The organism is Streptococcus ferus DSM 20646, from assembly GCF_000372425.1.
Lineage (GTDB): Bacteria > Bacillota > Bacilli > Lactobacillales > Streptococcaceae > Streptococcus > Streptococcus ferus.
Genome location: NZ_AQVD01000001.1, coordinates 57161 through 114831, shown reverse-complemented (window position 1 = coordinate 114831; position 57671 = coordinate 57161). Strand labels below are relative to the sequence as shown.

Genomic DNA, 57671 nt, shown 5'->3' with positions numbered 1-57671 from the left:
GGATTGGACTTGGTATTAATAAAGTGGGCACAAAAATAAGATATTAGTGATTATTTTTCAAACTCTACTAGTGATTGATAGCCTAAAGCAGAATGGAGATATTTAGGATTGTAATAGGCTTCAAGATATTTAAAGATTTCAAGTTGAGCTTGCCCAATGGTTGCAAAATTAGCATCATTGACAAGCTCCCTTTTTAATGTTTTGTAAAAAGAATCCATGAGCGTATTATCGTATGGATTACCTTTTCTGATCGTACTAGACTGACATTTTTCTGCCTGGTAGTTCTTGAAATCGTACTCCAACATATTAAAACCTCTAATCGGTAGACGATTAGTCCTTCTTCGGGTCTTTCTCTGTGGTAAGCTTATTTGAAGGCATCTTTAGCATTTCTTTGAAAATATTGATTCATTAAATTTGGTCGTATTAGCGCAGAATGCCTGCGGTTAGCAAACTGAAATTTTATTGCTGGTTTAGCTTCAAGAAAATCCGGAACTTTTTAGAAGAGCTAACTCTCCTTGTAATGTTTGTTCTCTTTTTTCGAATTTTTTCATCTCAAATTGGGCATAACTAAATACACTCCCATGTCCTAGAAGCCTACTTCCCCCATATTTTTTGTATTCTTGAACCTAGCGATCAAACTACTGGAATGAATTCCTGAATTTGATCTAACCATTTTTTACAGGCTGCTCTTCCTCAAGAACGAGTTTTACAGCAGATGTTTGAACGCCTTGTCAAATACTTTTCTTGATAAATCAAACCCATTCGTTAGATTTTGTGTCTAACTTTTTTGGGGATAGTACAAAGGTTTTTTATTATAATCTTTCCTTATAAAAACCGACCGTCCTCTTCCATGAATCATTACTCTCATTCATGATCTCTTTCCATGATCTTTTAGAGTAACGATGATTCGGTTGATAAGCAATTGTCATCATATGGCCACAACTATTATAAATTAACTTTTCATGGTAAAAAGGAAAACGGTATTTCTTCAATCGCTTTTCAATATTTTGAGATGATAATTCAGCATCCCAGACCTCATCTCTTTTTGAAGCAATTTGTAAAATTGGCCCACTTAAATATTCTGCCGCTATATCATACTCTAAATAAGCTTGCCGTTCCCTCCTCCATCCTATTTTCTGAAAGATTAAATCTCTAAACTTGAATGGTCTATAAGGAATTTCCTTAGTCTGTAAGGTCCATGTTGAGGTTTTAGAATTACGCCATCGATTCAATCCTTCCAAAACTTGTGATGAGGGGGAATTCAATACTAAGCATTTTATTTCTTTAAAGTAAGTTCCTGCTAATAGTGCCATTTCTGCTCCTTTCGAACGGCCATAGATTCCAATTCTATCAGAATCAATATGGGGATTCTTCTTTAAAGCATCAATAGTCTCTTTTACAACCTCCAAAGGAATCTTTTGTAAGTATTGGGGGAGCCCCTCTAAAGCAAAATAAGCAACCGCTATTGTTGCAAAACCATGATTGGCAAGGACTTGAGCAATATTTTGTGCTTTTTCTATTCTCCCTTCACTTCCACTCAGAACAATAATTGCAGGTAGTTTCCTGTTACTCGATATGTAAAATAGTCTAGCAAAAGCGTGTTCTAAACGAATTTCTTTAGAGATGACATTCGGAAGTTGATAGTATCGTTTAAATAACCTATTTCCAATCAATTCTTTGTTCTGAAAAACTTCTATTTTGACTAAAACATCTTTAGATAAAGGTATTTCAGAAAAATCGTTAGACAGTTGTGACTTTATCAATTTTTCTGGATGACAATTAAAATATAAGTCCATACTTGATTTAATTTCACCATATTTTGATAAACCTATTGACGTTTCTAAGTTAATATTTCCGTTAGAATCCGAAACATACATAGCTTCGCATACCCAAGGAGATTTTAATGATAGTGTCATAGGTGCATTTATGCAGTAGTAATAATGAAGCGTCATCCGAACAAGAATTTCACAAGTTTTCGGGAGCTTAGTAAGTTTTATATAAAAAGGCATATCTGCACTATCACTATCACTATTTACAAGAATACTAATTTGGTTATCCATAATCCTCCTTTTATTTAAATTACTTAACAAAAAATAATGTCACCTTCTTAACCAAGGTAAATTTTTCCATACTTTTTCAATATCATCCATCAATCCTATCATATCTTCCAATAAACTTGGGGAATACCGTGTTAATATGGCTAACACTTCTTTATTTAAATAATCATCTTGTTTTTGATGTTCACGGACAACCTCTAGACCTGAAGCGGTTAATTTTAAATAAATAGATTTGGAATTCTCCGGTACCTTTTCCTTTATGAGTAAATCTTTACGCTCTAAGTTTTTAACGACTTGCGTAATAGCGCTTCTAGAAACGGAACGTTTTTCAGCAAGCCTAATTAAGTTGATTGGTTGCATCTTTGCTATTGTTACTAGAGTATGAATTTCAGTTACACTGATACTTGTGGTATTACTGATATGCTGCCTTTTAGATAAACTATCATACTGTTCAACAAAGCCTTGGAATCTTTTGTTGAATTGATTTAAAGTTTCTCGGTTCATAACAACTCCTTTTGTTAAGTATCTTAACATTTTTTTGATTTATTTAAAAGAAAAAGTTTTGACTTTCATCAAAACTTTCATTTGATGCCCATCATTTTACGCAGCTCCGGTATTTTTTGAAGCTGCGGTAAAATCAGCATGGTCATCAGAATGTGAATGGGAATTTCTAATAGTTTAATGGCCCGAGTCCCGTAAAGAACAGCTAAGGGAATACCATAGTACCAATGAAGGGCCAGCGGTACTAAGAAAAAAGTAGACAATGCCATATTCACACCTGTGGCTAAAGTCACATAGGCCCAATCCTTCTTATTTTGCCAGTGAATCTCCTTGCGGTAGAAAAAATAGCCGTAGATAAAACCTTGAAGGGCCTCAATCAAGGTAAACCAAATAATAAAGTCACCTTTCCCAGATAAGAAGAAAGAAATAAGATCCCAGAAACCAAAAACAATAAAGGATAGAATTGGTCCTGCAATGCTTCCAATCACCGTATTGGCAATGAAGGTGGGGCTCACTTGAAGCAGCTTGGTACCAAAGCTGAACTTACCTAAGATAAAGTTAATTGCCAAAAGAACGGCAATAGCTGTCATCAAGCGTAGGGTTAATTGGGGTGTTTTGTTTTTCATAAGGGCTCCTTTAGATAAAATCGGAGCTGCCAAAAAGAATTTTCGACAGCGGATGCAATGATTTACCGCGCTTTGAGCTTCGTTGTGTGGCAACATCCCATCCACACACACTTAACGCAAATCATCTACTCTGTGCAAATTGCTTTGCCTGTCTAGTGTATCATATTTCAGGAAAAACAACTAGAGGGCTATTGAAAGTTCTCACAGATGAGCGATGCAATAAAGGTTAAGAAAAAAGCCCACTCCTTGTTTGAGTTGGACTTCTTCTTAGCTTATGGATTTTGATTGACGCGGTGCCATTCGTTGATGACATAGGCAATCTGAGTCAGTTCTGTATAGCCAAGACCATTAATCTCATCGTTTTCAGGTGTTTTACCACCCAATCCCGCTGTATAAAGAGCGATGAGGTAAGGGGTCTGTTCATAAACAATCGCATCCACATTGAGCGCCTCTCGAACATAGCCCGGCTTTTGGCGAATATCGAGATCTGGCAAATAAGTTTCATAGTAGAGACCTGGAAAAGACACTCCTAAGAAATCCAGGATATCCGCATATTTTTCCTGATTTTTCCATAAATGATCTAAAACCTGAATATAGTAGTCTGTTGTTGTTTTATTGCCGTTTTGGTCAATGGTTTTAATCTCTCCCTTGGACTGTCCGTAGCGTTTAAACAGGGTATAAACCTTGTCAAAACCGCCCAAAGCATTGGCCATGGCATAGGCCGGTGTATTTTCAGAATAGACCAAAGAATACTCCTGCATCTCGGAAATCGTCATGTCATTACCAAACTGATTACGGTAAGCTTGGTATTCACCAATATACTCATAATCAATCTGCGTAATATCATAAGCCTGATCCATAGATAACTGTCCCTTTTCCACAGCGTCAACAGCCAGCATATTCAAGGGGAGTTTATAGGTGGAGCCAGCCGTCATGGGCTGCGTTTCATTCATCGAAATCACCTCACCACTAGCCGTATTCTTATAAGAAAAGGCGACATTTTCATGAGGAATCCCGGCTTCATCAAGATAAGCCTGCACCACTTGAGGAAGAGATAGGTTGGCATAATCATAATGCAGCCCAATAGCATCCATGGTCTGCGCATCAGAGACCATGACAGCTTGCTTGGCCTCTGCCGACTTCGTCACAGAAACTTGACTGGTCTGACTTGTTGCGGGCTGACTAGCCTTACTGGACAGATGCTGACTCGTCTTTGACTGCGAGACAGACTGCCCCAAACTTATCTGGCCAGACTGCCACAGATACCCCAAGGTTAATAAACAGAGAGCTAATAAACTCACTAAAAAAATAATAATTTGATTCTTCTTCACTTTTTTCTCCTACTTCTTATTATAAAGGAGTAGGTCTATAATAACAAGGTATTATGTCAATAAAATAACATTTTTTACAAAAAGATTTCAATAGCTGAGATCAGCAGCAAAAAAGCCCTCTTAACAGAGGGCGGAATAGGCTTATTTAGCGGCTTGATAAAGTTCGTTAACTTTGTCCCAATTAATAATCTCAAAGAAAGCCTTAATATAGTTGGGACGCACGTTACGGTAGTTAAGGTAGTAAGCGTGTTCCCAAACATCTAGAGCCAAGATGGGTTTCAAACCTTGTGAAATTGGTGTGTCTTGATTAGCTGTTGAAACCACCTCTAACTGTCCTTCTTGATTGACAACGAGCCAAGCCCAGCCTGAACCAAAGCGTGTTGTAGCAGCCGTTGTAAAGGCCTCTTTAAACTGGTCAAAAGAACCAAAACTAGCTTCAATATCAGCCTTCAGTTCAGCTGAAATGGTTGTTTTTTCTGGTGACAGCAACTCCCAGAAAAGCGCATGATTCAGATGGCCTCCGCCATTATTAATCAAAGCCTGGCGGATATCTTCTGGAATAGACTCAACATCGGCCAACAATTTTTCTAAATCGTCACCGATTTCTGGGTGTTTTTCAAGGGCTGCATTTGCGTTAGCCACATAAGTTGCATGGTGTTTATCATGGTGGAGAGTCATTGTCTCCGCATCAATTTGAGGCTCTAGAGCATCGTATGCATATGGTAGATCTGGTAAAATAATTGCCATCGTCAAATCCTCATTTCATTTTTGATTACCTTCATCATAACGCAAAATAAGATGGCTGACAAGTAATCCGTTTATTTTTTATAAGTGGCTATTTTCAAGATAGCCAGATCAAAAAGGTAGTCTTTCTCATAGCGCCCGGTTTTTATCTGATAATCGGTGTCAATCAACTGTATCAGGCAAAATTTCAAGAAAGCTATTGACAGGGTTCGAGAATCTCGAATGGCAAATTTGATTTGATAAGGGTTGACTTTTCGTCCAAGATAGTCAGATAGACTACCGATAATCTCCTGCTCTGACTTATGCTGGCTGGACAAGATCTGAACCTGCAGGAAGGTGCGAAACTGTCCAATCATGATAGCGAGCAGTTTGACCTCATCTTCTCCCTGTAAACGCAAATCCTTTATTAAATCTTGAGCTTGGAGCATTTGACCTGTCAGCACAAGTTGCGTTAGGTCAAAGACGTTATCTTGCAAGGTCTTGGGAACAGCTTCTTCCAAATCCTTCTGACTGACCAGACCATTTTTTTTATAGGCAGAGAGGAAGGACAAGTTTTTTTGCATACTGGCAAAATCTAAATTAGACTTAATCAGAAGATTGTCAAAAACACCTTTCTCAAAACTCAGGCCCAAGTCATGGGCATACTTTTGAAAATGGGTGCGCAGATCCCTTTCTTTCAAAGCAGCAGCTTCAAAAATATGAGCGTCACGCCTGAGCAGTTTAACCAGACGCCGTTTGCCATCTAATTTCCCCGGAGCAAAAAGAATAAGCTTGGTGCTCTCAACAGGATTCTCAAGATAAGCTTCCAAACGTCTGAGTTCCTTATCCTCTAAAAAGTGTTTCTTATCACTGGTAATGTCTAAAAACTGATCAAAGATAACGATTTTTTCTTCAGCAAAAAAAGGTAGACTCTCCAGATCCCTTTCGGCCTCCTGAAAGGAATGTTCAGACAGGTCAAAATAGGAATAGGCCAAATCACTCGGATCAAAATGCAGACTTTGGAGAATCGCTTCTTTAAGCAGACTGTACTGACCCAAATCATCACCCGTTACAAGACTGACAGGAGCTAAATTTTTAGGAGTAAGCTTCTTTGCTTCATCAATTGCAATCATAGTTTTATTTTATCACAATTTTCCTAGGGATGTTAAGCGATACCGCATTTCCCTCATACAAAAACGAAGCCTAAGGGCTTCGTTTTTTCTTCTGATGTGATTAAACTAATTTTGTGGTGGTTGATTGGTCTGATCCTGTCCCTCAGCAAAACCAGTTGATTGAGGATTAGTTTGATTAGGGTTCTGATAAGGATTAGACTGGTTGAATCCTGTTCCGGCAGGTTGATCTTGGTTATATGGATTCTGATTCGTAAATGAGGCATTGGGCTGATAATAATAGTCTGGAAGCTTTGTGGGTAAGCAATACATCACAAGAAGAGCTATAGCTCCGAAGGGGACCAAATTTAGGAAAATAAATCCCCAATGAAAGCCGGCATCGCGTAAGCGACGGATTGCAATCGCCAAATTAGGCACCAAAGTCGCCAAGGAAAAGATAATTAAGAAAAGATAGACAAAGCCCATCACCGTAAGCCCAGGGGCAAAGAGAGAGACAATATGGTCAGCCGTCGGTTCGTAATCATTCCCATAATAAGCCATCTCCCCAAAAATCCGAAATAGAGTCAGGATAAAGGTAACATAGAAAATCAAAACAAAAGGCAAGCTGATTAGAGCATTGCATAAAAAGGCCCACCAAAAGTCAGACCGTGTCGAGCGGCCAGAAAAATCGGAATATTGTTTCCAGTACTTTTTATAAGCATCAATCATGGTAAATCTCCTTTTAAGTCGCTATCAATTAAGCAGAAAAAGTCGCTTTCACGACTTTTTTTATTGGTCTGCAGCAGAGTTATCTGTGGCAGTTTCTTGAGAATGGTCAATATCTTCAAATGTAACGGCTGACTCCGTAGCTGGCTGCTCCTGAACGGGTGCCTGCGGAGTTTGCTGGAATTGATTTGGCTGTTCTTGTACAGGAGCCTGTGGCTGAACCGGCGCTTGATTGTTAAATTGACCCGTTTGGGGTGCCTGTGGCTGAACCGGCGCCTGTTGATTAAACTGACCTGGCTGAGGAGCTTGGGGCTGTTGGTAATAACCATTAACTGGCCCTTGTCCATTAAAAGCAGGGTTTTGAACCTTGGTTGGCATACACATCAACACAAGGAAAGCAATTTGGCATGGGAACACAAAAATCCACATCAGTGGGACAAAAGTAAGAATACTTGGTGCCAAAAGGAAAATAAAGGCCCAGTGGAAACCACCATCACGCAGACGGCGGACAGAGATAGCTAAATTTGGTACCAAAACAGCCAAATAAAAGATAAAGAGCAATAATAATAGAAGGATGGTAAAAGGTGAGAAGATAGCAAAAATATCATCTGGCGTTGGTGTATAAGCGTAACCATATTCTTCAGTCTTTAGACCCAAACGAATAAGTCCTGAGATTAATGAAATTCCCAGCAAGAAACCAATTGGCAATGTGATGAGGAAATTACACAGCACAACCCACCAGTAATCAGAGCGTGTCGAACGACCGGAAAAATCGGCATATTGTTTCCAATATTTCTTATAAGCATCAATCATAGATAGAAAGTCTCCTAAATTAAATTTTAATATACTTAGGATACCACGATTAAGGCCATAAATCAAGATGATTCCCGATGTTAAGAAGGAGAGGATCTGGAATTTTTGACTGAGAGATAAGCCTGCTATCTCATAAAAGAGCTACTTGACAACCTCTATCTGCCATTGCTTGATTCCCTTGAAGCGAACAGCTCCCATTTGATCTGTCCTATAAATCAGGGTCTGCATCCTTTCAAAACGCTGCAGAGTTTCCTGATGAGGATGCCGGTAGCGATTATTCTTGCCTGCTGATATTAAGGCTAGCTTGGGTGAGATAAAATCCAGAAAAGCTGGACTTGAGGAGCCCTTGCTGCCGTGATGGCCTGCTTTTAAAACATCAACCGGAAGTTTCGGATAAGCTGCCATCAGGGTCTCCTCCCCTTCCTTCTCCAAATCTCCTGTAAATAAAAAACGAAGGCCTAGCAAGGAGCCATATAAGACGAGGGAGTCATTATTACCGCCATCTCCTACTTGACTGGGATAAAGAACCTGCAGCTGGCTCCCCATTATAGGCAATTTATCCCCTGCCTGAAGCACCCTAACAGGTGCGGCCAGCTTCTTTAAACGTTTTCTAAACTCTGGTACCGTCAGACTCCCTTGACTAACCAAAATTTCACCAATATCCAGCTCTTTAGCGACAGCCTCCAAATCTCCTATATGATCCGTATCGGTGTGGGTGAGCACCAACTGATCAATCTTACCAATTCCCTGACTTTTTAAGTAAGGAAGCAGCGTTCTTTCAGCATTGGGTGTCTCTGCTGCCCTCTGCCAAGTTTGTGAACTGGCAAACCCAGGCTTTCCGCCAACATCAATCAAAAGCGTTTTTCCTTTCATGTCCCTCAGGAAAATACTGTCCCCCTGGCCTACATCGACCATAGTTACTTCATTATAAGCGGGATTTTTAACGAGAAAAAAGAGAAGACACAGGGCAATGGAAAGGATTATCCTCGCTTTTTTTAATTTATAAAAATCATAAAGCAAGCCTAAGCCAATGACGAGCATCAGCAAAAGACCTACTGAAGGGCTGCCCAAAATCAATGAGCGGCTAAAAAAATGCCCCAAAAAACTAATAAAATCTTCTAAAAGCTGGAAAAAAGGATTCAATAGACTGAGACCAATCAAGGGAGAGAGGAGAAAAAGAAAGCTCAGCAGCGGCAAAAGAATCACATCAAACAGAAAGGATAAACAAGCTGTCAGCAGAATGGAAACCGGCTGAAAAGAGCTAAAATACCACATCAAAAAAGGAAGGATTCCAATATAGACAGCCAATGTCTGAGCCAACAGCTGTCTCTTGCCACTCAGGTCTTCAAAGTCAATTAAGCCTAAAATAAAGGCATAAGCAAAACTAAGAACACCGCCCGCCGTTGCCAGAAAATGGGGGACAAGGAAAAACATGACCATTAAAGAAAGGGCTAAATTATCCAGTTTTCTAATATTAAAAAGAGCCAGATAACTCTGTAAAAGACTCCGTATAACAGAGACAGAACCACCTGTTAAAACAGCATAGAGGACTGAGAACGGGATTTGCAGCCCATTAACAGTCTCCTGTTTGATTCCTAATCTTAGGAGCAGGTAACGGAACTTTCCCAAGAAAAAGCCCACCTGCATCCCAGACAGGGCAAAAAGATGAATAATCCCTAAACTGGAATAAAGCTCTCCCATCTCATCAAAACTGCTATCCAAGTAACCGAATAAGAGCCCGGTCATGTAGTGTGCCATTGGAGCAGGAAACTTACTTTGTATATGCACAATCGCCCGCCGCCTTAGACTGCGCAGGTGATCAAAGAGGCTTAATGCTTTTGCTTCTTCTACAGCATCAATAGACTCGATTTGGGCCAAGCGGTAAATCTTCTGTGTTTTAAGATAAGCCCGGTAGTCAAAGCCCTTGAAATTGCGCTGCTCCTCAGCCTCTGTCAGCTTGATTTTTCCCCTTATCACAGTATTTTGCCAGAGATTTTGAAAATAGCGCTTCTCCGTCTCTGACTTCAAACGATAGAAAGCCTGATAAGATTGCTGCGCATATCGACCACGAAAGCTTAAGCGATCACCATTGACGGAAATACTATCTGGAATGACATGGATAGCTGGAAGATGCTCTGGCGCCGCCTGATAATCTCTACCACTTTTCCAATTCACAAACAAAAAGTAAGACGCAAATAAACACAAAATCAGAATAGTCTTAAGCAGACAAGGTTTAGAATACTGCCGTAGCAGTAACACGCAAGAAATAAGGGTTGCGACTAAGGTTACTACTGAAAAGTCAACGACTAAGAAATAAAGTTCAACGACTAAGAGTGCTAAATAAATCGGTTGGATAGGAAAAAACTTACTCAATCGTCACCATGTCCTTTAATTTTTCAAAGGTTTTATCCCCAATACCTGAAATATTTTTTAAATCCTCTAAAGATGAGAAACCACCATTGCTGTCCCGATAGTCAATAATATCTTGGGCCCTTTTCTCGCCGATACCGGAAATGGTCTGCAAATCGGCTAAGGTGGCGGTATTTAGGTTGATTTTGTCTGACTGCTCCGTATCTATGCTGTTGTTTGCGTTCTGACTGTTATCAGGCTTTCCGACAACACTGATGTCTTCACCTTTGAAAGCCACATAGATAACGGCCTCATCTGATAATTTTTGAGCTAGATTTACAGACTTACGATCAGCTTCAGCTGTAAAACCGCCCGCTACTTCGACCGCATCGTTAAGACGACTTTGCGACGACAGGGTATAGACCCCTTCCTTTTTCACAGCTCCCTTAATGTCCACTGTAATCTTGCCGGATGAAGAGGGACTCTTGTCTGTCTCTTTCTGCGAGACAGACGAAACCGAATGTTTCTTCCCAGAACTAACAATTGCTGGCAGCTGATTTTTATTTGGCTGGGGCGTTTGAGAAAGGAGATGAAAGCTCACCAAAAGACCTGCTATAATGAGCGATAAAAGTGCTGTCACCTTATTTTCCTTAACTTTTTCAATGAAATCTTCTAACATCTGATCCTCCTTACTTCCTTATTCGCAAAGACAAGCAAAAGAAAGTCGCTCGGAAACATAAAAAATCTCCCAGTCATGGGAGATAAAGTCTACTTACGGTGTTTGTCCGGATCCCAAACAAAACTCGCAATGTATGAAAAAATCAATGTCAGGATAACAAGCACGAGAGCCACCACGGCTAAGGGAATACGAATAAAGAACCAGAGAACACTTGGTTTTTGATCTGTATGAAACGGAGCTACTTCCTCATCCAAACGTTGAAATTCCTTTTGGATACGGCTTGAAACCTCTTCGATACCTTGGTCATTCATGCGCTTAATGTCAGAAACATCAATAGGATTTCCGAAGTTCATGTCTATCCGCTCACGGCTGATCAGCCCCTTGAAAGAACGCGGGCCAACATACACAGAGGGCATAATCTTCACCTTTGCCATTTTAGCAATAATAGCAACGCCACCCTTGACGTCCGTTGAATGACGACTGCCACTTGGAAACATAATCAAAGAACGCTGGCTTTTTTTCAGCATGTTAACAGGGTATTTGATGGCTTCTTGACCAGGATTATCCCGGTCAATTGGAAAAGCTCCACACATCTTGATCCACCAGCCAAAGATGCGATTATTAAAGAGCTCTTTTTTCGCCATAAAGATAAACTGCTTGGGACGAGCCGCAAAAGCCATGTAAACAGGATCCCACCAGGTCCTATGCGGAGCCACTAAAATATAATTATCATCCTTATCAATGATACGCTCACGATGATGATAATGAACATTGCCATTGATAATCCATAGTAAAAAGACAACTAATCCTCTTAGGTATGCATAAAACACGTCATAATCTCCTTTTGTCTTAATCTCTACCATTATACTAAAAAAAAGCAGATTTTTATAGTTTAAATTGCCGGAGGAAAACCAGCTCTGATAGATTTGGTTCGGAAAATCTCGTCTTTTTTTGCTATAATAAGAGCATGACTAAGGCTATTTTAAAAGACAAAGAGCGGATTGACCAGCTCTTTTCAACAGATGTCAAGATTATCCAAAACAGGGATGTTTTTTCTTATTCCATCGACAGCGTCCTGCTGTCACGGTTTCCAAAGTTTCCCAGCCGAGGATTGATTGTTGATCTTTGCAGCGGCAACGGGGCTGTCGGACTATTTGCCTCTACGCAAACCAAGGCTGACATTGTCGCTGTTGAGTTGCAAAAACGGCTGGCTGATATGGGACAGCGCTCCATTGAACTCAATCATCTGACCCAGCAGGTCACTATGATTAATGATGATTTAAAACACCTAATGGCGCATGTCCCGCGCTCCAAGGTTGATCTTATTCTCTGCAATCCGCCTTATTTTAAAGCGACAGAAACATCCAAGAAAAATCTCAGCCCCCACTATCTGCTCGCCCGTCACGAAATCACAACAAACCTAGAAGAAATTTGTCAAGTCAGCCAGCAGGCTCTAAAAACGAAAGGCCGTCTAGCTTTGGTTCATCGGCCAGACCGCTTTTTAGAAATCATGGAAACGATGAAACGCTATAAATTAGTGCCCAAACGCATCCAGTTTGTTTATCCCAAGGCTGATAAAGAGGCCAATATGCTCCTGATTGAAGCTATTAAGGACGGGTCTCCCGATGGACTGACTTTCCTGCCGCCTCTGATTGTCCACAAAGACAATGGCGATTACACAGATGAGATTCATGATATTTATTTTGGCAAAGAGCACCACGCCTATATGTATGTTCTCAGGTGTGCTGATGACAGCCTTTATACCGGCTATACAACCCATTTAGAAAAAAGGCTGGCAACCCACAATGCTGGTAAAGGCGCCAAATACACCAAAACCAGACTTCCAGTTGAATTGATCTATTTTGAGACCTTCAATCATAAAAATGCAGCCATGAGTGCTGAAGCCAAGTTCAAACGAAAGACACGGCAGCAAAAGCTAGATTATATCAAAAGTCACCAAAAGCAATCTTCAAAGGAATAAGCCAAACGCGCTTAGATATTTTTCTAAGCGCGTTTTGTAGTTTCTTCAATCTCCTCTAAAATCGTAAGCAACTTTTTTGATGATGTTGATAAATGTCTTGTTTTTAGATAAGCATAGGAAATATAGAACTGTATATCCCTTTCCTGAAGAGGGATTTTCACCACTCCCTCTAGTTTCTGCGGGAAGCTAATCTCAGTCAAAAGACCAATCCCAAGATTTTCCTTAATCATTTGCCCTACCATATAAACATCATCTAATTGTACTAAAATTTGTGCCAACTGATGATGTTGGCTGTTTAAAAAATTAAAAGCATTCAAGTGAATATGACGTTCATCAAGCAAAATAAATTTTTCTGACAACACATCAGCAAATGACAACGTTTTAGATCCAGCCAGAGGGTGATGTTCTGATAGTACCAAGAAAAAATCTTTCTGCCAGAGTGTAACGGTCTCTAGTTTAGGGTGAGAAAGGGGCTTCAAGCTTCCCAATAAACTCAACTCCATATCCCCATCAAGCAATTTACTAAGTAATTCGTTAGATCCGCCATGAATCGTCTGTAATTCCGATAAAAAAGAAACAGACATTTGCTTGACTAGCATCTGCGATAGAACATAACTTGCAATAATAGGCGGAAAACCAATCTGCGCTTTTGTCACCCAAGATTGCTTTAACGCTTTATTAAGTCGCCCTATTTCCTCCAATATTTCCTTGCTATGATTGGCTAAGATGTTGCCCTGAGGTGTCAATGATACGACACGCTTTGCAGGATCCTTAAATACCAACTCACAATGAAACAGCGCCTCCAAACGCTTAACAGCGTAGGAAATGGTTGGCTGGCTTACATTAAAACATTTGGCAACAGCCGTAAATGACTGCAACTGAGATAATTGGTAAAAATACTCCAAATCTCTAAGATTCATCTTCCCCTCCTTTGCTCATTCTGAGATAAACAAATAGTCTTATAAATATTATTTATAAGCTCTAAGCTATTTGACTATAATATGATATATTCTATAAAATACTCCTATAAATATAGTTTACCACAGGAGGTTCGTTTTATGCGTGCACATGCTATTTTAAATAATCCTTTTTTAAATAAGGGAACTGCTTTTACAATGGAAGAACGTCAGGAACTAGGCCTGATTGGTCTCTTGCCGCCTTACATTCAAACCATTGAAGAGCAGGCAGCGCAGACTTATGCGCAAATGCAAACGAAAGCTAATAACTTGGAAAAACGTCTGTTCTTGATGGAGATTTTCAACACCAATCGGACACTTTTCTACTATCTCTTCTCACAACATTTAGAAGAGTTTAACCCAATCGTTTATGACCCAACCATTGCTGAAACCATTGAAGGCTATAGTGACCTCTTCGTTGATCCACAATATGCAGGCTATCTGGATATTAACCACCCTGAAAATATCGAAATGACTCTTAAAAATGCAGCCCGCGACCGCGACATTCGACTTATCGTCGTGACAGATGCCGAAGGGATTTTAGGTATCGGTGATTGGGGAACCAATGGCGTGGATATCTCCGTCGGTAAACTAATGGTCTATACAGGCGCGGCTGGAATTGACCCTGCGACGGTTTTACCTTTGGTCATTGATGCTGGAACTAATCGTAAGGAACTACTGGACAATCCTAACTATCTGGGAAACCGTCATGAACGTGTCCGTGGCGACCGCTATTACGATTTCATTGATCAATTTGTACAAACAGCCGAACGTCTGTTTCCTAAACTGTATCTGCATTGGGAAGACTTCGGTCGTCTCAATGCGGCCAATATCTTGGAAAAATACCGCAAAAAAATTCCAACCTTTAACGATGATATTCAAGGAACAGGGATTGTTACCTTAGGAGGTATTTATGGCTCACTAGCCATCACTGGTGAAAAACTGACCGATCAAGTCTATCTCTGCTACGGCGGAGGGACGGCTGGTGCAGGAATTGCATCGCGTGTTCTTAGTGAAATGGTTACAGAAGGACTCTCCGAAGAAGAAGCTTACAAACGTTTCTTCATGGTAGATAAACAAGGTCTGCTCTTTGATGACATGGATGATTTAACACCAGAACAACGTCCATTTGCCAAGAGACGCTCAGATTTTGCCAATGCCGATCAACTGACAGACCTCTTGGAAGTGATAAAAACCGTGAAACCAACTATCTTGGTCGGCACTTCTACCCAACCTAACACCTTTACCAAAGAGGTGGTCGAAGCGATGTGTCAAAACACGGAACGTCCATGTATTTTCCCCTTGTCAAATCCGACAAAATTAGCCGAGGCAAGCGCTGAAGACTTAATTACTTGGTCTGATGGCAAGGCCTTTGTGGCAACCGGTATCCCAGCTGACACCGTATCCTATAAAGGTGTGGACTACGTTATCGGTCAAGCCAATAATGCTCTCATCTACCCAGGTCTGGGGTTGGGAATGCTGGCTTCAGAGGCAAAGCTATTGACAGATGAAATGATTGGTGCCGCTGCGCATTCATTAAGTGGTATTGTGGATGCTGGTCAACCAGGTGCACCAGTCTTGCCGCCATTTGCTTATGTGGCAGAAGTTTCAACTAAAGTAGCAGAAGCAGTTGCTCAAAAAGCCCAGGAGCAGGGCTTAGCACAAAGTCAAGAAACTGATATGGTTAAAGCCGTTCGTGAACTCAAGTGGTCTCCAAAATACTAGGAAGTAGGAGAGATTATGATATTTTTAACGTCAATTGAGAGCATTCTTCCCATCATTGTCATTATCATTTTGGGCTATTTCTTACAGGTGCGTGGTTGGTTTGACGATAGTTTTGGCGGCAATTTATCTAAGCTAATCATGAATGTCGCAATGCCTGTTTCCATCTTTGTATCTGTCATGAAATACCTGACTTTAGACAAATTGATTAGCCTGTCTGGTGGTCTGATTTATACCTTCGGTGCTTTTATTCTAGGCTATGTCTTAGCCTTTGCGGCTGTCAAAATCTTCAAGGTTCGCCCAGGGCGTCGTGGGACAATGATTAATACCTTTGTCAATGCCAATACCATTTTCATTGGCCTGCCTCTAAATATTGCTCTTTTCGGTGATAAGGCGCTGCCTTATTTCCTCATCTATTACATCACCAATACGGTCTCAACATGGACTTTGGGTGTTTACTTGATGACGACGGACAGCAAATCAGGGCAAAGTAAGGAAGCTGCTAAGTTTAGCTGGAAGAAACTCTTCCCTGCTCCCCTTGTTGGTTTTCTCGTTGCTTTGGTCTTTCTAGTCCTGCGCCTTCCCGTGCCTGATTTTGCGACAAACACGCTAACTTACATTGGAAATCTGGTGACGCCTTTGTCACTTCTCTATATCGGAATTGTCTTAGCAAAAGCTGGCTTGAATACCATTCGCTTTGATATTGATACTATTGTCACACTGGTGGGACGTTTCATTGTGGCACCTGCCACCATGTATCTTCTGTTAAAATTTGCTGCCGCTGGCATGGAGACTACAGAATTTAAGACCTTTGTAGTACAATCGGCAGCCCCAGCCTTAGCCGTCTTACCAATTCTAGCCGATCAAGGAGATGGAGATGTCGAATTTTCCACAAACGTCGTCACTTTGAGTACTATCCTCTTTATCATTGTCGTTCCGATTGTCGTGACCCTATTAGGATGATAGCATTATCACAAAACTCACTTAGGAAATAACCTAAGTGAGTTTTCTTTTATTTATCACCTTTATTGCGAATAACGAAGCCGTTTTTCTTCTCGCTTGAGGTACGATGCGGGCGTTTATTGGATTTATTTTCAAAATCTCTGCGGTTTTTATTAGAGGTCCGCTTAAAGCCGCCTTCTCTGCGATCACGGTCTCTGCCGCCACGACGATCATTACGGCCGCGTTTGTTGCCGCTCTTGCCTTTGAAGCCGCCTCCTGATGGCTTGAACGGCAAAGGTTTTTCACGGGCAATCTCAACAGCTGGCATCATATCAGGATCTTGAACGGTCAAGGCCAAAATATATTGCGCTAACTCTTCTGGTGAGAATTCCGCCGCCAGCTTTTCCTTGGTGTAATATTGCGTTAGAAATTCCTTGACCAGTTCATCAGAGAGAACACTTGCCTTTTCCTTTTCTTTCTCTTTGGTCAATAGGTTATGAGCTTCAGACTGGATTTGTTTATGCGTGTGATTAGTCACAGACTGAGAACCAATGGTATAGCCCATCATTACAATGAAACTAGACACCACTAGACCTCCTAAACCAATCAAAAGCCTCGCTTTCATTTTATTTAACATAGATAATGCTATCTCCTTTTTTTCGTAAGATAGCACCATCATAACAAGATTGACCTGGAAAAGTTATCACAAAAAAGATTTAGCCGTAATTTAAGACTAAATCTTTTTTATATAAATTTTTCTGAAGAAGCATGTCGTAAAAATATCAAAGACAAAACAAATAGATTCAACCCATATATAAAGTATAACGATAAATAGGTTTGAACTTTTAATAATTGTAATATGGTTAGAATCATAACACTAGCAAGATTTATTAAAATAGATACATGCAAAACAAATTTTTCATTTCCAAAGCTTTGTAGTAACATTTTAGAACTTTCGTAAATAGGAGATATCCCCATAGCCAAAAATGTATACAAAGCAATAGGTACAACATTTGTTGTTATTTCATCAGAAAGAAAGTGAGATAGAATATTTGATAATAAAACAACAGGACAAGCAAGTAACATACTAGCAGCATATGAATTTTTAAATATAGTTTTCAAAAATTCTTTGACATGTCCCATTTTCTCTGCTTCAGGCAAATAAACGGAAACTGTTGTCGAATATACAAAAGAAGGGACACGAATGATTGAAAGTAGCTGACTAATAACAGCATAAATCGCAAGTATCTCCAAACCTAGTCTTGCCATAAATGCATCAAACACTATAATAAATAGCACACTTTCTAGAACCTCTTGACCAGCTAATGGAATACCAGATTTTACTAACTCTAATTTCGTTGTAGATTTCACAAATATAGACTTCCAAATCATTGGATAAACCATGAATAAATAGCTACAAGTAACAAAACACAAAGATACAATCGTTGATATAGCTGCTCCTCTAATTCCGAATAGTGGTACCAATATATAATTCAATAATACATCTAATAGTGAGCTTGCCAATCCAATCCACATAATTGGCCTTGTTTCCTTTTGAACTCTCAATAGATTAGTAAGGGAAAAGTTTAATAGTGTCAAAATTATATAGGGGGACATAATAACTAAATAATTTGTTGCTAATGCTAATAAACTACCTCTAAATCCATAAAGTCTACTCAGCATTGTTTCTCCGTAAAAAATTACAAAAAAAGCAAATGCTGTTCCAATAATCAAATTTATGATTAAATTTGATTTCAACAAATCGTTAAATTTACTGTACTGTCGATTAGAATAAGCCTTAGAACTTTTAATATTAAAAGATAGGCTAAAGGCTCCTAAAAGGCCACCAAAAGCAAATAGCATATTCTGAATAATAGAGATTCCCGATAAAACTATTGATGAGTTATTCACAGCAAAATGTAAAGCCAGCTGTCCAATAATAATTTGACCAATGTTAGTCAAAACTAGCGGCACTGCAAATCTATTCATTTCTTTTGAATCTATCATTATTTCTCCCTAAAAGGTTTTAACTGTAAGTATATATCAGACTTAACTAAATTTGCATAAATAATATGTAAAATTGGTGTTTCTTCTAAGAAAGATATGATTGCCTGCTTACACTCATCCTCAGATACTTCGTAGTCTTGCTTTAACAGTTCTACAATCTTATCCAAAGAAAAATTTTTGGAAATGCAATAAAGTATTTCTGCTCCTATTTCATCAAACGAATAGTACTCTAAATCAAGCCTATCGTATCCGATATACTCATCTGCTACTTTATTTACAATGAAATCTCTCTTACCTTTTATCACGAAATGTTCTTTCATACGACTTCCATATCCCTTTGTTGTTCATAAAAGCAAGCTAAATCAGACCCCAATAATGTTCCATCCAATTCCAGAGCACTGCATCGGCATCCACCACCGCACCATGGTAAGGGACATTCCGCACATTTGCCAGAAATATCATCAAATGTAATTGATCTTAGTTTATTAAATATAACCGAATTGTGCCAAATTTCACTAAACTTTTGTTCTTTAACATTTCCAGCGACTAACTCATCTATCCCGTTCATCAAATCACACCCATATACATCCCCCTTATGATTGATTGAACATGCTCTGACACCGGCTTGACATGATATCTCCCTTGGCTTATCAAAATTTACATCTACTTTTTGATGCCAAACACTTTCTAGTAAATCCAATCTATTATAAAATGCAAGCGGAAAATAATGCGTCCAAAAAACATCACTTTCATTTGGTGGAACAATTTTAAACTTAACCTTAAACTCACCTCTAGAAAGCTGCTCAGTTAGAGAAAGAAAAACTGGATACCAGTGTTTTTTATCCGCCAAAATACTACCATCATTAGCCCTACCGGTCGGACAAATGACCATTACTGACATATACTCTATACCAAGCATATCATTCAATCTTATAGTATTTATTAAATCATCAACATTATGTTTTCCTAGAGTAAATAGTGTTGAAACAGGTAAGTTATATCGCTGTAAATTTTTTATTCCTTCAATAGCTTTCTTAAAACTTCCTTTTCCTCGTTGACTATCGTGTACACTAGATTTACTACCATCTATCGTTACACAAATTCTGTCTAAATTCAGTTTTGATAATTCTCTAGCAATAGAGTCTGTGATTAAGTTTCCATTCGTATTCAAAACCTTAGCAAACCTATATTGATCAAAAGCTTTCAAGATGTCAAGAATGTCCTCACGCATAAATGGTTCTCCACCAGTCACACCTACTCTAGGAACTCCCATCAAATCAAGCTCTCTAAAAACAGAATCTAACTTTTCTACACTCATTTCTCCTTTTTTACTTGCAAAAGGACCAGCTTCTGCAGAACAATAGGAACAATTTAAGTTACAGCGATTGGTTACACAAACATCTACTAATAATGGATATGGCGAATAATCTCTCATTTATTTTTCCTCCTAAAAACCTATAGGTCAACAAATGTTGACCTATAGGTACTTTCTTAATGCTTACCCCAACTATTAACTTTAGTTGTCTTAGGAGCATTAAACTCTTTTTTAGGTGACATAGGTCTTTCCTCCTTAATTTGATAACTCAATTATATCTTTTTGAAATAAGTATCGAAAGTTTTCCCATATCTGCTGACTAGCTATTCTCTCCTAAAACTTTTTCTAAATGTCTTTCATAAGTCTGTGCTAAGTGATTACTTCCTACTAATTTCATAGCTGCAATACATTTTCTCATTTCAATAATTGCTTTACAATCCGACTCTTTTTTGTATCGATATAGATGTTGTGCATACTGAAACACCAACCGCTCATAAATTTCAGTTTCAGTGAAAAAACATTGGTTTAATTGCTTTTTAAAATACAAAGCATCAATAAATTTTCCTCTTTCAACACATGTAATATATCCGTTTAATAACATTGATGAAATCAATCGTCTATTATTTGGAATTTCTCTGTAGAAATCAGAACGTCTAGACATCTCTCTAGCCAAAACCATGAAAACATCATGTTTTAGGACATCTAAAGTATTTGAATAAATCAATAATTCATAGTATCCCCAATATTCAACACTAAAAAGATAATCGGTTAGATAAGATAAATCATCACTAGAATAATAAGATTCTCCTGATAAATCTTGTAAACGAATTTTTAATAAAACGATATTAAGTTTATGAAATTTCTCCTGCTTAGGATCTGACTCCATTTGGGAATAGAGTAATCTTTTCAATCCCTCAATATCATGATTAGATACAAAATGGCGAACCTTTGATAAGAGTTCATTTAATTCATCACGATGAAAATCATGAACCGTATACATAAATTCATCAATAGGCATATTAATCTCATCTAAAATAGCCATAAATTTTGAAATGGTTAAATCCGTCTCTCCTTTTTCGAAACGTGAAAGCTGAGACGTTGATATACCAGCTTTTGCGACATCTTTTAATCGTAATCCCCTTGATTCTCGAAAGGTTTTAAAAATTTCTCCAAAATTTTTCATCTCACTTCCTCCATTACGCATATATGGGAATATTTTTTGTTTTGTAACATTTTAGCATAAAATAGGAAAAAAATAAAAGTGAGGTATTTCACATGAAAAAGCAAAAACTACTTTTATTATTCCTATTTCTTAAAGGAATTATTATTATTGTTGTTGGTTAGTCTCCAGAATGCATATAATTTCATAAAAATAACACCCCAAAAGTTAGATTTTTTCTATCTAACTTTTGGGGTGCAGTTCAGAGTCTAAGGAGTTTTCTTTTATTTGTCACCCTTATTCCGAATGACAAAGCCATTTTTCTTTTCACTTGATGTCCGATGCGGGCGCTTATTAGATTTATTTTCAAAATCTCTGCGGTTTTTATTTGATGTCCGCTTAAAGCCACCTTCTCTGCGATCACGGTCTCTGCTGCCACGACGATCATTACGGCCGCGTTTGTTGCCGCCTTTGGCTTTGAAACCGCCGCCGGATGGTTTGAACGGCAATGGTTTTTCACGGGCAATCTCAACGGCTGGCATCATCTCAGGGTCTTGGACAGTCAGCGTCAAAATATACTGCGCTAATTCTTCCGGAGAAAAGGCTGCTGCCAGTTTCAGCGCATCGCCTTTGAATTTTTCAAAATTGGCACGAATTTTTTCATCTGCAAAGTCTCTTTCAATTTTTTGAAGAGCTACCTTTTTCGCCGCATTGAAAGCCTCTTGAGCAGTTGCAGGCTTCATTCCTGTCATGCGTTTTTTAGTTAGCTTTTCGATAATTGCCAGATAACCCATTTCGTTTGGAGAGACGAAGGTAATCGACTGACCGCTCTTGCCAGCACGTCCTGTTCGACCAATCCGGTGAACATAGCTCTCTGGGTCTTGAGGAATGTCGTAGTTATAAACATGGGTCACACCCGAAATATCAAGACCGCGGGCAGCAACATCCGTGGCCACTAGAATATCGAGATTGTCATTTTTGAAGTCGCGGAGAACCCGAAGACGTTTTCCTTGATCCAAATCACCATGAATCCCTTCTGCTCTGTAACCACGAAGCTTCAGACCGCGTGTGATTTCGTCAACACGGCGTTTGGTCCGTCCAAATACAATTGACAGTTCGGGCTGATCCACATCCATCAAGCGAGTCATGGTATCAAACTTTTCATTTTCCTTAACACGGATATAGTACTGATCAATCAATTCCGTTGTCAATTCTTTAGCAGCAATCTTAACGTGTTCAGGCTCTTTCATAAAGTTAACACCGATGCGTTTAATCGCTTCTGGCATGGTTGCTGAAAAGAGTAAGGTCTGACGTTCTTGCGGAACACTGGAAATGATGGCTTCAATGTCTTCAAGGAAGCCCATGTTCAGCATTTCATCTGCTTCATCTAAAATCAAGGTTTCAACATGATTTAGCTTCAAAGCTCTGCGTTTGATGAGATCAAGCAGACGGCCTGGTGTTCCAACAACGATATGCGCTCCTGATTTCAAGGCTTTAATTTGCTTTTCAATACTCGACCCACCGTAAACGGAACGGACCTTAACCCCTTTTTCACGACCAAAACGGAAGAGTTCTTCCTGACTTTGGACAGCCAGTTCCCGCGTCGGTGCAATGACTAAGGCCTGTACAAGATTGCGATCTGTATCAATCTTATTTAGCGTTGGTAAGCCAAAGGCGGCTGTTTTTCCAGTTCCTGTCTGGGCCTGACCAATCACGTCCCTGCCTTCAAGGGCAAGTGGAATGGTTAACCCCTGAATAGGAGAAGGTTCTGTAAAACCTATTTTTTCAACGGCACGAAGAATATCTTCGGATAATTGTAATTCTGTAAATTTCAAATGTTTCTCTTTCTAAAAAGACAGTGCGAAGCTGTCTTATAAAGCGTGTAGTTTTGTGCAACCTAATCATTATAGCACTTTGCCTATGATAAAGATAGCTAAAACTATTTAATAAAACGTATTCATTATCTGGATTCACTTTTCACATCACTAAAAAACGAAAAACTAAGTTTTTCGTTTTTTATCTCAATAGTCTTTCCGTTTCAAGCTGAATAAACTGAAAGCTGCCGCTAAACTAACCAAACCAAGTAATGGTAGGTAGTTATGATCAGCCGAACCCGTCTGAGGCAAGACAGCTTGGTAAGCTAGCTTCTTAGGGGTCAGTTTAAGAGGAACGGAAGGGTCTTGTGACTTAGGAAGCTCCGGCGTATCTGGAGTTGGATCCTCTGGTGTTCGTGTTCTAACAGTATTAGAGCTATACGTCACACCATTGACAGTATTGAGGTAGGTGTTTTCAAAGGTACCTACGGCGATACGTCTCATCTGTAGGTAGACTTCTGCTTGGAAAGCAGAGTCTACTGAAACAGAACGCAAGAAGTCTTCCTTAAATCTAATCACAATGAAACCATTAACGTCATCAATCTCAGCTTCTGTATACTGTGATAAGTCGGTATCAGCTTCGATAAGGGAACCGTCTTTAAGCGTAATGGGAACCGTCGCAAAAGCTTTGTATTGGCCTGTATACTGATCACCCGTCTGATCATAGTCATCACTGAAACTATAGTCAAAGAGTTCTTCTGAATGGTCCGCAGGAATAATGCCACCAATCAAGCGATAGTTAAAGACTTGATTCAATGCAATCGTCTGACCATCATAGTCGGTCATATCAGCTGGATCCATAGTAATGGTCACATCTTTCTCAGGCGTAATCTTCGGCACGTTATTGACAACAACATTGCTTTCATAACCATTACCGAAGTCAATCTGATAGGCCTTGTTTTCGTAGCTTCCACCTGTCTGACCCATTTCTGCTTTCACCGTCATTGGGTTAATAATGGTGATATTAAGGCCATTTAGGACATAAGTCGCATGGAAACTTTCGGGATCATCGGCTGTGAACATCTGGAAAGCACCTTTAGGCGTGATGTTGGCCTTAGCCAATACTTCTTTTACGGCATCTGGTGCTACATCCAGACTGGCATAATCAGCTACGGATAGTCCTGTAACCTCATCTCCGTTCGCATCAATGATTTTAATCAGCTCGGGACGCAGGGTTACCGCTTCTTCTGGATAATCATCAATATAGAAGAAACCTCTTTGGATAGCTTCTGGTCCTGACAGATTGCCTTTATACTGGTTTAAATCCCAGGTCAGCTCATAGAAGTTGGTGCTTCCTGCTAGAACTGACTTCCCATCAATCACCACACCAGCTTCATTTTTATTAACCTTATGCGGTGTAATGTAGTTGTTATCAGGATTGTCAGGGTCATCTGGTTTACCCGGTGTGGTAACCCGAACAATATTTGATTTGATTCCATAAGCATCATTGACGGTTAAGGTGAAATTGTTGGTATAGGTTGCACCATCATTAAGCACCTGTCCAATAATAGTTGGATAGATGGTGATGATTGGCTGTGTTAAATCCGTATTGTAGAGGGCCAAGGTTTCAGCTGTCGCTGTGAAGGTCACCGTATTAGTGGCTTCATCAAAGCTGACATCAAATCCTGGACTGGCCGTTTTCGTTGCTTCGAGAGCAATCTGATAGCCTTGCGGAAGCGGATCAACCAAAACAAATGAAAGGGTTTCGTCACGGCCTGCTGGCAAAGGATCCGTCTTTAATTGGAATTTAACAGTGGACTGCTTCGCCACCAAGGTCCTGTCAATATTGTTATCCTCGCTATTTTTAATTTCCTTATTCACTTGCGGCTGAACAGCTAGTCTGAAGTAACGGAAATGAAGGGTTGGTACCGGTACAGGATCTGGCAGGGGATCAGAATTTGGTTCTGTTGGCGGGGTTGGCTCTTCCTCATAAGTCGGAGGCGTTGGTGCAACAGGCTCTGGCTGTTCTGTCGGAGGCGTTGGTGGTGTTGGTTCGACCTCGTAGGTCGGCTCAACCGGTGCCGGTTCTAAAGGCTGTTCCACTTCGTAAGTCGGAGGGGTCGGCTCTGTCGGAGGGGTCGGAGCAACAGGTTCCTCTAATGTCACTACGGGAACATTTGTTGCACGGATATTGGCATTGATCGAGAACCAGATGCTTGGTGATTGGGTTGTCGTTGCTCCACCCAAAATTCGACCGGATGATGAGGCACCAACCGTAATCGTATTTGTTGGACCTGTTAGCTTAAGCGCCCCTGCACCATACCATGAATTAACAGCATCTGCAGTATCCCAGCCGATTTCACCCTGGTAGTTATAACTACTGAATCTGGCGCCACCTTCACCTTTTCTTAAGTTTTCAGATTCAGTGGCGTAAATCATACCATTGCTTTCACCGACTGATGACCCTGAAATTTTAACGAATTCACCGGTATAATCCTTAACCAACTCAATCTTACTAGAATCACGATTTAGGGATGCTACTGACATCAGAGCATCTTCAAATTCGATAGGATTTCCATCTTCATCGTAGAAAGTAAATTCTGTTTTGATAAAAATAGAAGAATCTTCATAAGCACCGTCATAAGAGGAAGCAAATGCTCCTACCGTTGGGTCGGTATACATAGCCAACCAAACCTTATCATTACGATAATCAGAACTTGGGTCAATGCTGTATTTATACACCACCTTTGAGATTTTCTTACCATTGTAGTAAGAATTTTCAAGATTAGTATAAGTGGCAGTCGCCGTTTCACCGCGATCAAGCAAAACAGAGGCCCAACTTGAAGAGGAATTCGAACTATTGGCATTACTAGACCAGCCTGCATACTTACCAATCGTACCAAAGATTTCAGCTGAACTTGAAATCGCACTGCTTCCTTCAAGATCATCTACATCCACGAGGTGGAGATAAAGGTATTTATTTTTATACCATGACGTTTTCTGCATGGCTAAATCCACAGCATTAGCTGAGATAAAATCACCAGTTGTTTCGACATCTAGAGTCGCATTAGGCTCAAGTTTATAAACTAAATTCTGAGCAGACGGTTCACTAAGGTAGCCATCTTCATTTTTATGCTTTTCAAGCTCAGCAAGAGCTGCCGCAATGGCTGCCTGTTCATCTTGATAGGCTTTCAATTTGGCTGGATAAGCGGCTAAATCAGCCTGATATTGTGCTAAATCGGCTTGATATTGGGCCAGCTTTGCCTCATAATCAGCCTTGGCAGCGGCATTGCGCTGCTTAATTGCTTCGTTTTCTGCGGCAATCTCTGCATTTTTAGCATTGTTGGCTGCCACTGCTGCCTCATAGGCTGCCTTGGCGGCGGCATTAGCTGCCTGAACACGGGCTAATTCAGTCTGATAAGCTGCCAGAGCAGCTTGATAAGCAGCCTGGGCATCAACTATTGGCCTGCTGAATAGCCGCTAAATCAGCTTGATATTGAGCCAGTTTTGCCTCATAATCAGCTTTTTTAGCTGCGTTTTCAGCAGTAATACGGTCAACCTCTTCCAAGTATGCTTTCCGATCTTGCTCATACTGAGCCTTTTTAGCCGCATTTTCAGCAGTGATACGGTCCGTCTCTGCTTGGTTAGCTGCTACATCAGCTTTGTACTGATCCGTTGTTTCTTTAATGGCTTCTGCCTGACTGGCATAATCATCTTTGATTTCTGCCTCTTTTTGAGCAGCTTCCTCAGCGGTGGTTACCGTTCCTTTGTCAACAGTCTCATCCTCAACAACTGTAATGCCAGCTGCTTTAGCCTCTTCAACGGCTTGATCCAGCTCACTGGTTGAGACATCAATTGGCATAGAACCTTGTGCCTGACCCGCTTGATTTTGACTGTTGGTAGCTTCAGTGGTTGGATCTTCCTGTTTTTCTGGCAGATTAGTGGCTGGATTCCCCGTCTCACTATTGACAACAGCTGTATCCACAGGACTGCTTGTAATGGTTTCTTCAGCCAGCACCTTATTGCCTGAAACAGCAACAAAGGCAGCCGTTCCTAAGATGGCTCCGCAAAGGGTTTTACTAACCCTGCTCTTGCGAAAGCCAAATGTTTCTTTCTTTTCCATTTGTTCTCCAACGTTACACAAAAATTATTGTTCGTAATTAACTTTTTTCAGTTTCATTACACCAATGTTATACTATCATTCTTCCTTTGAATAGTCAAAGAAAAACACCTAGATCAGCAAGTTTCTCCATGAAAAAAGCAAGAATGCATTCTTGCTTATTAGGCTATTTTAAAACGGCAGCGGCCAAGGCCTGTTGGATCTCAACAACCGAGTGATCGCTCTTAAACTGTAAGGTCTCAGTAGGCTCTAGTGCGGATGAAATCCAAATCTTCAATTCTGCATCTAAGTCGAAATGTCCAGATGTTTCAACGGTAAAACGTGAAATAGAACCGTAAGGCAGAGATTTGTACGAGGTTTTCTTACCTGTCATCCCCTGTTTATCAACTAAGATTAGCCGATATTCCGTGAAAACAATTAGGTCTCTTACTAAACTAAAGGCTAGTTCAACTCTTTCATCTGGAATTAAAATAGCCTCTAACTGCCGTTCAACTTTTTCAACATCCTTTTGCGATGCATTACCTAACAAACCTGAAAACAAGCCCATAATAGGGTACCTCCTTATTTTTATTGACTAGATAACTTGAGTGAAGCAAGATTGAGTTTTTCTACATTTTCTCTTCTAAGGCGACATCTGGGTATTTATCTGCAAACCAACGCAGTGCAAAATCATTTTCAAAAAGAAAGACAGGCTGATCAAAACGATCCTTAGCCAAGATATTGCGACTTGAAGACATTCGCTCATCCAGATCGTCAGGTTTAATCCAACGGACGGTTTTCTTACCCATTGGTGTCATGACGACCTCAGCATTGTACTCCCCTTCCATACGATGCTTGAACACTTCAAACTGAAGCTGACCGACAGCTCCCAGCATATACTCACCCGTTTGGTAATTGGTATAAAGCTGAATAGCTCCCTCCTGAACCAGCTGCTCTATTCCTTTGTGGAAAGATTTTTGCTTCATGACATTCTTAGCAGATACCTTCATAAAAAGTTCAGGGGTAAAAGTCGGCAGAGGCTCAAATTCAAACTTATTTTTGCCAACAGTCAAAGTATCACCGACCTGATAAGTCCCAGTATCATAGACACCAATAATATCGCCGGCAACGGCAGTGGTGACATTTTCACGACTTTCCGCCATAAACTGAGTGACATTAGATAATTTGACAGCTTTTCCTGTCCGAGCCAAATTGACAGCCATCCCTTTATCAAATGCGCCTGATACAATGCGGACAAATGCAATACGGTCACGGTGCCGAGGATCCATATTTGCCTGAATTTTAAAAACAAAACCTGAAAAATCTGGAGACATCGGATCAATCAAACTTTCGTCTCTGGTTCGATGCCCGTGCGGTTCCGGGGCGTACGTTAAGAAGGAGTCCAAAAACGTCTGCACTCCAAAATTGGTCAGAGCTGAGCCAAAGAAGACTGGTGTCAGCTCTCCCTTTAGAATGGCCTCTTCAGAAAATGGATTGCCAGCTTCTTGCAGCAACTCAACATCTTCCAGCACTTGTTCATAGAAAGGATTGCTGGAGAATAATTGTCCGCCTTCCTCAAAAGAGGCAAAGCGTTCATCCCCCTTATAAAGCTCAAGACGCTTATTATGCAGATCATATAAACCTTCGAAGGATTTTCCCATACCAATCGGCCAGTTCATAGGATAAGATGCAATCCCAAGCACTTCTTCTAATTCTTCCAGAAGATCAAGCGGCTCTCGGCCATCTCGGTCCAGTTTATTGATGAAAGTAAAGACTGGGATGCCGCGATGTTTGACAACTTCAAAAAGTTTTTTGGTTTGGGCTTCAATCCCCTTGGCTGAATCAATGACCATAACAGCTGCATCTACCGCCATCAAGGTACGATAAGTATCTTCAGAGAAGTCCTCATGTCCGGGTGTATCAAGGATATTGACACGTTTCCCAGCATAATCAAACTGCATAACGGAAGAGGTCACTGAAATCCCACGCTGCTTCTCAATATCCATCCAGTCGGATTTAGCAAACGTTCCTGTTTTTTTACCCTTGACCGTTCCGGCTTCTCGGATTTCACCACCAAAATAAAGGAGCTGTTCCGTAATCGTTGTTTTACCAGCATCCGGGTGAGAGATAATGGCAAAAGTCCGGCGTTTCTTAATTTCTTCTTGTAGATTCATCTTATTTCCTTCTGATTTGTTTCTCCTGATGAAATTAACCTCAATAAATAGAGGTCACAGCCTTACTATTATAGCCTAATTTTAGAGGCTTTTCAAACACTCTTCTTTTCTTTTTGATGAAAAAAGAGGCTAGACCTCTTTCTGATATTTGATGACAAAAAGGTGATTTAAGAGTAACAGCATGGCGATTAAAACAACCGAAACAACCAAATAGTTTAACGATAGATAGTCATCTGTTATAAAGGGTGGGTGCCGTAAAATACCGTAATTGCCGCCTGTTATCTGATTCACCAAAACTAAGAAGAAATTTAAAACCAGAGTGTAGCTGATAATTTGACGTTTCTGCAGGAGATGCATCTGGTATTGACCGAGAAGATACACTAGAGAATTGACCAGCAAGGCGTAGTGACCGATGATAAAAGACACCGCTGTGATATGAGGAAAGTCGTAAGCATCCATAACAGGATAGCCAATGGCAAACACAGCGCCGCTCAGTCCCATTAGGGCAAAATACTGTTTTAGTCGAGTATCATCTGGCAGAAAAAGCAAGGCCAGCATCGCTAAACGACAGTGATAGAGCGGCAAACTGTTGGAAAAGGGAATGCCTTTGGCCATATACCAACTGTACAGGAAGACAAGTTGCAGGATCTGAACCCACTTAAAAAAGGCAACATAGGTCGGGTGGTTATAATACCTAACGGACAAATACCCCAAGAACAAGAGACCTGCTAATAAGAAGAGATAGACAGGGAGGGAGATTGCTGGTGGCTGCGTTTGAACAGTTGTAAAAAAATCAGACATCGTATTTTCCTAATAAATGATGTGACAACCACGGATTGTCACGAACTACTTTTCTTTTTCTAAAATGGCAACAAGTTCTGCCAAATTCATGGAATTAGACCCCTTAAGAAGAATCTGATCCTCTTTTCGGATCATGTCTCGGACACACTTGACGAAGTCATCAAACTGATCTTCTTCAGCTGTTTTTCGGAAGAAATAAACCTTTCCGAGCGGGAATAATTGACCAGCCAGTTGGGCTAACCCTTCAATATCCTGACCGTAAAAAATGACCGTATCTAAAGCATCTGGTGATAGGCTGGTAATCATTTCACTATGCAGCCTCAGCGAGTCTTGCCCCAATTCTTTCATATCAGCAAGAACAGCGATTTTTCTGCCACCCGGATTGGCTGGAATACTTGAAAAGGTTTCTAGAATTAAACGCATCGCTGTTGGGTTGGCATTATAGACATCAGACAGAATATCAGCACCATTGGATGCTTTCTTCCATTCAGTCCGATTACGGGTAAGCTCCAGATTGGCCAAGGCCTGTCTGATTTTGTCCTGAGGAACTGTCAAAAGCTGCCCAACATAAGCTGCCAGCATCGCATTAGTGGCGTTATATTTCCCCGTCACAGGTAGGTGCAGCGGCTGATCTAAAAAGTTGGTTGTGAAATCCAGTGATTCCTTATGTTCCGTCAGCTGACTGACAAAGATATCTTCATCCGGCCCAAAACGGATAACCTTCTGATTATCCGGTAAAAAAGAGTCAATAATCTTATCTGCTGGAACAATTAAAATCCCGTCACTATCCATGCCGTCTGTAATCTGCATTTTACCTTCAGCAATCTTCTCACGGCTGCCAAAGAATTCCAAATGGGCTTCCCCAATCAGGGTCACAAGGGCAATTTTAGGCTGAGCAATACGGGATAGAAGACTGATATCCCCCAGATGGTCCTGCCCCATCTCAAGAACGATTTTTTCGGTATCATCAGGCATGTGTAAGGCCGTGTAGGGCAGACCGATTTCATTATTATAATTGCCTTGGGTTTTATAGGTCTTATAGGTCGTGCTGAGAACCTCAGCAATCATATCCTTAGTCGTCGTTTTACCATTAGAGCCTGTCACAGCAATCACATCAACCCGGCGTTTCTCCAAATAATAATGGGCCAAGTCCTGAAAGGCTTTCAGGCAGTCATCTACCAGGAGGTAAGGATGACCTTCAATCGCCTTCTCGGTCAAAGTTGCAGCAGCACCATTTTCAAAAGCTCTTTCGATAAAGTCATGGCCATCTCTGGCGCCTTTCAAAGGTAAAAAAAGATCTCCTTGACCAATCTTTCGGCTGTCAAATTCAATGTGATTCAGTTTCAAATCATCAAACAATGTGACATCGTTTTTCACATCCAGAACCTGAGCAATTTCATGTAAGCTTAATTTCATCATTTTCTCCAAAATAAAAAGAACAAATCTGTTCTTTTTATTATAACATAACTTAAATTAAATGACTTTCCCGTTTGGCAAAGACTTCCTTGGCTAAGCTGACCAGCTCCTCGATCAGATCCGCATATGACAGTCCCATATTTTCCCAGAGAAGCGGGTACATTGACCATTGCGTAAAGCCTGGCATAGTATTGAGTTCATTGAGGTAGAAATCCCCATTAGCAGTCAGGAAAAAATCACAGCGAGAAAGCCCGCAGCCTCCCAGTGCCCGAAAGGCTGTTACTGCATCATCACGCATTCGTTCCATGATAAGAGGATCAATCTCAGCGGGAATAGCCATGCTAATCTTATTGTCAATGTATTTAGCGTCATAGTCATAGAAGGCCACATCTTTGACCACTTCCCCTGGCAAGGTCGTCTTAACATCTGAATTCCCCAAAATACCAACCTCAATCTCACGCGCATCCACACCTTGCTCAATCAAAATGCGGCTGTCGTATGTAAAGGCTAAGGTAATCGCTGAACGCAAGTCCTCCTGATTGTCTGCTTTTGAAATCCCTACGCTGGAACCCATATTGGCTGGTTTGACAAAGACAGGATAGCTCAAGCTCTTGTTGACCTCCTCAATCTTTGCCTCAATATCTTCCCCCTCAACAAGAGCGACATAAGCAACCTGAGGAATGCCTGCACTTTCAAGGACACGCTTAGTGGTTATCTTGTCCATAGCGACACTGGAAGACAGGATATTGGTACCGACATAAGGCATCTTTAGAACTTCTAAAAACCCTTGAACAGATCCGTCCTCTCCCATGGGACCATGCAGGACCGGAAAAACAACGGCACCTTCCTCATAAATATCACTGGGTTTAATCTTTTGGCTGGCAACGACCGTATCGTTGGTCATCAACCGTTCATGCTCTGCCGGCTTCTCATGAAAGACCTGTGTTTTAATAAAGTCACCTGACTGTGTAATAAAATAGGTTTTTACTGAAAACCGATCATAATTAACTGCCCGCATAAGGCTTTCTGCAGACAGGACTGAAACTTCTCTTTCTGCGGAGCGACCGCCATAAAGCAAAATTAAACTTTCTTTTGACATCTTCTACCTTTTCTATTTTTAAACGTTATTGCAAGCCTGTAAATGTCTATTTTTACAGCTCTGTCCTATTTTCAATAGCCCGCAGCAGGGTAACCTCGTCAGCGTATTCAATATCAGAACCCACTGCCAAACCTCTGGCCAAACGCGTCACTTTAATACCGGCAGGCTTTAACACTCTTGAAATATACATGGCTGTCGCCTCACCATCTGCCGTTGCATTGGTGGCGATAATCACCTCTTCAACCGGACTGTCCATAAGACGGGTGATTAAGGTTTTAAGGTTGATATCGTCGGGGCCAATGCCATTCATCGGCGAAATCAGACCTCCCAAAACATGATAGAGGCCATGATATTCCTGAATCTTCTCCATAGCCGAAACATCCTTACTTTCTTCTACAACTAAAATGGCAGACTGATCTCGGCTGTCATCTGTGCAAATGCTGCAAGGATCATCATCGGTCAGATTGCCGCAGACAGAACAATAAGTCAGCTCTCGCTTGGCTGCCAGCAGATTTTTAGCAAAATCATTGACATCTTCATCGCTCATGCCAATGGTGTAAAAGGCCAGGCGGGTCGCTGTTTTAATTCCAATTCCAGGCAGTTTTGAAAAACTATCAATTAACTTGGCAATAGGGGTTGGATAGAGCATTTTTCTCCTTTAGTTCATGGGATATAATTTGTGGTAGAGATTGATAATCTCTCTGGTAATATCTTGTGTAATCGAACCGCGTAATTGGGTCTCATGGGGCAGAACAACCGCAACAGCAATTTTAGGGTTGTCGCTAGGCGCATAGGCCACGACATTCAAGTTAGAGGTGTCAACCGACTTCCCGTCATCTCCCTTGACAGATGTTTCGGCAGTACCAGTTTTTCCAGAAATAGTAACGGAGGAGCCATTGGCCAAGGTCCGTCCGGTCGTATACGTTCCTGAACCATTGGCAACGTTATAAAAACCTTCCTTAATCAGATCCATATCACCTGCTGGTATGGTCACGTCATTCAGAACCTTCGTATCAATCGTCTTAAAGAGATTTCCAAGGCCGCCGTCTTGGTTGTTATCATAAATACCTTCCACAAGATGCGGAGCCACCCGTTTACCGTTATTGGCAATGGTGGCCACATACTGGGCTAACTGCATGGTTGTATAGTTATCAAACTGCCCAAAGGATTCAGTAATGACATTTCCCGGTTCAAAAGAACTCGGCACGTAACCTTCGGATTCTCCTGGCAAGTCCAGACCCGTACTGACACCGAGACCATACTGGGCATAAGTTGCCCGTAATTTTTCCATAGCTGGTTTGTAATTGTCCGTTGACAATACCATGCCGCTTTGATACTCCTGCCCCATTAATTTCAGAGCAATTTGTACCATGTAAGTGTTGGAAGAATATTCCAAGGCCTGGGTGGCCGAAATCGGGAGAGAACCGCTGGTAAACCAAGAATTAATCGGACTGGAACCGGCAAATTGGATCGGCTGGTCATTTAACACCTGATTGCCGCTAATCACACCATTGGCCCAGCCAGAAGTCAAGGTAGCCCCCTTTACAACGGACCCCGGGGTAAAGACCTGTGTCATTGTTCCCAAAGCATCCGATGATAGATCCCCCGAATCTAGATCATGACTGACGCCTGCCATGGCAAGCACAGCTCCTGTATCCGGCTTAAGCGCAACAGCATAGACACCTTCTGAATATTTTGTATTGCCCTTCTCTAATTCGGACTTAAAATACTTATTGAGGATATCTTCAACCCCTTTTTGGTACTCTAAGTCTACCGTCAGCTTGATATTTTTGCCTTTGGTACCTTCAGAAGTGACCTTATCCTTGATGACCTTCCCCTTCTTGTTAACCGTTATTTTTTGGACAGTCCGACTTCCCTGAAGGTATTCTTCGTACTGTTTTTCTAAGTAGCTGGTGCCGACACGGTCATTCAGAGAATAGCCTTTTTTGACATAGGTATCGGCTTCTTCTGCCGGCAGACCTGTTTTTTGGCTGGACACACGGCCGATAATAGAAGACAGCGAAGTATTCATATCCTGACGTTCCCAATCAGACTTAACCGTAATCCCCGGCAAGTCTTCTTTATTGGTTGCGATAACGGCAATCTGTTCAGCGGTTAAATCACCTGTCGTCAGAGAAACGGTATTAAAGGTCGATGTGGCATTCATTTGACTGAAAAGAGCTACAATTTTAAGCTCATCCTCAGAATAAGCAATCGCCGACTTAGGAACAGCCTTAACAGCATTGGCATAAATGTCTGACTCAGCTAGGTTATTGCCAAAATGGTCATATTTTTTTTTGTCGGGAAGCGCATCAACAATCTTTTGGTAGTTCTTGGGGTTTGCTAAATAGTAATCTTTCTTTTCCCGTGTCGTCACATCGGTTTCCGTCAAGGTCAGCATGGACGACAGTTTAATGGCTAACTTTCGAATGTCATCTCCTGACATAGAATTGTCACGGGTAAAAGCAGCGACCTCCTTAACCTCATTTTCCACCAAGGCAACTCCCTTGCTGTCATAAATCTGCCCCCTAGGACTTGAGGTCTTAATCGTGTAGGTCGTCGTCTCTTTCAATTTGGCCTGATAAAACTTCTCATCAACCAGCTGCATTTGGGCCAGCCTCAGTAAGAGAACTGTAAAAAGCGCTACAATGATAAAAAATAAGAGGTTAATTCGATTTGAAATGAGGACAAAGGTGCGAGAAGGCTTCTTTGTGGCTTTTTCCTTTTTCTTAAACATTTTTCCTCCTATTTATCATGGACTATGCCTCTTATTTTATCATAAATCACATCAAATCCCATGACATTTTTGTCAAAATATGTTCACAAAAAGAAAATAGGCCCAAGGCCTATTTTCTTATTCACCAAGATAATATTCTTTAGTGACATTCAAATGCTCATCAAATTCAAATACCAATGGTGGGAAGTTTGGAATTTCAACACCCATGATTTCATCATCAGACAAACCTTTAATGTGTTTGACAAGTGCACGGATAGAATTACCGTGAGCACCAACAAAAACATTTTTCCCGTCAACAAGTGCAGGTCCAATCTTATCTTCCCAGAATGGCAAGGCACGTTCCAAGGTTACTTTTAAGTTTTCTGCATTTGGAATAACAGAATTGTCAAGGTGCGCATAACGACGGTCAGTATGTGCAGAGTATTCATCGTCTTCTGCCATATCTGGAGGAAGCACATCGTAAGAACGACGCCAAATATGAACTTGTTCGTCACCAAACTGCGCTGCTGCTTCAGCCTTATCTTTACCAGTCAGACCGCCGTAATGACGTTCATTCAGACGCCAAGACTTTTCAACCGGTACCCAAAGCTGGTCAGAATATTCCAAAGCTAAGTTGGTTGTCTTGATAGCACGTTTTAAAACAGATGTAAACGCAACATCGAATTCAATACCAGCTTCTTTAATTAACTTACCAGCGTCAATAGCCTGCTGAGTACCTTTTTCAGAAAGATCCACATCAGCCCAGCCAGTGAAAAGGTTAGCTTTGTTCCATTCTGACTCACCGTGGCGAGCGAAAACTAATTTTACCATTACAATTCTCCTTTTATTTTGACAAAGTCAAATGGTTTACTGTTTTATTTTACAAAAATATGATAAAAAAATCTACCGTATTTCCCAACTTTTCAAAGAAAAGCTTTTCTTATAAAATACACCGTTTCAGCTTGTGACAATGTCCTTCAAATGCTACAATAGAAAAAATAACTTATCGGAGGTAATTATGGTTTCAACATCCACTCGTATCGGTTCTTTCCATTTTGACAATTGTCTAATGAACGCCGCCGGCGTCTACTGTTTCAGCAAGGAAGAGCTGGAAGCTATTGACACGTCAGCAGCTGGTTCTTTCGTTACAAAAACCGCCACTTTAGAGGCTCGGCAAGGTAATCCTGAACCTCGCTATGTTGACACCGACTTGGGCTCTATCAACTCTATGGGCCTGCCAAATTTAGGGATTGACTATTACTTAGACTATGTCACCCAGCTGCAGGATACTCCCAACAGCAAAAATCACTTTCTCTCTCTAGTTGGTATGTCACCAGAAGACACCCATACCATTCTCAAAAAGGTACAGGACAGTGCTTACAAGGGACTCGTAGAGCTTAACCTCTCCTGTCCGAATGTCCCTGGCAAACCTCAGATTGCCTATGATTTTGAAACAACCGATCAGCTGCTGGCAGAAGTTTTTTCTTACTATAAAAAACCACTAGGGGTTAAACTACCGCCTTACTTTGATATCGTTCACTTTGATCAGGCTGCGGCTATCTTTAACAAATACCCGCTGACCTTCGTCAACTGCATTAATTCCATCGGAAATGGTCTAGTAATCTCAGACGAAACCGTCGTCATCAAGCCTAAAGATGGCTTCGGCGGAATTGGCGGCGACTATGTCAAACCGACAGCCTTGGCCAATGTCCATGCCTTCTACAAGCGCCTCAACCCTACCATTGCCATCATCGGTACGGGAGGTGTTAGAACAGGGCGGGATGCTTTTGAACATATCCTCTGCGGAGCCAGCATGGTACAAATTGGAACCATCCTTCATCAGGAAGGCCCTGAGGCTTTCACCCGAATTACTAAAGAATTGCAGGACATCATGTCTGAAAAAGGCTACCAATCCCTAGAAGACTTTCGCGGAAAACTCCAATACCTCTCTTAAATAAATGTCAAAATCCTAGTTCATAACGAACTAGGATTCTTGCTTTTCTTTGGCTTTCGCCTCTTTTTCTCGGTGAGCAGCCAACTGTTCTTCTGTTGGCTTTAGGCTTTTACTAAAGAAGAAAATACCGATTAGTTTGATAATCGAAAAAATCAATAAAATAAGAATAAATAATTTCAGCATGCTATTCTTCCAACCAGACCTTACTGTGCTTTACGCAGAGCTTTTTCCTGACATTCCGGACAAAGTCCATAAATCAGAAGCTGTGCCCGCGTGATTTCAAAACCCGTTTGCTCCTGAGCCTCTTTTTTAATCGTGGGAATATCCCCATCTACAAAATCAATAATTTTTCCGCACGATTCACAGATAACATGTAAATGGTGGTGACCCATAAAATCAAAGTAGGTCGTATTGTCATTACTCAACTTTAACTCGACCACAAACCCTTCATCAATCAGGACTTTTAAATTATTGTAGACCGTAGCCAAACTCATGCTAGGGTAGGCAGGCAGGAGGTCACGGTAAATCTGCTCAGCACTTGGATGATGCTTGGCTTCAATCATATAGGAGATAACCGCCTTACGCGTTTCCGTAATGCGGACATGTTTTTCTTTTAAATGTGTGATGACATGATTAAAAGCATCCTGATCATGGCCATTTAAGTGAGAATGCAGTTCCATATTTCCTCCTCCTAGGTTAATTTCTTACCCCATTATACACTTTTTGCGCCATAAACAAAAGTTTTCAGTCTCTTTTATCCCTCTGAGACACAAAAAGCCCATCATACAAGGCATAAACCTTGATATGACGGGCTTTTTAGAGTGCTATTATTTAACAGCGTCTTTAAGAGCTTTACCAGCTTTGAATGCTGGAACTTTAGATGCTTTGATTTTGATTTCTTCACCAGTTTGTGGGTTGCGGCCTTTACGAGCTGCACGTTCGCGAACTTCGAAGTTACCAAAACCGATAAGCTGAACTTTTTCACCTTTTGAAAGGTATTCAGAAACTGCTGCGAAAACAGCGTCTACTGCTGCTGCTGAGTCTTTCTTAGTCAATTCAGTAGCTTCTGCTACTTTAGCGATTAAATCTTGTTTGTTAGCCATTTAACAAATCCTCCAATAATTTTATAAGCTTTAATAGCTTTAACAAAGACTATCATATCTAAAAAAGTTAGATAGGTCAAGTGATTAGTGCTATTTTACGGTATTTTTCTTAAAAATATCAAAAATAAATTGATCATTGAGCAAATCAATCTGTCTTGCCTTAAGCGAAAAGTCTGTTTCTTGGTTCAAGTTCTGAAGATTGACATTGATAGCTGACTTATCCGGCAAGACCTGAACAAAACTTGGCAAGTCGTAGCTGGATTTGATATAGCGCAGAATATCTGATTCTGGCAAAGCCAGATTTCCCGCCGAAACAGATGTAACTTTGAGCTGGACAGCACCGGTTGAGAGACTGTAAGGCTCAAAATAAACGTACAGGGGAATTTCATAACCTAGCAGGCTATACGTTCCTTGAAAAATAATATTCTCCGAATCAATAGCAACCTGAAACGTCGTCCCCTTGCTCTGATAGCTTTTTAAATAGGAATTTATGGTCTGCGTCAGCTGCTCTCTGGTCGTTGAAAAGCTGCCAACCTGAATGCTGCTTTTGGTCTCCGTTTGACTTGTCTGTTGCGAGTCGGCCCCCGTTGTCAAAAGACGGCTGGCAAGTACGCCGACTAGCGATAGATTAAGTGCAAGCAGAAAGAGGAAGAGCCATTTCCACCAGTTAATTTTTCCAGTTTTTTTGTGTTTCACTAATTTTCTCCATTACTGCAGTTGAGATGATCTGATAGCCTGTGTTATTGGGATGGAAATGATCTCCGTCAAACAAAGCATCATTGATGACTTGGCTGTCGTCATCAGATGTGTTAATAGCCTGCTGTCCATCAACCCCTTTATAAAGCAAATCATTGATAGGGACAAAGTAGACCTTGTCATATTTCTGACAGACTGCTTCTGTTGATTGATTCCAATTGTCAACAATATCCTGCATAGCGGTCAGCTCGGGAAAGTTAAGGTAAAATGGATTATAGATACCGACCACATAGATAGGCAGGTCGGGATTGTCCTGACGTGCTAATTCAATAATCTGACCAAGGCGTTTTTGGTAGGCGCGAGCAGGCTGGGTAAAACTTGAGACCTTTAAGTCTGATAAATTTTTACGAATGACAGCCATGACATCATTGCCTCCAACTGTCAAGGTCATTAAATCAGCTTGCTTTAACGAAGATGACAGCTGCTTATTGCTTGTCATTCTTTTTAAAATTTGGCTGGAGGTATTCCCTGATACGCCGAAATTACGGGTATCAACCTGATAAGAATAGGCCGCCTGTAATTTTTGAGCCAGCAAGGGCACAAAGCCTCCCTGATCTGTTGCATCCCCGACGCCTTGTGTCAACGAATCCCCCAAGGCAAGATAGGACAGCCGACTTATTTTTTGAGCCTTGAGACGACTTTGAGTGTGGGGATGCTGGGCCTGCGGCAAGAGAAAATAAAAGATCAGACTGAAACTAAGAAGGCTTGCTAGAAAAAAAGCAAGCTCTTTTGGAAGTCTTTTACTCATAGCGCACCATCACAGCAAAAGCACCCTCTCCCGTATGGGTCTGAATAATTGAACCGGTCTCTAAGACGGCGATGTCCTGATTAACATAAGGTTGCAGCCGCTCCTTAATACTGTCAGCCAGCTGTGACTGTCCAGCATAAGAAATACCAATCTCAGCAACCTGACGATTTTTCAGTCTGTCGGTAAAGCCATCCAACCACTTTGAAAAGGTCTTCGTACCGCGCCCCTTGGCAATAGGATTAAGGACATGATCCTTTAATTCCATCACCACCTTGATGTTCAGTAGAGAACTTAAAAGACCAGTTACTCGGCCAATTCGTCCCCCTTTAACCAGATTTTCCAAGGTTGAAACACCAATAAAGAGCTCTGTCTTGTCTTTCACTTCTTCAATCTTGGCGAGTACCGCTTCCAAGCTACCTCCTGCCTGAGCCACTTTGGCTGCTTCAACCACCTGAAATTTCATCGCCTGATCCGTAAAAGTGGAATCAATCACGGTCACATCAGCCCCGGCGATATTAGCCCCTTGCCGAGAAGCCTCAGCAGTTCCAGAAAGTGAGTGGGTGATATGAATAGCGACAATCTGATCAGCCCCTTCTTTGGTCAAGGTCTCATACGTTTCCGCAAACAAGCCTACCGGAGGCTGACTGGTTTTAGGAAGCGCCTTACTGGATGTCATTAAAGAGAGGAATTTCCCTTTTTCTTTCAAATCATTATCAGAATACACGACACCATCAACCATGACGGTTAGAGGAACAACGGTTATACCGAGGGATTCAACCAATTCAGGCTCAATAGTGACAGAAGAATCTGTTACAATTTTGATCTTACTCATTTTCAATCCTACTTTATGATTTTTCATTATAATACTACCTTATTATACCAAATATTCTTTCTTTATGGGCAGTCGGCAGTTATATTTTCCTGGAAAGGCCAAAAAAGAGCCTCAAGGATCTGACTTTTGGAGTAATTCTTTCGCTTGCTGGCGAGCGGTCGCAGTAACTTCCTGTCCAGCCAGCATCTTAGCAATTTCTTCAATCCGCTCATCGTCAGTCAAGAGACGGACCGTTGAAACGGTTGTAGTGTCATCACTTTGTTTTTCAATAAAATACTGGTAATCGCTAATGGCAATGACTTGAGGTAGGTGGGAGATTGCCAGAACTTGACCATTTCGAGCAATTTTATGGATCTTTTGGGCAATGGCCTGTGCGACACGGCCCGATACACCCGTATCCACTTCATCAAACACAATACTAGTCTTATCATCTCGGCGGGAAAAGGCCGATTTGATGGCCAGCATTAACCGAGACAGCTCACCGCCTGATGCCACCTTCACCAAGGGTTTGGCTTCTTCTCCCGGATTGGTCGCAATGTAAAAAGCAACCTGCTCATTGCCTTCACGGCTGAATTTACCCGGAGTAAAGACAACCTGAAAGTCAGCCTTTTCCATATAAAGGTCTTTAAGTTCTTGCTTGATATCTTTTGATAGGATCTGAGCCAGTTCATGCCTTTTTTGACTTAAAGATTCGGCAGCTGAAATCAAGCGCTGCTCTAAGTCCTTGAGTTCTTTTTCCATATCATCTGATGGCAAATCACTTCCGGTCAGGAGGCTGTATTCCTTGCTGATGTTGCCAAAATAAGTCAAAACATCATCAACAGAGCCGCCATATTTACGGGTGATGGTATTGATAACGTCTAGTCTGGCTTCAATACGGTTTAACAGACCCGCGTCAAAATCTAAACCGTCAATAAGATCCCCCAGACGTTTGGTCACATCTTCCAAAATATAGTAAGATTCTCCAAGACTGCCTGCTATTTCCTTATAGTCGGTGTCGTATTCTTCGATTGTCTGCAGATCATTCATCGCTGAGCGTATATTGGACAGGCTGGAGAAATCCTCATTATCAAGCATCACATAAGCGTTGGCGAGCGTATCCGCAATCAGCTTATGATTCATCAGCCGTTCACGTTGCTGCTGCAAAGACGTGTCCTCGCCAGACTGAAGATTAGCCGCTTCAATCTCTGCCATCTGATAGTCTAACATCTCTATTCTAGCCTGATTTTCTTTGACGTTTTTTTGCTTATCAAGGACTTGCCTGCGTAAGGACTTATACCGGTCAAACAGCATTTGATAGTCTGTTTTCAGCTGCTGAAAAGTTGCATCTCCAAATGCATCCAGCATTCTGATATGATGTTGGGGGCGCATCAATTCTTCCTGGTCGTGCTGACCATGGATATCCACTAAAAATTGACCAATCGCTTTCAAGGTTGAGAGATTAACCATCTGACCATTGACACGGCTGATACTGCGACCGTTCTGAAAAATTTCTCGGCGGATAATCAGCTCATCGCTGACCTCAATGCCATTTTCAAGGAGAATAGCTTCTAGATGCGGATTATTGCCCACCGAAAAAAAGCCCTCAATTTCTGCTTTAGGACTCCCGTGCCGAATGACATCAGTACTGGCACGGCTGCCAAGCATCATATTCATGGCATCAATGATGATAGACTTCCCAGCACCTGTTTCTCCAGTCAGTACCGTCATCCCAGTCTCAAAATTCAAGGAAATTTCTTTGATAATCGCAAAATTTTTGATCGAAATTTCTAAAAGCATGCTTTCTCCTTAAACCTAACGTTCTCTCATCCAGGCACTAACTTCCTGATGTATTTTTTGTGCGGCAGCTTCTGTCTGAGCCATCAAAAAAAGACTGTCATCATCTGAAATCAATGAAAAAATTAGGTCTGCATAATTTTCAAAGAGCAGGCGCTTCAGTAGACGGCTCGTTCCGGGTACCACATCAATGTGAAGGCATTTTTCCAAAAGCCCAAGCTTTTTAATGGATTTTCCGACGGGCTGAGAAGGGCTGCTTTGGGGGATGTGCCGCTTTTCCTTAGGGAGACCGTAGATATAGCGTCCGCCTGCTGTGGGAATTTTAATGATCCCAATTTCATTGATATCTCTGGAAATGGTTGCCTGAGTAGCCAGTAAGCCTTCTGCCTCTAGGAGCTGAACCAGTTCATTTTGAGTCTCAATATCATTTTCATTGACTATTTTTTTGATTAAATCGAGTCGTTCACGTTTCTTCATTCTTTTTAAATTCTCCATGAGCCTCTTCAACAAGGGGCTTAATTTGATCGCTGATATGATTTTCCGGTTGGTCAGATTTTTCTAAAAAGGCTAAAAATTCAATATTGCCATGTCCGCCTTGAATCGGAGAAAAATCTAAGCCCCTAATTGTAAATCCGTACTCCAGGGCAAATTGACTGACTTTTTCCAAGACTTTTTCATGAACACGTTTATCTTTGACAATGCCATTTTTTCCGATTTGTTCACGGCCTGCTTCAAACTGTGGTTTAACCAAAGCCACAACCTGTCCGCCATCTGCCAAAATCTGATACAGGGCTGGAAAGATCAAGCTGAGGGAGATAAAACTAACATCAATGGAAGCAAACTGAGGCTGACCTTTTGAAAAATCAGCCAGCTGCGCATGACGGAAATTGTACTGCTCCATACTAAGCACCCGATCATCCTGTCTCAGCTTCCAAGCCAGCTGGTTGGTTCCCACATCAACAGCATAAACCAGTTTAGCACCTTCTTGAAGCATCACATCTGTGAAGCCTCCTGTTGAGGCACCAATATCAAGAGTTATCTGATTAGCTACCGAGATGTCAAAAACCTCTAATGCTTTCTCCAGTTTCAGTCCGCCACGACTGACGTACTTCAGTTTTTGTCCTTTGAGTTTCAGCTCAGTAGAGACGTCAATTTTTTCACCCGGCTTGTCATAGCGGTGACCATTATGAAGAGCAAGGACAAGACCAGCCATAACGCCTCTTTTCGCCTGTTCTCTGGTCTCAAAAAGCCCCTGTTTAAAGGCCAACACATCCACTCTTTCCTTAGCCATTCAGCCGTAACCTTTCTATAAATGCAACCACTTTCGTCTGATCGAAGCTATGCGCTTCTTCTAATGTTTGAAAAATAGCCTGAGCCTGATTCAGCAGCTGATCCAGCATGGTCTTAGATTGTTCTAAACCAAGTAAACTCGGGTAGGTTGCTTTATCTGCGGCCAGATCTTTCTGAGGGGTTTTCCCCAATTCTTCAAAAGAAGCGGTAAGATCCAAGATATCATCACGGACTTGAAAGGCCATACCAACAAGCTGACCGGCCTGACGAAGGCTGGCCAAAACCGCCTGAGACTGCTTAGCCAGGATTCCAGCCGCAACAAAAGGAAAGGTCAGGAGCTGACCGGTCTTGTTGGCATGAATTTGGTTTAAGGCCGTTGGGGAGAGCTGGGCAGACTCCCCTTCAATATCTAACATCTGGCCTCCGACCATACCGCTGCTCCCCGAAGCATTGGCCAATTCTAAAATCAGATTGATTTTTATGTCTGCGGACAAATTAGACTGAGCAATCAAACCAAAAGGATCCAGAAAAAGACTGTCTCCCGCTAATATAGCTGTTGCTTCATCAAATTGTTTATGGTTGGTCAGCCGACCACGACGGTAATCATCATTATCCATAGCTGGCAAGTCATCATGAATTAAGCTCCCTGTGTGGATCATCTCCAGAGCCGCAGCAACCTGATAATGACTCATCGTCAGCTCATGACCAAAAGCTTCCAAAACCGCCAGCAAGAGCATAGGACGAATCCGCTTTCCGCCCGCATTGACAGAGTAAAGAATAGCCTCGGTCAGCCGTTCAGATACTAGGTTTTGCTCATAGTAGGCTTGTATCGCCCGATCAATGTAACGTAACTTATCGTCTGTCATTTAGTCCAACTCTGCTTCTGTACCGTCTGCCTGCATTACCTTAACCAAGGTCTTTTCAGCATTTTCTAACGTCTTTTGCAGTTCCTTGGATAAAACCATTCCCTTTTGAAACTCAGAAATAGCTTCCTCTAAGGCAACATCGCCGTTCTCCAGCTTGCTGACAATCGCTTCTAGCTCCTGCAAATTTTCCTCAAATGTTTTCTTCTTGTTTGACATCTTCTACCTCAACTTCTAACCGACCATCTCGCATCTGAATAGTGAGCTGGTCTCCCTTTTTGACCTCTTGACTAGATGCAAGAATCCGGTCCTTATCTTTGACAATCGCATAGCCACGCGCCACGATCCTGCTAGTATCAAGAGATAAGAGCGCATCTTGAGCCTTTTCAAAACGTGCGATCTGACTGTCATACTGGCTCTTCATGCCAGACAGCAACAGCCGGTGCTGCTGTTTTAGCCCCTCTTGCTGCCGCTCTACCTTTCCTAAAAGATTTAAAGAAAGCAGACGCTGATGTAAGAGAGTTTTCTCTTTTTCGTAAGACTGATAAAGCTGCCGAAAACTGCTGTTTAGCTGATTTTTTAGCCGATCTAATCGTTGCAGGTAAGCATCGTACAGTCTTTCTGGCTGGCGGAAAATAACAGATTCCTTCAGCTTTTGCAGACGCTCCTCTTTTTGTCTGATGAGACGCATAAGAGCCTGATAAGACCGTGTCTGTCTTTCCCTTAGAAAGGCTAATAAATCGGCCTTAGTGACCGGCGTAGCTAGCTCAGCAGCAGCAGTCGGGGTAGCTGCCCTTCTGTCTGCTGCAAAATCAGCTAAGGTCACATCCGTTTCATGACCAACGCTGGAAATAATTGGCAGCTGCGATTCAAAAATGGCCTGCACCACTATTTCTTCATTAAAGGCCCAGAGGTCTTCAATTGAGCCGCCTCCACGTCCAACAATCAGAAGATCTAGGTCATCTCTTTGGTTGGCCAAGGCGATATTCGCCGCCACTTCTTGGGCAGAGCCTTCTCCTTGAACCTTAGTCGGAAAAAGGATAATAGCGACGCCTGGGAAACGGCGTGAGACCGTTGTTATGATATCTTTGATCACCGCACCGCTTGGGCTGGTAATAACCCCGATTTTTTTGGCAAACTGAGGCAAGGGCTGCTTATGCCTATCGTCAAAGTAGCCAGCTGCGGTTAGTCTTTTCTTCAGCTGTTCAAACTGAATGGCCAGAGCTCCGATCCCATCTGGCTCGGCCTTTTCAATGATAATAGAATAAGAACCTGAGGGTTCATAAATCTGGACTCTCCCCACGACATTGACTTTCATGCCTTCTTCGAGCTCAAAACCCAATTTCTTATAAATACCGCCCCACATGGTCGCTTGAATCACAGCTTTATCATCTTTCAATGAGAAATACTGATGATTGGGCCGTTTTCTAAAATTAGAGACCTGCCCCGATAAATACACCCGTTCTAAATAAGGGTCTCGGTCAAATTTCAGTTTTAAATATTTGGTCAGTTCTGACACGGATAAGTAATCTGACATGACCCCTCCTTACAACTCGTAATCCCTATTATTATACCAAATTTTGAACATTTATACAGAAAGAAAGGATCAGGCAGAAAACAAAGGGTAATAAAAGACCTGCCCTCGGCAGGTTTTTTGGGAAGATAAACTAAATTGATTGTCAGAAAATCAGTCTGACATTTGCCTATTTTCTAATACTGTCACAATAAACAGAAGTTATTGAAATAGGTTGAATAAAAAACTTTGTTTTAACATCTCTAAGTTAAATACATTTGGAATATGTCCAAAAGCTTCTGACAAAGGAAGATGAGCTGTCTTCCAACCTTGTCCATCAGTCACCCAAACAAATTCAACATCATCTGGAGAAGCCACTACAAACTGGCTTAATTCCGTAAATTCGCCAGCAACGGCTTTTAACTTACTGCCACCGCCACCGTAATAGTTTGTTTCGATGAGCCATAGTTTGTGTCTATGTTTAGAATAAACGGCCACATCAAATCGACGCTCTGACTTATCTACTGGAACTGTGATGCCCCAATTCTCCTTAATAAAAGGAGCAGTTGCTTGTGCTTTGTATTCCAAGGACAATTCTTGACAAATTTTAGCCACATGACGCTCCAGAATACCTTCCATCGTGGTTCCACTACGATTCTTTCGAGCGTTACTGTCTAACCCTGCTTCAACGCCGTAAACGTAGTCAACCAAGGAACGATTCGCTTTGCTTTGCAGGAAATCCAATAATCCCGCTTGTTCAACAAAATCAACATAGTCTTGGATTCTGAGAGTATCAATTTTAGTAAAATTAAGTTGATCAAAAGACATTTCATCTTGGTCATTGATAGACAAAATATCCAAAATCTTATCACGACTAGCAATCAAAGTTGGAATAGCTCTCAATAATTCTGGTTGTTTTGAAAATAACCTAAGTGCCTCATCATAAATATTCGTTTTCCCAATCAAATAGTTAAGCGTATGAAGCTCAAGTTCAAATTGTTTTGTTTCCCGCTCAACCTTTTCCCAGTTGACATAATATTCAGGTGTACGATTTGTCACGGAAAGCGTTGATAGAAAGATTGCTAATCGGTCTTCGGCTGATGAATCTATATAAATTCTAAAATTTAACATCAATATTCCTCTTGTTATTAAGGCTATGAAAAAAACTATAAAGGTTATTGTTAATTTATTTTGAAAAGTTAACTGTAAAAATTACGGTTTAGGAACGATTCCCCATGTCATGCTGCGACCAGAGTAATTCCAATATCGAATATCTTGTTCTATAAAAAGCCATTTTATTGTTTTAAGAATATGATCAACAGGTAATCCTGAATCAAATTGAATTTTGGTCATTTCAATATCTTCCACATTTTGACAATGAAATATTTGCTCCAATAATGAATACAATTTCTTATATTTCTGAGGAGACTCTAGTCTTTTTTGAAGTAGATCATTTTCTAAATCTTCATGTTTTGGATAATTTCTTTTTCTCTTGTCCTCAGGTGCATAGTTCATATTCTCAACACAAACTAAGAAATCAAAACCGTTATGGAGATTTGCTGGCCTTTGAAGATATACTCTGTTTCCATCGCTTAATGTTTCAACATAGTATTTATATCTAGATGCCTTATCATCTTTTCCAGTTCCAGGTAATTCTTGGGAAAATTGCTCAACAATCCTCATTCTTACCTCATTTCGAGTACCTTCATTTGAAAAATTAGTTGTAATTTCAATATACTTAGTCATTTCACATTCTCCAATCTTGTTTTAGCTATTTTTAAATAATCGCGCTCAGCATCTATTCCAATAAATTTTCTTCCGAGCCGTTTGGCCACAACACCAGTTGTTCCACTACCAACAAATGGGTCTAATATGTAATCCCCTTCTTTAGTTGAAGCTAGAATGATTCTCTCTAGAAGATATTCAGGTTTTTGGGTCGGATGTTTACCTGCCCACTTTTCTGATTTTGACGTTAACCCACCGGTCCACACATCTTTCATTTGCTTTCCGTCATTGATTTCTTTCATCAATTCATAATTGTAGTAATGCCGTGCCTTTTTGTCATCTTTTCTGGCCCATAAAATTGTTTCAGTAGAATGAGTGAAATAGCGACAGGATAGGTTCGGGGCAGGATTTGTTTTTTGCCAAGTAATATTATTTAATATTTTGAAACCTTCCTGCTCTAATGCCATTCCGACAGAGTATATATTATGAAAACTGCCTGAAATCCAGATTGTACCATTTGGCTTTAATACTTTTTTTGCTAATCGAATCCAACTACGATTAAATTCATGTTTCTCTTCTAAGCCATTAACTTTATCCCATTCACCTTTATTAACAGAAACAACCTTTCCACCTGAATTGGAAAAACCACCATTACTTAAAAAGTACGGTGGGTCTGCAAAAATCATATCCATACTTTCAGGTTTCATTTTTTCCAAAAACTCAAAAGTATCTGCATGAATTAAAATTGATTTATTTTTATGATAGTATGGTTTTGTCATTAAAACACCCCCATACTTATATTCGTTATTCACCATAGTTGGTTACCAAAATCTCTGCAATTTTTCCTCTACTAGACCTATGGGCACCATTTGTCCTCATTGCCTCAATCATATGAATATTAAACCCTTCATATAATTCTATAGCCAGCGGGCTTGAAGAATTAGATAACATAACATAAGCTCCCCGATCATTCAATTTCTTAAAAACATCTCTCAAACGTATTTGTTCCCGATATGAAAAACCCTCATGTGTATATGAAGTAAATGAGCTAGTTTCGTTAAGAGGGACATATGGCGGATCAAAATAGACGAAATCTCCCTTTTTAACATCGTCAACAGCAAATTCAAAATCAGTACTAAGAAGACGGATATCATTCTCATTCAGATACTCACTGATACTGTGGATAAGTTCACTATCAACAATTTTAGGATTCTTATATTTACCATAAGGAACATTAAATTGGTTCTTAGCATTAACTCGATAAAGTCCGTTAAAGTCAACTCGAAGCATATATAATAATCTGGCTGCTCGCTCAACATCAGACATATTGCCAATCCTACCATCTCTATCAGCAGACCTTATTTCTAAATAATGTTCCTTAGAATTCTTTTCTTTATGCTCCCTTAACAAATTAATAAGTTCAATTGGGTTTTCTTTAATTTGGCGATAAGTATTAATTAACTCTTTATTGAAATCATTAATCACAGCTTTCTCAGGTACTAAATCAAAAAAAAGTGCTCCTCCACCAACAAAAGGTTCAAAATAGCAATTAAATTTCTCAGGCATGTAACTACGTAGTATTGGTAATAATTTTCTCTTTCCACCGGTCCATTTTGTAAATGGCTGCAAAGGTGGGGTAACTAAACTCGCCTGTTTTATCATCATCTTTCCTTTATACATCATTGATTCTTGACTATTATATCACATTAAACCAATAAGTTTTATTTCTTAGCCCTTTTCCAATATAGTCTATGCATCGTCTACCTATATCCTCCCCATTCCTGATAAAATTGCTCCAGGTAAGTTTCCATATAAGCATGGCGGGCAGCTGCCAGTTTTTTGGCATGGCTGGTATTCATCAAATCTTTTAGACGCAATAATTTCTCATAAAAATGCATAATCGCTGTCTCTTGCCCATTACGGTACTCCTCTAGGGTGAAGTCTTCCCTGGGGAGTTTATTTGGGTCATGAATCAGGCGGCCTTTAGCCCCTGAATAGGCAAAGACACGGGCAATACCAACAGCTCCAATGGCATCTAGGCGGTCGGCATCTTGAACAATCTGTCCTTCTAAGGTCAGCGTTTGAGAAGGTTGACTCCCACCTTTAAAAGACAGCCATTGAATAATCTCCAAAATATGCTCTCTGTCAGCTTGGCTTACCTGATTTTCCTGCAGCCAGCTTTTGACCGCAGCAAGGCCTATATGTTTTGAGCCGCTTATTTTTTCATCTGCTAAATCATGTAAAAGGGCGGCCAACTCGCATATAAAAAGATTGGCATGTTCCTGTTCACCTATCTCTCGTGCCAGATTTCTCACACGGACAATATGCTACCAGTCATGACCGCTAGGTTCATTAGCCAGGATTTCCTCAACAAGATTTTCTGCTTTTTTTAAAATAGCACATTGATTTTCTGTCATTGTTTCATTATAGCAAAAAAGAGCAACCACAACAGTTTTTTCCTCCAATATCTGATACCAATCAGTTATCTTGATGTGCTTGAAGAAGCCTTTTAGGAGTTGAAAATCTAGGAAGGAAGCTTTACAATATAAGCGACATTAGATTTTGTGACCCGTTGGCAAAGAAAGAAGAGGAGATTTGAAAAATGTTAATGCTGTTACTGTTTCAAAGACTTGGTATTATCATGATATTGGCCTTCCTTCTGGTCAACAACAGCTACTTTCGCCAGTTGATTGTGGAGCGTTCAAAACGTGAAAAATTAGTCTTAATCATTATTTTCGGACTTTTTGTCATTATCTCTAATATGACCGGAATCGAAATCAAGAGCGACCGTAGCATTGTTGAACGGCCTATTTTAACTACCATCTCCCACTCTGACTCTTTGGCGAACACCAGAACACTCGTGATTACCACTGCCAGCCTCGTTGGCGGTCCTCTGGTCGGAACAGTCGTTGGTTTTATCGGTGGTATCCACCGTTTCTTTCAAGGAAACTTATCTGGTATTTTCTATATTATCAGCTCCTCTCTTGTTGGCTATCTGAGTGGACGTTTGGGTGATAAGCTAAAGGCCGGCAACCTTTACCCTTCCACTTGGCAGATTATTCTCATCAGTACTGTAGCAGAGGGCATCCAAATGCTTTTTGTCGGCTTTTTCACAGGTTGGGATCTGGTTCGGCTGATTATGCTTCCAATGATTTTACTCAACAGTCTGGGCTCTACTCTATTTTTAACCATTTTAAAAACGTATTTATCCAACGAGAGTCAGCTTCGCGCTGTGCAGACTCGTGATGTTTTGGATCTGACACGCCAAACCCTGCCCTATCTAAGACAGGGGCTCAACCAACAGTCGGCTGCTAAGGTCTGTGAAATTATTAAAACACATACCAACTTTGATGCGGTTGGCTTAACAGATCGTACAAATGTCTTGGCTCATATCGGGATTGGGCACGATCATCACATCTCAGGACAGCCGGTTAAAACGGACCTCTCTAAAAGCGTCATCTTAAGTGGTGAACCCCGTATTGCCCTTGATAAAACAGCTATTTCTTGCCCCAATTCTGAATGTCTCCTAAGCTCTGCCATTGTTGTGCCTCTTAAACTGAACAGGGAGACTGCAGGAGCCTTAAAGATGTATTTTTCGGGAAACAAAAAAATGACTGAAGTCGAAGAGAATCTCGCACTGGGGTTGGCACAAATCTTTTCTGGCCAATTAGCCATGGGAATCGCTGAAGAACAGAATAAACTGGCCAATTTAGCGGAAATTAAGGCGCTGCAGGCACAAATCAACCCCCATTTTTTCTTCAATGCAATCAATACAATCAGCGCTTTGATTCGGATTGATGCCACTAAAGCCCGATACGCCCTCATGCAGCTAAGCACTTTCTTTCGAACCAGTCTTCAAGGCGGACAAGATCGAGAAATCAGCTTAAAACAGGAAAAGGCTCACGTGGATGCTTATATGAATCTTGAGAAACTCCGCTTTCCTGATAAATACCAATTAGACTACCAAATAGAGGCCTCTGATAAGATTATGTTGCCACCGTTTGGTCTTCAAGTCTTGGTCGAAAATGCCGTTCGCCATGCTTCCAAAGAGCGGAAAAAAGACAATCGCATCCGCATTGTTATAAAGCCTGAAGAAATGTTTTTCAGAATTGCTGTCAGCGATAACGGCCACGGAATCTCTCCTGCTATCATTGACAGTCTTGGTCGGGAGACCGTCCTTGAAAGCCAAGGAAGCGGAACAGCTCTGGTTAACTTAAATAACCGACTGAACCTCCTATATGGCAGTGCCAGCCAACTGCATTTTGACAGTAGTTCCGCGGGAACAACCGTTTGGTATCAAATCCCTCGCACAAAAGGAGATAGCGACAATGAAAATCTTAGTTCTTGACGATGAAGTATTGGCTAGACAGGAATTAATTTACCTAATCCAAAATAGCCAGAAAGTGGGGCAAGTCGATATTTTTGAAGCTGAAGATATCGGAGCTGCCGAGAAAATCTTATTTCGCCAGCAGATTGATTTAATTTTTTTGGATATTTCGCTTAGTGAAGAAAATGGCTTTACTCTGGCTAACCAGCTGGAACAGCTAGCACATCCTCCGCTTGTCGTATTTGCAACTGCTTATGATGACTATGTACTTAGGGCCTTTGACAGTAATGCTGTTGATTACATTTTGAAACCTTTTGAACAAGAGCGCGTGGACAAAGCTCTGATAAAAATTAATAAAATACTCCAGATGAGCGCCGAGGCCGACAGCAAACCAAAAACTCAAAAAGGTGTTGAATTGCTAACACTGGCTCTGGCAGACAGGAGCGTTGTTCTAAAAATGCAGGACATCATTGCAGCTAATATCGAGGATGGGGAGCTGACGGTTACAACTAAAACACAAACTTATACGGTCAAAAAAACCTTAAACTGGTTCAAGGAACGTGTCAAAGCCAATTATTTTCTCCAGATTCATCGCAATACCGTGGTCAATTTGGGAATGATTGAGGAAGTTCAGCCTTGGTTTAATCATACACTCCTATTAGTCATGGCCAATGGCGATAAATTCCCTGTTGGCCGCTCCTATCTTAAAGACTTGAATAGCCATCTGACCTTATAACTTATTAAGTCATTCAGAATAGGCTCAAGAGCTGTGTTGTTTTTTAGAAGTTGAAAATTGCATTTCAACTTCTTTTTTGTGCAACTGAGACATCTTTTGAAAACGTTTTATCAAAAATAGCTTACAATAAGGATGTCAAATAAAGGAAAGGAGTCATTCATCCTATGAAACACACCAGTCAAGCTAGTAAAACAAAATCAGCCCCTATATTTATTCAAATGTCTATCTATGCAGCTATTTTACTTATATCTCAGCTCATTTCAGAACTGCTGCCAAAGACACTCCCCATTCCGCCAACCGTCATCGGTCTAATTTTAATGTACGTTCTCTTGTGCAGTCGCATGATTAAAATTGAGTGGGTAGATTCTCTGGGAACTCTCTTGATTAGCATGATTGGATTTATGTTTGTTCCTTCGGGTATTTCCCTAGCAGCCAATTTAGATATTCTGAGAGCTGAAGGTCTGAAGCTGGTTCTTGTGATAGGCTTGTCTACCGTCTTAATGCTTGTGATTATCACCTATATCGCATCTTTTATTTTATCTTTGAAAAAATGGAACTGGAACCACTTGTGGCTAAGACTGAGCGACACCAGTCTCTTCAAAAAACGAATCGAAAAAGCAGGAGGCAAATAAGATGGAACTTCTTAGAACACCTATCTTTGGTATCTTTTTTTCCTTAATCCTTTACACCATCGGACAATATGCCTTTAAAAAAAGCAAGGGATTCTTTCTCTTACAGCCACTCTTTTTTGCCATGGTAGCAGGCATCATCATCCTCTGGCTTATGGCCCTTATCATGAAAATACCCGTCCAAACGCTATATACTCAGGCTTATAAGCCAGGAGGAGATCTCATTTTCTGGTTCCTTAATCCAGCCACTATTGCCTTTGCAGTTCCTCTTTATAAGAAAAACGATGTCATCAAAAAATACTGGCGTGAAATTATCAGTAGCCTGATTATCGGTATGATTGTTTCCCTCACAACTATTGTTGCTATTTCTAAATTTGTCGGCTTGAGTACGGCAAGTATGGCCTCCATGCTACCTCAGGCAGCAACAACAGCCATCGCCCTGCCAATAGCCAAATCTATTGGGGGAAATACTGCCGTTACCGCTATGGCCTGTATTTTGAATGCTGTTATCATTTATGCGCTTGGTAAAAAATTAGTAACCTTTTTCCACCTTGACAAAAGTGATATTGGGGTCGGTCTTGGTTTAGGGACCTCTGGACATACCGTTGGTGCTGCTTTTGCACTAGAACTAGGAGAACTGCAAGGAGCAATGGCTGCGATTGCTGTCGTTGTTATCGGTCTGGTTGTCGATTTGGTTATTCCTATCTTTAGCTATATTATCGGTCTAGGGGGCTAATCCCCGAAGAATCAAAAAATGCTAGGCGATAATCTGCCTAGCATTTTTTATTTATCCGTCAGAAGAACTGTCACTCAAAGCCTTCATTAGTCTTGATATCTCCTGACTAATCATCGTCGGTAAGACCACATAATGGCTTTGACTCAAGTCTTGGGCAATGGCCGAATGAAGGTAGACTGCTAATGACACACGGTCTAGCAGCGGCCTTTCCTTAAACTGCATAGATAGGCCCGCAATCATCCCCGCCAAAGTATCTCCCATGCCACCCGTCGCTTGGTAAGGACCCCCAACTAGAATCTGTCCAACTCGCTGCCCTTGATAAACTTTAGTCTGAGGCGACTTTGCCACCAAAATCGTTCCTTGGGGAAAATGACGAAGTGCCGCTTGTGTCGCTTCTTGTGTCTGTTCTGGGATGGACAAGCCAGATAGTCTTTCCCATTCTTTTTGGTGCGGGGTCAAAATCAGCCGATTGGTCCGCCAAGAAACCGCCTCTTGACGAGCCAGCAGATTAAGTGCCGATCCATCCACAATCAAAATCTGGTCTTGGACTAGACTTGCCAAAACCAACTTAAAGATTTTCTGGGCGGCGTCATCCTCTGCTAAACCAGGCCCTATTAGAATCGTATCTGAGACCTTTATTTGAGAGACAAGTAAGGCTTGATCCCATAAGTCAAAAGCCATCGCTTCCGGCAGGTGACTGTGAAGCGCCCCAATATTGTCCCTATCAGTAGCAACTGTCACCAAACCCGCTCCGCTATTAACACAAGCCAGAGCGGCCATAATAATAGCACCTCCATAGGGATAGGTGCCGCCAATTAAGAGAATCCGGCCAAAAGTCCCCTTGTGACTATCAAGAGGACGCGGTTGAATGATTTTTTTCGCTAGCACTTCATCAATTACTGTCATCTTATCTTCCTCTAAAATCTGCAAAAACTTGGGTAATCTTGGCTGCTAAAGCGGCTTGGTAATCGCCCGTCAAGAGAAGGCAGTCATCTGCAAATTCACGCAGACCTGGATAATCTCCTATCTGGACGGCATAGGTGGACGCTTTGAACATCTCAATGTCATTTTTATCATTACCGAAAGCAATAAACTCATGTCCACACTGCTCAAGGATTGTCGTTGCCTTATTTGTATGAAGAGGATTGATATAAAGACACTTTTCGTGCTCATGATAAGAGATATCCATGACCTGTAAAGAAGATAGCTGATGCTGCATTTCTTCCACTAAAAACTCATGGTCTCCCATATAGACAACTACTTTAATCGGATTTGTCAGGTCGGCCAATGCGAGGTGTTTTGCCCGTTTCAATGGATCAACACTTGCAATAAAAGGGATTTTCTCTACAATCTGACCGCTATAATGAAAGGTATTATCCACAAAAAGGGGAAGATTGTAGGTCTGACACCAGTCCAAAACAGACTGATAGCCTCGCTCATCTAAACGTCTCTCAAATAATAACTGACCCCCTTGATAAATCAAGCCACCATTGAGTCCAATGACTAGATTTTGGATCAATGGATCACCTAGCAGCCCCAGACAATCACGATAAGAACGAGCTGAAGCAAAAATCACTTCATGCCCATACTTGTCAGCTGATTGCAGAACCTGCTTAACCTCTTCGTTAATAGTCATATAATCAAAAGAGAGCGTTCCATCTAGGTCAAAGACACATTTCATTTGCTCACACTTCTTAAGGCCGCCTGATAAGTTTGTTCCAAAAGCATGGTAATGGTCATCGGACCTACCCCTCCAGGAACAGGCGTGATGTAGCTGGCTACTTCTGCAACATCATCATACTTGACATCACCGATAAGTTTCCCATTGTCATCACGGTTCATACCGACATCAATGACAACAGCCCCCTCCTTGACAAAGTCTTTGGTCACAAAGTGACCTTTACCGATGGCAACAATCAAAACATCGGCCTGTCGAGCCAGCTCAGGCAAATGCTTTGTCCGAGAATGGGTCAAGGTGACGGTTGCATTTTGATTGAGCAGAAGCTGAGCCATGGGTTTGCCGACGATATTGGAACGTCCAATGATAAGCGTATTTTTTCCTTCTAAATCAATCTCATACTCGCGGAACATTTCCATAATCCCCGCTGGTGTACAAGGAAGCATGACAGGCTGGCCTGACCACAATTTTCCAGTATTCATCGGGTGAAAACCATCCACATCTTTTTGAGGGTCAATGGCCAAAATAATGGCATTATCATCAATATGGGCAGGCAAAGGAAGCTGCACCAGAATACCGTGAATGCTGCAATCCTTATTGTAGTTATCAATCAAAGCAATCAACTCCGCCTGACTAATGCTGTCAGGAACCCTAACCACTTCACTCTTGAAGCCTGCCTGCAAGGCAGAACGCTCTTTATTACGGACATAAACGTGACTGGCTGGATCTTCTCCGACCAAAATAACAGCCAGTCCTGGAACGATCCCTTCTTTGTCTTTTAAATCCTGAACTTTCTGAGCTAGTTTGCTCTGCATTTTCTGAGCCAGTGCCTTGCCATCAATAATCTGTGTCATTATAATCTCCCCAAATTGTAATACTTTCATTATAACAAAAAGAATGAAGTCAGGCACTTCATTCTTTTGAGAATTTTTTGAGATTGGGTTTTTGAAGCTGCTTAACACCGCAGGATGTATCGCTGCACTCTTCACAAGACCCTTTTTTCTGAATAAGATGGTAGGTGATTTTATAAGTCACATAAGCAATCAAAAGCGCAATAATAAGTGTTGACATGTTTCCCTCCTAAAGAGCTTGTTTTTGTTGCAGATCCTCTAGCCGAATCACAGCCACCTTCTCAGCTGGTGCTTTTCTAAAGACAAAATAGAGGAAAACAGCTAAAACTGCAACTGCGACCCAAGTCCAGATACCGACGGTTTGCTTGTAAAAATAAATCAAGCCAAACTGGTAAATCAAGAGACTGACACCGTAGGCCAGACCCGTCTGAAAGAAGACAGCCATCATAGTCCACCTCAGACTGTTCATCTCTCGGCGAATGGCACCAATCGATGCAAAACAAGGCGCACATAAAAGATTGAAAACAAGGAAAGAGTATGCTGCTAGAGGTGTATAGGATGCCTGCAAGGGTGCCCAGAGGCTCTTGCTGGTCTCTGTCACTTCCGCGCCTGAGTGATAGAGAATTCCCAGCGTTGAAATAACAGTTTCTTTAGCCAAGAGACCCGTGATAGCAGCAACGGTTGCCCGCCAATCCCCAAAACCTAAGGGGCTGAATAAAACAGCAAGCCACCGTCCCAATGAGGCGAGTATGCTTTTATCTGGGCTGACCATCTGCAGAAAGATATTATAAGAGGTTGTAAACCAGATAAAAATATTAGTCACGAAAATAATCGTACCTGCCCGCTTCACAAAACTGATCCCTTTATCAAGGGCATAACGGCTTACCGATTTCATCTTCGGCAGATGATAGCTCGGTAATTCCATAATGAAAGGACTGGCTGCTCCGCCTAAGCGCTTGGTCTTTTTTAGCGCCATTCCTGACAGAACAATTGTCGCAATCCCTAAGAAATAAGCACTAGGTGCTATCCAAGGATTCTT

General features: G+C 41.2%; 57 protein-coding genes, 2 pseudogenes and 1 riboswitch (1 of these 60 cut by a window edge). Of the genes and pseudogenes, 8 read left to right on the top strand and 51 right to left on the bottom strand.

The window, feature by feature from the left end; all coding sequences use genetic code 11:
- Window positions 1-50 precede the first annotated feature (50 nt).
- From A3GY_RS0100590 to A3GY_RS0100535, 12 genes are all read right to left on the bottom strand, one after another.
- The gene (locus tag A3GY_RS0100590; RefSeq protein ID WP_081601025.1) at window positions 51-305 is read right to left on the bottom strand and encodes an integrase core domain-containing protein; all 255 of its coding nucleotides are present in this window, start codon (window positions 303-305) and stop codon (window positions 51-53) included.
- A gap of 507 nt (window positions 306-812) precedes the next feature.
- Window positions 813-2060, bottom strand: a complete 1248-nt coding sequence (locus tag A3GY_RS0100585) for an acyl-CoA thioester hydrolase/BAAT C-terminal domain-containing protein (protein WP_018029447.1) — start codon at window positions 2058-2060, stop codon at window positions 813-815.
- A gap of 39 nt (window positions 2061-2099) precedes the next feature.
- Window positions 2100-2561 carry a MarR family winged helix-turn-helix transcriptional regulator gene (locus A3GY_RS0100580; protein WP_018029446.1) on the bottom strand — a complete coding sequence of 154 codons (462 nt, stop codon included), beginning with the start codon at window positions 2559-2561 and terminating at the stop codon, window positions 2100-2102.
- A gap of 77 nt (window positions 2562-2638) precedes the next feature.
- Complete coding sequence (locus A3GY_RS0100575; RefSeq protein ID WP_018029445.1) at window positions 2639-3184, bottom strand: folate family ECF transporter S component; 546 nt, start codon at window positions 3182-3184, stop codon at window positions 2639-2641.
- Between the two features lie 44 nt (window positions 3185-3228).
- Window positions 3229-3319: riboswitch (THF riboswitch) on the bottom strand.
- A 137-nt stretch (window positions 3320-3456) separates the two neighbouring features.
- Window positions 3457-4383 (bottom strand): serine hydrolase, encoded by a 927-nt coding sequence (locus A3GY_RS0100570; protein WP_408641235.1) that lies wholly within the window; start codon window positions 4381-4383, stop codon window positions 3457-3459.
- A gap of 273 nt (window positions 4384-4656) precedes the next feature.
- On the bottom strand, window positions 4657-5262 hold the full coding sequence (sodA, locus tag A3GY_RS0100565) for a superoxide dismutase SodA (RefSeq protein ID WP_018029443.1): 606 nt from the start codon (window positions 5260-5262) through the stop codon (window positions 4657-4659).
- 71 nt (window positions 5263-5333) lie between these two features.
- On the bottom strand, window positions 5334-6371 hold the full coding sequence (holA, locus tag A3GY_RS0100560) for a DNA polymerase III subunit delta (protein WP_018029442.1): 1038 nt from the start codon (window positions 6369-6371) through the stop codon (window positions 5334-5336).
- Window positions 6372-6476: 105 nt separating this feature from the next.
- Window positions 6477-7076: a DUF805 domain-containing protein gene (locus A3GY_RS0100555; RefSeq protein ID WP_018029441.1), complete on the bottom strand. Its 600-nt coding sequence runs from the start codon at window positions 7074-7076 to the stop codon at window positions 6477-6479.
- A gap of 60 nt (window positions 7077-7136) precedes the next feature.
- Entirely contained in the window at window positions 7137-7886 is a 750-nt protein-coding gene (locus A3GY_RS09535) for a DUF805 domain-containing protein (protein WP_018029440.1), read from the bottom strand.
- A gap of 141 nt (window positions 7887-8027) precedes the next feature.
- The gene (locus A3GY_RS0100545) at window positions 8028-10259 is read right to left on the bottom strand and encodes a DNA internalization-related competence protein ComEC/Rec2 (RefSeq protein ID WP_018029439.1); all 2232 of its coding nucleotides are present in this window, start codon (window positions 10257-10259) and stop codon (window positions 8028-8030) included.
- Complete coding sequence (locus tag A3GY_RS0100540) at window positions 10252-10914, bottom strand: helix-hairpin-helix domain-containing protein (RefSeq protein ID WP_018029438.1); 663 nt, start codon at window positions 10912-10914, stop codon at window positions 10252-10254. Before A3GY_RS0100540 ends, A3GY_RS0100545 begins: the two co-directional genes overlap by 8 nt.
- An 89-nt stretch (window positions 10915-11003) precedes the next feature.
- Entirely contained in the window at window positions 11004-11744 is a 741-nt protein-coding gene (locus A3GY_RS0100535) for a lysophospholipid acyltransferase family protein (protein ID WP_018029437.1), read from the bottom strand.
- A 137-nt stretch (window positions 11745-11881) separates the two neighbouring features.
- Here A3GY_RS0100535 and A3GY_RS0100530 point away from each other — a divergent pair, with 137 nt between their 5' ends.
- Complete coding sequence (locus A3GY_RS0100530; protein ID WP_018029436.1) at window positions 11882-12895, top strand: GIY-YIG nuclease family protein; 1014 nt, start codon at window positions 11882-11884, stop codon at window positions 12893-12895.
- Between the two features lie 23 nt (window positions 12896-12918).
- On the opposite strand, the gene A3GY_RS0100525 is transcribed toward A3GY_RS0100530, so the two are convergent.
- Window positions 12919-13815: a LysR family transcriptional regulator gene (locus tag A3GY_RS0100525; protein WP_018029435.1), complete on the bottom strand. Its 897-nt coding sequence runs from the start codon at window positions 13813-13815 to the stop codon at window positions 12919-12921.
- Between the two features lie 138 nt (window positions 13816-13953).
- On the opposite strand from A3GY_RS0100525, the gene A3GY_RS0100520 reads away from it, so the two are divergent.
- Entirely contained in the window at window positions 13954-15576 is a 1623-nt protein-coding gene (locus A3GY_RS0100520) for a malolactic enzyme (protein ID WP_018029434.1), read from the top strand.
- Between the two features lie 12 nt (window positions 15577-15588).
- Window positions 15589-16536, top strand: coding sequence for an AEC family transporter (locus A3GY_RS0100515; protein WP_026161849.1), 948 nt, complete (start codon window positions 15589-15591; stop codon window positions 16534-16536).
- Window positions 16537-16585: 49 nt separating this feature from the next.
- On the opposite strand, the gene A3GY_RS0100510 is transcribed toward A3GY_RS0100515, so the two are convergent.
- The 16 genes and pseudogenes from A3GY_RS0100510 to A3GY_RS0100440 all read right to left on the bottom strand — a co-directional run bounded on the left by A3GY_RS0100510 (window position 16586) and on the right by A3GY_RS0100440 (window position 35946).
- Window positions 16586-17152: a hypothetical protein gene (locus tag A3GY_RS0100510; RefSeq protein WP_018029432.1), complete on the bottom strand. Its 567-nt coding sequence runs from the start codon at window positions 17150-17152 to the stop codon at window positions 16586-16588.
- A gap of 107 nt (window positions 17153-17259) precedes the next feature.
- Complete coding sequence (gene wgkD, locus A3GY_RS0100505) at window positions 17260-18522, bottom strand: tryglysin-associated MATE efflux transporter WgkD (protein WP_018029431.1); 1263 nt, start codon at window positions 18520-18522, stop codon at window positions 17260-17262.
- Complete coding sequence (gene wgkC, locus A3GY_RS0100500; RefSeq protein ID WP_018029430.1) at window positions 18522-18842, bottom strand: PqqD family peptide maturation chaperone WgkC; 321 nt, start codon at window positions 18840-18842, stop codon at window positions 18522-18524. The genes wgkD and wgkC overlap by 1 nt, the downstream gene beginning before the upstream one ends.
- Window positions 18839-19957: a radical SAM/SPASM peptide maturase WgkB gene (wgkB, locus tag A3GY_RS0100495; protein ID WP_018029429.1), complete on the bottom strand. Its 1119-nt coding sequence runs from the start codon at window positions 19955-19957 to the stop codon at window positions 18839-18841. Before wgkB ends, wgkC begins: the two co-directional genes overlap by 4 nt.
- Before the next feature lie 56 nt (window positions 19958-20013).
- The gene (wgkA, locus tag A3GY_RS10510) at window positions 20014-20079 is read right to left on the bottom strand and encodes a tryglysin family RiPP peptide (RefSeq protein WP_428835785.1); all 66 of its coding nucleotides are present in this window, start codon (window positions 20077-20079) and stop codon (window positions 20014-20016) included.
- A gap of 77 nt (window positions 20080-20156) precedes the next feature.
- Complete coding sequence (locus tag A3GY_RS0100490) at window positions 20157-21020, bottom strand: helix-turn-helix domain-containing protein (protein WP_018029428.1); 864 nt, start codon at window positions 21018-21020, stop codon at window positions 20157-20159.
- Between the two features lie 260 nt (window positions 21021-21280).
- On the bottom strand, window positions 21281-22831 hold the full coding sequence (gene cshA / locus A3GY_RS0100485; RefSeq protein ID WP_018029427.1) for a degradosome RNA helicase CshA: 1551 nt from the start codon (window positions 22829-22831) through the stop codon (window positions 21281-21283).
- A gap of 186 nt (window positions 22832-23017) precedes the next feature.
- Window positions 23018-26933 (bottom strand): annotated as a pseudogene (locus A3GY_RS09530) (GbpC/Spa domain-containing protein).
- 163 nt (window positions 26934-27096) lie between these two features.
- On the bottom strand, window positions 27097-27477 hold the full coding sequence (locus A3GY_RS0100475) for a PH domain-containing protein (RefSeq protein ID WP_018029426.1): 381 nt from the start codon (window positions 27475-27477) through the stop codon (window positions 27097-27099).
- 61 nt (window positions 27478-27538) lie between these two features.
- Window positions 27539-29083, bottom strand: a complete 1545-nt coding sequence (locus A3GY_RS0100470) for a peptide chain release factor 3 (RefSeq protein WP_018029425.1) — start codon at window positions 29081-29083, stop codon at window positions 27539-27541.
- A gap of 129 nt (window positions 29084-29212) precedes the next feature.
- Window positions 29213-29884, bottom strand: a complete 672-nt coding sequence (locus tag A3GY_RS0100465) for a YwaF family protein (protein WP_018029424.1) — start codon at window positions 29882-29884, stop codon at window positions 29213-29215.
- Window positions 29885-29929: 45 nt separating this feature from the next.
- The gene (locus tag A3GY_RS0100460; RefSeq protein ID WP_018029423.1) at window positions 29930-31300 is read right to left on the bottom strand and encodes a UDP-N-acetylmuramoyl-tripeptide--D-alanyl-D-alanine ligase; all 1371 of its coding nucleotides are present in this window, start codon (window positions 31298-31300) and stop codon (window positions 29930-29932) included.
- 52 nt (window positions 31301-31352) lie between these two features.
- Window positions 31353-32399 carry a D-alanine--D-alanine ligase gene (locus A3GY_RS0100455; RefSeq protein ID WP_018029422.1) on the bottom strand — a complete coding sequence of 349 codons (1047 nt, stop codon included), beginning with the start codon at window positions 32397-32399 and terminating at the stop codon, window positions 31353-31355.
- A 52-nt stretch (window positions 32400-32451) separates the two neighbouring features.
- A complete protein-coding gene (gene recR / locus A3GY_RS0100450; protein ID WP_018029421.1) occupies window positions 32452-33048 on the bottom strand; it encodes a recombination mediator RecR in 597 nt (198 codons plus the stop codon).
- Window positions 33049-33057: 9 nt separating this feature from the next.
- Window positions 33058-35136, bottom strand: a complete 2079-nt coding sequence (pbp2b, locus tag A3GY_RS0100445) for a penicillin-binding protein PBP2B (protein ID WP_018029420.1) — start codon at window positions 35134-35136, stop codon at window positions 33058-33060.
- Window positions 35137-35253: 117 nt separating this feature from the next.
- A complete protein-coding gene (locus tag A3GY_RS0100440; protein WP_018029419.1) occupies window positions 35254-35946 on the bottom strand; it encodes a phosphoglycerate mutase in 693 nt (230 codons plus the stop codon).
- A gap of 187 nt (window positions 35947-36133) precedes the next feature.
- On the opposite strand from A3GY_RS0100440, the gene A3GY_RS0100435 reads away from it, so the two are divergent.
- Window positions 36134-37069 (top strand): dihydroorotate oxidase, encoded by a 936-nt coding sequence (locus A3GY_RS0100435; protein WP_018029418.1) that lies wholly within the window; start codon window positions 36134-36136, stop codon window positions 37067-37069.
- A 30-nt stretch (window positions 37070-37099) separates the two neighbouring features.
- Here A3GY_RS0100435 and A3GY_RS10195 read toward each other — a convergent pair whose 3' ends face one another.
- From A3GY_RS10195 to A3GY_RS09525, 17 genes and pseudogenes are all read right to left on the bottom strand, one after another.
- Entirely contained in the window at window positions 37100-37252 is a 153-nt protein-coding gene (locus tag A3GY_RS10195) for a hypothetical protein (protein WP_018029417.1), read from the bottom strand.
- A 20-nt stretch (window positions 37253-37272) separates the two neighbouring features.
- Window positions 37273-37749, bottom strand: coding sequence for a Fur family transcriptional regulator (locus tag A3GY_RS0100425; protein WP_018029416.1), 477 nt, complete (start codon window positions 37747-37749; stop codon window positions 37273-37275).
- 147 nt (window positions 37750-37896) lie between these two features.
- Window positions 37897-38172 (bottom strand): HU family DNA-binding protein, encoded by a 276-nt coding sequence (locus tag A3GY_RS0100420; protein WP_018029415.1) that lies wholly within the window; start codon window positions 38170-38172, stop codon window positions 37897-37899.
- Between the two features lie 90 nt (window positions 38173-38262).
- Window positions 38263-38868 carry a YpmS family protein gene (locus tag A3GY_RS0100415; protein ID WP_018029414.1) on the bottom strand — a complete coding sequence of 202 codons (606 nt, stop codon included), beginning with the start codon at window positions 38866-38868 and terminating at the stop codon, window positions 38263-38265.
- The gene (locus A3GY_RS0100410) at window positions 38840-39676 is read right to left on the bottom strand and encodes an SGNH/GDSL hydrolase family protein (protein WP_018029413.1); all 837 of its coding nucleotides are present in this window, start codon (window positions 39674-39676) and stop codon (window positions 38840-38842) included. The genes A3GY_RS0100415 and A3GY_RS0100410 overlap by 29 nt, the downstream gene beginning before the upstream one ends.
- A complete protein-coding gene (locus tag A3GY_RS0100405; RefSeq protein WP_018029412.1) occupies window positions 39669-40508 on the bottom strand; it encodes a DegV family protein in 840 nt (279 codons plus the stop codon). The genes A3GY_RS0100410 and A3GY_RS0100405 overlap by 8 nt, the downstream gene beginning before the upstream one ends.
- 111 nt (window positions 40509-40619) lie before the next feature.
- A complete protein-coding gene (gene recN / locus A3GY_RS0100400; RefSeq protein WP_018029411.1) occupies window positions 40620-42287 on the bottom strand; it encodes a DNA repair protein RecN in 1668 nt (555 codons plus the stop codon).
- Window positions 42288-42302: 15 nt separating this feature from the next.
- The gene (locus A3GY_RS0100395; protein ID WP_018029410.1) at window positions 42303-42761 is read right to left on the bottom strand and encodes an arginine repressor; all 459 of its coding nucleotides are present in this window, start codon (window positions 42759-42761) and stop codon (window positions 42303-42305) included.
- A complete protein-coding gene (locus A3GY_RS0100390; RefSeq protein WP_018029409.1) occupies window positions 42748-43575 on the bottom strand; it encodes a TlyA family RNA methyltransferase in 828 nt (275 codons plus the stop codon). Before A3GY_RS0100390 ends, A3GY_RS0100395 begins: the two co-directional genes overlap by 14 nt.
- A complete protein-coding gene (locus A3GY_RS0100385) occupies window positions 43568-44440 on the bottom strand; it encodes a polyprenyl synthetase family protein (RefSeq protein WP_018029408.1) in 873 nt (290 codons plus the stop codon). The genes A3GY_RS0100390 and A3GY_RS0100385 overlap by 8 nt, the downstream gene beginning before the upstream one ends.
- Entirely contained in the window at window positions 44441-44656 is a 216-nt protein-coding gene (locus A3GY_RS0100380; protein ID WP_018029407.1) for an exodeoxyribonuclease VII small subunit, read from the bottom strand.
- A complete protein-coding gene (xseA, locus tag A3GY_RS0100375) occupies window positions 44631-45974 on the bottom strand; it encodes an exodeoxyribonuclease VII large subunit (protein WP_018029406.1) in 1344 nt (447 codons plus the stop codon). Before xseA ends, A3GY_RS0100380 begins: the two co-directional genes overlap by 26 nt.
- Before the next feature lie 198 nt (window positions 45975-46172).
- A complete protein-coding gene (locus tag A3GY_RS0100370; protein ID WP_018029405.1) occupies window positions 46173-47081 on the bottom strand; it encodes a type II restriction endonuclease in 909 nt (302 codons plus the stop codon).
- An 81-nt stretch (window positions 47082-47162) separates the two neighbouring features.
- Window positions 47163-47696 (bottom strand): hypothetical protein, encoded by a 534-nt coding sequence (locus A3GY_RS0100365; protein ID WP_018029404.1) that lies wholly within the window; start codon window positions 47694-47696, stop codon window positions 47163-47165.
- Window positions 47693-48490: a DNA-methyltransferase gene (locus tag A3GY_RS0100360; protein ID WP_018029403.1), complete on the bottom strand. Its 798-nt coding sequence runs from the start codon at window positions 48488-48490 to the stop codon at window positions 47693-47695. Before A3GY_RS0100360 ends, A3GY_RS0100365 begins: the two co-directional genes overlap by 4 nt.
- Window positions 48480-49340, bottom strand: coding sequence for a DNA adenine methylase (locus tag A3GY_RS0100355; protein ID WP_162137980.1), 861 nt, complete (start codon window positions 49338-49340; stop codon window positions 48480-48482). The genes A3GY_RS0100360 and A3GY_RS0100355 overlap by 11 nt, the downstream gene beginning before the upstream one ends.
- Before the next feature lie 95 nt (window positions 49341-49435).
- A pseudogene (locus tag A3GY_RS09525) lies at window positions 49436-50092 on the bottom strand (HD domain-containing protein).
- A gap of 185 nt (window positions 50093-50277) precedes the next feature.
- On the opposite strand from A3GY_RS09525, the gene A3GY_RS0100345 reads away from it, so the two are divergent.
- The 4 genes from A3GY_RS0100345 to lrgB all read left to right on the top strand — a co-directional run bounded on the left by A3GY_RS0100345 (window position 50278) and on the right by lrgB (window position 54103).
- Window positions 50278-52023, top strand: a complete 1746-nt coding sequence (locus A3GY_RS0100345; RefSeq protein ID WP_018029399.1) for a LytS/YhcK type 5TM receptor domain-containing protein — start codon at window positions 50278-50280, stop codon at window positions 52021-52023.
- Complete coding sequence (locus A3GY_RS0100340) at window positions 52004-52738, top strand: LytTR family transcriptional regulator DNA-binding domain-containing protein (RefSeq protein ID WP_018029398.1); 735 nt, start codon at window positions 52004-52006, stop codon at window positions 52736-52738. Before A3GY_RS0100345 ends, A3GY_RS0100340 begins: the two co-directional genes overlap by 20 nt.
- A gap of 164 nt (window positions 52739-52902) precedes the next feature.
- Window positions 52903-53370: a CidA/LrgA family protein gene (locus tag A3GY_RS0100335; protein ID WP_018029397.1), complete on the top strand. Its 468-nt coding sequence runs from the start codon at window positions 52903-52905 to the stop codon at window positions 53368-53370.
- Between the two features lies 1 nt (window position 53371).
- Window positions 53372-54103, top strand: a complete 732-nt coding sequence (gene lrgB, locus A3GY_RS0100330; protein WP_018029396.1) for an antiholin-like protein LrgB — start codon at window positions 53372-53374, stop codon at window positions 54101-54103.
- 51 nt (window positions 54104-54154) lie between these two features.
- On the opposite strand, the gene A3GY_RS0100325 is transcribed toward lrgB, so the two are convergent.
- The 5 genes in view from A3GY_RS0100325 to feoB are tightly spaced (at most 58 nt apart) and all read right to left on the bottom strand, a layout consistent with a single transcriptional unit that may run on beyond the window.
- A complete protein-coding gene (locus A3GY_RS0100325) occupies window positions 54155-55009 on the bottom strand; it encodes an NAD(P)H-hydrate dehydratase (RefSeq protein WP_018029395.1) in 855 nt (284 codons plus the stop codon).
- Window position 55010: 1 nt separating this feature from the next.
- A complete protein-coding gene (locus tag A3GY_RS0100320) occupies window positions 55011-55784 on the bottom strand; it encodes an HAD-IIB family hydrolase (protein WP_018029394.1) in 774 nt (257 codons plus the stop codon).
- The gene (locus A3GY_RS0100315; RefSeq protein WP_018029393.1) at window positions 55781-56635 is read right to left on the bottom strand and encodes a bifunctional methylenetetrahydrofolate dehydrogenase/methenyltetrahydrofolate cyclohydrolase; all 855 of its coding nucleotides are present in this window, start codon (window positions 56633-56635) and stop codon (window positions 55781-55783) included. Before A3GY_RS0100315 ends, A3GY_RS0100320 begins: the two co-directional genes overlap by 4 nt.
- 58 nt (window positions 56636-56693) lie before the next feature.
- Window positions 56694-56852, bottom strand: a complete 159-nt coding sequence (locus A3GY_RS10190) for a hypothetical protein (RefSeq protein ID WP_018029392.1) — start codon at window positions 56850-56852, stop codon at window positions 56694-56696.
- Window positions 56853-56861: 9 nt separating this feature from the next.
- Window positions 56862-57671 carry the 3' end of a ferrous iron transport protein B gene (gene feoB, locus A3GY_RS0100305; protein ID WP_018029391.1) on the bottom strand. 1341 nt of this gene lie beyond the right edge of the window, so only the last 810 of its 2151 coding nucleotides appear in the window; the start codon falls outside the window, past its right edge; the stop codon is at window positions 56862-56864.

What these genes read in the sequence shown, in the direction of transcription:
- A3GY_RS0100325 (WP_018029395.1), bottom strand. Translation starts at nt 55,009, where the DNA reads ATGACAGTAATTGATGAAGTGCTAGCGAAAAAAATCATTCAACCGCGT.
- recR (WP_018029421.1), bottom strand. Translation starts at nt 33,048, where the DNA reads ATGCTCTATCCAACCCCTATTGCCAAGTTAATTGATAGTTTTTCAAAA.
- A3GY_RS0100365 (WP_018029404.1), bottom strand. Translation starts at nt 47,696, where the DNA reads ATGACTAAGTATATTGAAATTACAACTAATTTTTCAAATGAAGGTACT.
- A3GY_RS0100355 (WP_162137980.1), bottom strand. Translation starts at nt 49,340, where the DNA reads ATGATGATAAAACAGGCGAGTTTAGTTACCCCACCTTTGCAGCCATTT.
- A3GY_RS0100455 (WP_018029422.1), bottom strand. Translation starts at nt 32,399, where the DNA reads ATGTCAAAAGAAAGTTTAATTTTGCTTTATGGCGGTCGCTCCGCAGAA.
- wgkB (WP_018029429.1), bottom strand. Translation starts at nt 19,957, where the DNA reads ATGAGAGATTATTCGCCATATCCATTATTAGTAGATGTTTGTGTAACC.
- A3GY_RS0100380 (WP_018029407.1), bottom strand. Translation starts at nt 44,656, where the DNA reads ATGTCAAACAAGAAGAAAACATTTGAGGAAAATTTGCAGGAGCTAGAA.
- A3GY_RS0100420 (WP_018029415.1), bottom strand. Translation starts at nt 38,172, where the DNA reads ATGGCTAACAAACAAGATTTAATCGCTAAAGTAGCAGAAGCTACTGAA.
- lrgB (WP_018029396.1), top strand. Translation starts at nt 53,372, where the DNA reads ATGGAACTTCTTAGAACACCTATCTTTGGTATCTTTTTTTCCTTAATC.
- A3GY_RS0100340 (WP_018029398.1), top strand. Translation starts at nt 52,004, where the DNA reads ATGAAAATCTTAGTTCTTGACGATGAAGTATTGGCTAGACAGGAATTA.
- A3GY_RS0100520 (WP_018029434.1), top strand. Translation starts at nt 13,954, where the DNA reads ATGCGTGCACATGCTATTTTAAATAATCCTTTTTTAAATAAGGGAACT.
- recN (WP_018029411.1), bottom strand. Translation starts at nt 42,287, where the DNA reads ATGCTTTTAGAAATTTCGATCAAAAATTTTGCGATTATCAAAGAAATT.
- A3GY_RS0100320 (WP_018029394.1), bottom strand. Translation starts at nt 55,784, where the DNA reads ATGAAATGTGTCTTTGACCTAGATGGAACGCTCTCTTTTGATTATATG.
- A3GY_RS0100440 (WP_018029419.1), bottom strand. Translation starts at nt 35,946, where the DNA reads ATGGTAAAATTAGTTTTCGCTCGCCACGGTGAGTCAGAATGGAACAAA.
- A3GY_RS0100410 (WP_018029413.1), bottom strand. Translation starts at nt 39,676, where the DNA reads ATGAGTAAAAGACTTCCAAAAGAGCTTGCTTTTTTTCTAGCAAGCCTT.
- A3GY_RS0100580 (WP_018029446.1), bottom strand. Translation starts at nt 2,561, where the DNA reads ATGAACCGAGAAACTTTAAATCAATTCAACAAAAGATTCCAAGGCTTT.
- wgkC (WP_018029430.1), bottom strand. Translation starts at nt 18,842, where the DNA reads ATGAAAGAACATTTCGTGATAAAAGGTAAGAGAGATTTCATTGTAAAT.
- A3GY_RS0100385 (WP_018029408.1), bottom strand. Translation starts at nt 44,440, where the DNA reads ATGACAGACGATAAGTTACGTTACATTGATCGGGCGATACAAGCCTAC.
- A3GY_RS0100490 (WP_018029428.1), bottom strand. Translation starts at nt 21,020, where the DNA reads ATGAAAAATTTTGGAGAAATTTTTAAAACCTTTCGAGAATCAAGGGGA.
- A3GY_RS0100345 (WP_018029399.1), top strand. Translation starts at nt 50,278, where the DNA reads ATGTTAATGCTGTTACTGTTTCAAAGACTTGGTATTATCATGATATTG.
- A3GY_RS0100460 (WP_018029423.1), bottom strand. Translation starts at nt 31,300, where the DNA reads ATGAAATTAAGCTTACATGAAATTGCTCAGGTTCTGGATGTGAAAAAC.
- A3GY_RS0100475 (WP_018029426.1), bottom strand. Translation starts at nt 27,477, where the DNA reads ATGGGCTTGTTTTCAGGTTTGTTAGGTAATGCATCGCAAAAGGATGTT.
- A3GY_RS0100555 (WP_018029441.1), bottom strand. Translation starts at nt 7,076, where the DNA reads ATGATTGATGCTTATAAAAAGTACTGGAAACAATATTCCGATTTTTCT.
- A3GY_RS0100390 (WP_018029409.1), bottom strand. Translation starts at nt 43,575, where the DNA reads ATGGCTAAGGAAAGAGTGGATGTGTTGGCCTTTAAACAGGGGCTTTTT.
- A3GY_RS09535 (WP_018029440.1), bottom strand. Translation starts at nt 7,886, where the DNA reads ATGATTGATGCTTATAAGAAATATTGGAAACAATATGCCGATTTTTCC.
- A3GY_RS0100315 (WP_018029393.1), bottom strand. Translation starts at nt 56,635, where the DNA reads ATGACACAGATTATTGATGGCAAGGCACTGGCTCAGAAAATGCAGAGC.
- A3GY_RS10195 (WP_018029417.1), bottom strand. Translation starts at nt 37,252, where the DNA reads ATGCTGAAATTATTTATTCTTATTTTATTGATTTTTTCGATTATCAAA.
- A3GY_RS0100360 (WP_018029403.1), bottom strand. Translation starts at nt 48,490, where the DNA reads ATGGTGAATAACGAATATAAGTATGGGGGTGTTTTAATGACAAAACCA.
- holA (WP_018029442.1), bottom strand. Translation starts at nt 6,371, where the DNA reads ATGATTGCAATTGATGAAGCAAAGAAGCTTACTCCTAAAAATTTAGCT.
- A3GY_RS0100395 (WP_018029410.1), bottom strand. Translation starts at nt 42,761, where the DNA reads ATGAAGAAACGTGAACGACTCGATTTAATCAAAAAAATAGTCAATGAA.
- A3GY_RS0100470 (WP_018029425.1), bottom strand. Translation starts at nt 29,083, where the DNA reads ATGAATCTACAAGAAGAAATTAAGAAACGCCGGACTTTTGCCATTATC.
- A3GY_RS10190 (WP_018029392.1), bottom strand. Translation starts at nt 56,852, where the DNA reads ATGTCAACACTTATTATTGCGCTTTTGATTGCTTATGTGACTTATAAA.
- A3GY_RS0100370 (WP_018029405.1), bottom strand. Translation starts at nt 47,081, where the DNA reads ATGTTAAATTTTAGAATTTATATAGATTCATCAGCCGAAGACCGATTA.
- A3GY_RS0100435 (WP_018029418.1), top strand. Translation starts at nt 36,134, where the DNA reads ATGGTTTCAACATCCACTCGTATCGGTTCTTTCCATTTTGACAATTGT.
- A3GY_RS0100530 (WP_018029436.1), top strand. Translation starts at nt 11,882, where the DNA reads ATGACTAAGGCTATTTTAAAAGACAAAGAGCGGATTGACCAGCTCTTT.
- A3GY_RS0100465 (WP_018029424.1), bottom strand. Translation starts at nt 29,884, where the DNA reads ATGTCTGATTTTTTTACAACTGTTCAAACGCAGCCACCAGCAATCTCC.
- A3GY_RS0100525 (WP_018029435.1), bottom strand. Translation starts at nt 13,815, where the DNA reads ATGAATCTTAGAGATTTGGAGTATTTTTACCAATTATCTCAGTTGCAG.
- A3GY_RS0100425 (WP_018029416.1), bottom strand. Translation starts at nt 37,749, where the DNA reads ATGGAACTGCATTCTCACTTAAATGGCCATGATCAGGATGCTTTTAAT.
- A3GY_RS0100590 (WP_081601025.1), bottom strand. Translation starts at nt 305, where the DNA reads ATGTTGGAGTACGATTTCAAGAACTACCAGGCAGAAAAATGTCAGTCT.
- A3GY_RS0100405 (WP_018029412.1), bottom strand. Translation starts at nt 40,508, where the DNA reads ATGAGTAAGATCAAAATTGTAACAGATTCTTCTGTCACTATTGAGCCT.
- A3GY_RS0100510 (WP_018029432.1), bottom strand. Translation starts at nt 17,152, where the DNA reads ATGTTAAATAAAATGAAAGCGAGGCTTTTGATTGGTTTAGGAGGTCTA.
- A3GY_RS0100585 (WP_018029447.1), bottom strand. Translation starts at nt 2,060, where the DNA reads ATGGATAACCAAATTAGTATTCTTGTAAATAGTGATAGTGATAGTGCA.
- A3GY_RS0100540 (WP_018029438.1), bottom strand. Translation starts at nt 10,914, where the DNA reads ATGTTAGAAGATTTCATTGAAAAAGTTAAGGAAAATAAGGTGACAGCA.
- wgkD (WP_018029431.1), bottom strand. Translation starts at nt 18,522, where the DNA reads ATGATAGATTCAAAAGAAATGAATAGATTTGCAGTGCCGCTAGTTTTG.
- A3GY_RS0100335 (WP_018029397.1), top strand. Translation starts at nt 52,903, where the DNA reads ATGAAACACACCAGTCAAGCTAGTAAAACAAAATCAGCCCCTATATTT.
- sodA (WP_018029443.1), bottom strand. Translation starts at nt 5,262, where the DNA reads ATGGCAATTATTTTACCAGATCTACCATATGCATACGATGCTCTAGAG.
- pbp2b (WP_018029420.1), bottom strand. Translation starts at nt 35,136, where the DNA reads ATGTTTAAGAAAAAGGAAAAAGCCACAAAGAAGCCTTCTCGCACCTTT.
- A3GY_RS0100575 (WP_018029445.1), bottom strand. Translation starts at nt 3,184, where the DNA reads ATGAAAAACAAAACACCCCAATTAACCCTACGCTTGATGACAGCTATT.
- xseA (WP_018029406.1), bottom strand. Translation starts at nt 45,974, where the DNA reads ATGTCAGATTACTTATCCGTGTCAGAACTGACCAAATATTTAAAACTG.